Origin of the sequence: Streptomyces sp. NPDC091416, assembly GCF_044756845.1 — a bacterium.
Classification (GTDB): Bacteria; Actinomycetota; Actinomycetes; order Streptomycetales; family Streptomycetaceae; genus Streptomyces.
Map to the genome: position 1 here is coordinate 181,157 of NZ_JBIVTU010000005.1, position 57,671 is coordinate 238,827.

Below are 57,671 nucleotides of genomic sequence, written 5' to 3' on the forward strand. Positions count from 1 at the left end.
CGTTCAGCATCTCCTCGCTGAACAGGCGGTCGAACGGCACCCCGGACGCGAGCACCGGAACCTCCCGGTCGTACAGCCGGTCGGCGAGCACCACGAGGCGCAGCGCGGTCGACTGGTCGGGTACCGGCTGCACCTCGGTGAGGCACACCGCCCGGATTCCGTCCGTCAGCGCGCCGTACCGGCTCGGATGGACGCGGGCCAGGTGGTCGAGCAGCGCGGGGAAGTCGTCCAGGCTGGCGCCCTCGGTCGCGTACGCCGCCTTGGTGACCTGCTCCTCGGAGTACGGCGGCGGGGCGTCGGGCAGGCCGCGGTGGCGGTAGTCCTCGCCGTCGATGCGCAGCGGGCGGAAGTGCGAGGACAGGCCCTGGATCTCCCGCAGGAAGTCGGCCGCGGCGAACCGGCCCTCGCCGAGCTTGCCGGGCAGCGTGTTGGAGGTCGCGGCGAGCGCCACCCCGGCCTCGACCAGCCGGCTCAGCAGCGAGGAGACGAGCACGGTGTCGCCCGGGTCGTCGAGCTCGAACTCGTCGATGCACAGCAGCCGGTGCCCGCTCAGCGTCTGCACGGTCTGCTGGAAGCCCAGCGCGCCCACGAGGTTGGTCAGCTCCACGAACGTGCCGAACGCCTTCAGCGAGGGCGCGGCGGGCGTGGCGTGCCAGAGCGAGGCGAGGAGATGGGTCTTGCCGACGCCGTAGCCGCCGTCGAGGTAGACGCCGCGCGGGCCGCTGGGCGCCACGGCCTTCCTGCCGCCGAACCACTTGCGCTTGCCGGCGCCCGTCGCGTGCGCCCCGCCGAGCCCGGCCGCGAAGTCGGAGAGGACCTTGACGGCCTCGATCTGGCTCGGCTGGTTCGGGTCGGGGACGTAGGTGTCGAAGCGCACCGAGTCGAAGCGCGGCGGCGGCACCATCTCGGCGACCAGGCGGTCGGCGGGGACGTGCGGCTCGAGGGCGCACAGGGACAGCGGGGCCGTTTCGGCTATGGGGCGGGACCCCGGCACGGCGGTGGAGGAGGACACGGAGGAGGACACAACTCCCCAGCTTAGGCCGTGCCAGACTGCGGAACATGCGACGCCTGTTCCCTGTGACCGACCTGACAGCGGCCGACGACCGAGGCGAGTGGAGCCTGGACGCCCTCGCCGACGCCTACGCCTACCCCGCGACCGACGGCCCCTGGCTGCGCGCCAACATGGTGTCCACCCTCGACGGCGCCGCCCAGCACGACGGCCGTTCGCAGCCGATCTCCTGCGACAGCGACATGAGGATCTTCGGCACCCTGCGCGGCCTGGCCGACGTGGTGATCGCCGGCGCGGAGACGGTGCGGCTGGAGGGCTACCGGCCCGCCCGGTCCCGGGAGGCCTTCGCGGCGCGCCGGGAGGCCGCCGGACAGGGGCCCGCGCCGGCGGTCGCCGTGGTGAGCGGCAGTCTGGACCTGGACTTCTCGCTGCCGCTCTTCGTGTCGCCGCTGGTCCCGACGCTCGTGCTCACCGGTGCGGGGGCGCCGCCCGACCGGATCGAGACGGCCCGGAAGGCGGGTGCCGAGGTGGTCATCGCGGGGGAGGGCTCCCGGGTGGATCCCGCCCGCGCCGTGCGTGAGCTGGCCGACCGGGGACACCGGCGACTGCTGACGGAGGGCGGGCCCCGGCTGCTCGGACAGTTCGTGGCGGCGGACGTGCTGGACGAGCTGTGCCTGACCCTGGCCCCCATGCTCACGGCCGGTGACGCGCAGCGGATCGCGGGCGGTCCGTCGGTGGCGGTGCCGGAACGATTCTCCCTGGCAGCGCTGCTGGAAGAGGCCGGGTTCCTGTTCTCTCGGTACCGTCGGATTCGACAATGAGCGGAATATTCCGTTCCGCTTAGCGTTCGGTGGGCAGAATGGATCTCGCAGACCCCGTGCGAGCGCGGGGAAGGATGGTTTCCGCAGTGACCGGCGACGGTCACTGAAGCAGAAGGGCCCCTGAGGTGTTCACCAGCGTTTTGATGATCGAGAAGCCCCTCACTTCCGAGGACGTCGAGTTCGTCACCACCCTGCACGGGGAGGAGGAGATCTCCTTCGTCGTACTCATGCAGCCGCGTGGCGACCAGGCGGATGTGCTGTTGCGGGCCATCGACGACCTGGCGATGGGCGAACTGAAGGAAGCGGCCCGGGAGAGCGAGGAGCCGGAGGGCAGGAACGCCAGACAGTCCGCCGAACTCGCGCTCGAGGTGTCCCTGGAGGCTCTGCGCCAGGCCGGCTCGGAAGCCGTCGGACAGGTGATCGAGGACCACCCCCTGGACAAGCTCACGTCCGTCGTCGAGGAGGCGGAGGCCGACGAGGTCATCGTCCTGACCGCTCCGCACTACGTGGAGGAGTTCTTCCACCGCGACTGGGCGTCCCGAGCCCGGCACAAGGTCGGTGTACCGGTGCTCAAGCTCTTCGCGCACAGCGAATAGGCTGGTAGCCCCTGCCCGCACCACCCTGGGAGACACACGCATGACACCCGGTATTCCTGCCGCCATGGAACGGCCGCACTTCATCGGCATCGGCGGCGCCGGAATGTCGGGCATCGCGAAGATCCTCACCCAGCGGGGCGCGAAGGTCGCGGGCAGCGACTCCAAGGAGTCCGCCACGGCCGAGGCGCTGCGCGCGCTGGGGGCGACCGTCCACATCGGGCACGCCGCCGGTCACCTGGCCGACGACGCCACCTGCGTGGTCGTCTCCAGCGCCATCCGCGCCGACAATCCGGAGCTGGTGCGCGCCGGGGAGCTCTCGATCCCCGTCGTGCACCGCTCCGACGCCCTCGCCTCCCTCATGCGGGGGCTGCGGTCCATTGCCGTCGCGGGTACCCACGGCAAGACGACCACCACGTCGATGCTGGCCGTCGCCCTGACCGAGCTGGGCCTCGACCCCTCGTACGCGATCGGCGGCGACCTCGCCGGCCCCGGCACCAACGCCACGCACGGCGAGGGCGCGATCTTCGTCGCCGAGGCCGACGAGAGCGACCGGAGCTTCCAGAAGTACGACCCCGAGGTCGCGATCGTCCTCAACGTCGAGCTGGACCACCACGCGAACTACGCCTCGATGGACGAGATCTACGACTCCTTCGAGACCTTCACCGGCAAGATCGTCCCCGACGGCACCCTGGTGATCTCCGCCGACCAGTCCGGCGCCGTCGAGCTGACCCGCCGGGTCCGCGACCTGTCCGCGCTCAAGGTCGTCACGTACGGCGAGTCCGAGACCGCCGACGTCCGCGTCCACAAGATCACCCCGCGCGGTCTGACCAGCGAGGTCACGGTCGTCCTGAACGGGAAGTACCTCACCTTCACCGTCTCCGTTCCCGGCCGCCACTACGCGCTGAACGCCGTGGCCGCGCTCGCCGCGGGCGTCGCCCTGGGCATCCCCGCCCACAACCTCGCCTCGGCCCTCGGCAAGTACACCGGGGTCAAGCGCCGCCTCCAGCTCAAGGGCGAGGCGGCCGGCGTCCAGGTCATCGACAGCTACGCCCACCACCCCACCGAGATGACGGCCGACCTCGAAGCGATGCGTGGCGCCACCGACGCCCGCATCCTGGTCGTCTTCCAGCCCCACCTCTTCTCCCGTACCCAGGAGCTCGGCACCGAGATGGGCCAGGCCCTCGCGCTGGCCGACGCCTCCGTGGTCCTCGACATCTACCCGGCCCGCGAGGACCCGATCCCCGGCATCACCAGCGCCCTGATCATCGACGCCGCGAAGGCCGCCGGCGCCGACGTCACCGCCGTGCACGACCAGGCGGCGGTTCCCGAGGCCGTCGCGGGAATGGCGACCCCCGGCGACCTCGTTCTCACCATGGGGGCGGGCGACGTCACTGACCTCGGCCCGCAGATCCTGGACCACCTGTCGAGCTGAGGGAGCCACCGTGCCGTACGACATCGAGAAGCCGGACGAGCAGTGGCGGGAGGAACTGTCCCCCGCCGAGTACGCCGTCCTGCGCAAGGCGGGCACCGAGCCGGCCTTCGTCGGTGAGTACACCGACACCAAGACCACCGGCGTCTACTCCTGCCGCGCCTGTGACGCGGAGCTGTTCCGCTCCGACACGAAGTTCGAGTCGCACTGCGGCTGGCCGTCCTTCTACGACCCGAAGGACACGGACGCGGTCGAACTGATCCAGGACCGCAGCCACGGCATGGTCCGCACCGAGGTCCGCTGCGCCCGCTGCGGCTCGCACCTGGGCCACGTCTTCGAGGGCGAGGGCTACCCCACCCCGACGGACCAGCGGTACTGCATCAACTCGATCTCGCTGCGGCTGACGCCGGACGCCTGAGAAACCGGGCGCCCGGGAAACCGGACGCCCGAGAAACGGGACGCCTGAGAAACCGGGCGCCCGAGAAGCTGGTCCGAAGAGGACTGACGCCCGCGTCAGTCCTCTTCCGGCGTCTCCGGCTTCAGCAGCGGGTGCACCACACCGGGGAAGACCCGGGCCCGCACGACCTCCTCGGCCGAGCCGCCCTGGATCACGGTCTCCGCGACACCCCAGGGCCGGTCCGGCAGCCGGACGATCAGCGTGTACGAGGCGGAGCAGCCGGTGCACTCGTACCGGTCCACCCAGGCGTCCACCTCGGTGGCGCTGCCCGGGTACCGCGCCACGTGCCGGTGCCGGGCGTGGCAGCGCTCGCACGTCTCGCCGGGCTCACACGTCCCGCCGCACGGGCAGGGCACGTCGAACGACTCGGCCGGGCGCCAGCGCTGCGTGAGGACGGCGTCACGCGTGGCGCCCATGTCCTTCATCGCCTTGAGATTGCGGGCGGCCACGTTGTACGACTCACCGGTCGCCGCCATCCGGTCGCGGATCACGTCCTTGCGCCCACGGTTCGTCGTCATCCGCTGTTCCTCCTGGGGTTCACGCAGCCCGCCAGGAGCCCATGAGATCGGTAAGCACCCAAAGGTACCCGGCGCACCGTTCCCCCGACGACTCGCGCGGTCAGCCCCGGCGCACCCGCCCCGCGATCCGCCGGCCGATCCGCCCCAGGGTGCCCCGGCCCCGGCGGTTCCAGTCGTGGAAGGCCTCCGCCCGGCCACTGCTCCCCGAGCGCCCCACTGCCTCCTCCACGGCCGCGACCCCGTCGGCGGAGAGCGTGCGCACGGCGGGGCGCAGCACCTCCTCCAGCAGGGCGTCGGCGGTCCGGCTCCACTCCGCTCCGGCGTGCGGATGAGCGGTCCAGACGGCGAAGCAGTCCGCGGCGTACGCCGGTTCCGCCTTCAGACGGGTGCGGACACCGGCCTCGCGCGCGGCCCGGTCGTACGCGGCGACGAGGTCGGCGTCGCCGCTGTGCACGAGGGCGTACAGCTCGGCCTCGGGCCGGTCCGGCGCGAGCAGCCGCGCGGCAAGCGCCCCGTACGCGTGGCCGAGCACCTCGGGCTCCACCGGCTCGGCGCCCCTGCGCAGGGCGCGGACCCGCTCCGCCCACTCGGGCGCCGCCGAGTCCGAACGGATCTCGCCCGCGAACTCCAGGAGCAGCAGTGCCCCGCGTTCCCGGCCCGCGATCTCCTGCGGGAAGCCGCGCAGCAGGTCATGGGCGAGCTCCGGCACCTCCTCGTCGGTGGCGGGGGCGCCGAGCGCCGCCGCGACCAGGTGCGACCAGGTGCCGGCCGTCCGGTGGGCGTCCGACGTGGCGGCCTCCAGCAGCAGCCGGGCCTCGCCCGCCGTCATCGCGCCCTGCTCCGCGTCCTGCTCCCACACCAGCCCCACGGCCGTCCGCAGTACCAGCGGTTCCGCGAACGGCGACATCCCGGCGGCCCGGAGCACCCGGTGCACCGCGCCCACCCGGTCGGCTCCGCAGCCGGCCCTGGCCTCCGGCGCCTCGGCGCACATCCGCAGATGCGGCAGCGACTGGGTGCCGGTGAACGGCAGCGGGACCCGGCCCAGCAGCCGCCCGACCCCCGGCGGGTCCTGCGGCGCGATCCGGTCCAGCGCGCCGAGCAGCGCCGTACGGACGTCGAACTGCTCGTCCATCAGTTCCAGCAGCGCGGGCGCCCAGCCCGGCTCGCCGTCCCCGGGCTCCAGCAGGGCGGGCGCGAGCCGGCGGACGACCGCGGGCAGCAGCTCCGCGCAGTCCACGCCGAGCAGCCGGGCCACCCGGAGCAGCTGGACCGTCCTGGCCACGTCGAGGCCGACGCCCGCGCCGCTCAGCTCGGTCAGGATCTCCGGGGCCAGTACCGAGGCCACTTCCGCGCCCTCGGGACCGCTGAAGGCGGTACGGCCGGGCAGTTCCACGGAGCCGTTGCCGCCGCGGACCGCCTCTGTGACCAGCATCGCGGCCAGCGGGGCCGTGGTCGACACGGGGGAGCGGCCGTCGAGTGCGGCGAACAGCCGTCCCGCGGCGTCGAACTCGGGACCCGTGCGGTCGTCGACCCCGGGCGCGGTCAGCGCGTCGACGAGCTGCCGGGTCCGCTTCGCGTCCAGCGCGTAGGGCCGCTCGGCGGCCCAGCCGGCCGCGGCGGCCCGCCCGCCCGTGCCCAGCGCGATGCCCGCGCACAGGGCCGTCACGGCCACCGGCCCCGCCGCGAACGGCTCCCCGGGCAGCTCGGCGGCCTCCCGGAACAGTTCCGGTGCGCGGCTGCGCCAGATCCGGGCGGCCGTCTCGGCCCAGGCGTCGGCCACGGCGCCTTCCGGACGCGGGCCGGTACAGGTGTGCACGCGGAGACCGGGGGCCGTCAGTTCGTGCGCGTCCTGCGGCAGTACCCCGATGATCTGCTGCGGGGCGCGCTGCGGGTGCCGGGTGTACGTGGTGAACGTCAGCCGTTCGGCGAGTGCGTCGGGCAGCGCCACGCAGGCCAGTGCGATCCAGCGGGCCACGTCCGCGCTCTGCCGCTCGACGAGCACGACCCGTCCGGCGTCCTCCTGCTCGTACAGCCGGCGCAGATCCGCCAGGATGCCGGCGAGCCAGGGGCCCCGCGAGACGGCGAAGTCGTTGAGCCCCTCGCGGTCCCGGGCGTGCCCGGTGGCGGGCGGGGCGGCGAGCGGGCCGGGCAGCGTACGGTCCGGCGTCGTGGCGGCCCAGCGGGCGGAGCGGCAGGCGGTGATGGGCAGGGCGCCGCCCGGCAGCCGGGCGCCGGCGGGGAGATGGACCGCGTGCGCGTGGAAGCCCACGTCGGAGCCGGGCCCGGGCCGGACCGCCACGGTCCTGGCCAGGAGATGGCTGCCGTCGGTCAGGACGCTGAAACTCAACGCCTCGGGCAGTGCGCGGAACGCGACGTCCGCGAGCCGGGGCTCCGTGCCGGTGGGGGTCGCGTACGCCAGGAGCGGACCCGCCTCGGTGAGCACGGACGCGGGTATCGCGGCGTCAACTGCGGTGAAGCGGGCCGGTATCGGTTCGGCCTCGCCGGTGCCGGGACCGTCCCCGCCGGTTGCGGAGGTGTAGTGCAACTGCGCGAGGCTCATGCGTCGGCTCTCTTCGTCCCTGCCGTGAAGGTCCCCCTGCCACCCGCACCCGCCGTCGCGTGGTGGCAGCGCCGTCCCGGCAGAGCGACGACCCGGCGGGGAGTGTTCCGCAGTCGCTGGGGCGACGCTATCAAGGACCGGGGGCCCCTGAGGCCCCGAGGACGGGGCCGGGGCCACACGGCCCCGGCCCCGTCCTCGCGTGCCCTCCGCACCGGGCGCGGCCGCGTTCCGACGCGTACTCAGCTGCCGTGCAGAAGAACCGCTATGCCGCCGACCGGCCGCTCGTCCCTGTACTGGGCGATCTGGAAGGGGACGAAGGTCCCGCTTCCCACCTCGTCGGTCACGACGGCCAGCAGTTCCATCTCGCGCTGCTCCCGCGGTCCGAGCGTCAGGGTGCGGGTCACAGCGTCCTGGCCCTGGACCTCCTCGCCACCGGCCGTGCTGGTCAAGGACAGCCACGCCGAAGCGCGCGTCGGCCGGAGCCGGTCATCGGTGGGCAGATTCCCCCACAACTCCCGTGGCATGGGCCGGACATCGATCTGATACGTGACTTCCTGGTCCGCCGGGTTCGTCGCCAGGAAAGCGAACGGCTGAGGCGGCGAGGCGGGCATGGCGGTCAGGTTGTGCTGCGCCCAGTGCCTGTCGTTGACGGGATCCGCCAGTCCTCCGGCGGCCACGTTGTCCAGTGGGTGCCAGACCTTGGCCAGCAGGCATATGTGGTTCCCCGCACTTGCGCCGATTCTCGCGGTGACGGGCGAGGTTTCCGCCCGGCCGCCATGCGGAGGAACCTCGACCGGCGAGAATCCGATGAACTTGGAGGCCTCGGGGATGACGGGTCCGCTCACCGGCTTGGACCACCACACGCCGACGTAGGCCAGCGAAGCACTGTTCCCGCCCTGCCAGTTCCCGACGGAGACCTGGACCGTCAGGTCTTGTCCGGGCTCGAACCGCGTCAACGGCTGGATGCCGGAGCACAGATACCAGCAGACGGAACCCGGCACGGGCCGCTCACCGATGTCCTCCTGCGCATCGGGAAGGACGGGCGGCGGGTAGCTGTGGATGTACAGGAACGGCCGGTCGTTTCCCTCGCCGTGCGGCTGCTGACTGCCGTTCGGCCGCTGATCGCGGCCTCGGTCCACGTCCATGGCTGTCGTTCCTTACTGGTCCGGGTAGGCAAGGACGTCCACGCCCACCGGGTCGTCGTCGATGGAGCCGACGGTGGACCAGCACGGATGGGCCACACCCCGGTCCGCGTCGAGGTCGAGGTTCATGACACCGGGAGAGCCGTCGGCGATGTCTTCCCACTTCTGCACGCAGTCGGAGACCGATACGGCGAGAAATCGCCCTGGGTCGGCGCCGACGGGAACGGGTGCGGCGAAATCCACCGGGTTCTCGAGCTCGGTCCGCGGATACCGGTAGAACGTTCCGACGTCGTCCGGTTCAGGACGGTGCGGCTGCACGGTGTCGTTCGGGACCGCGAGGAACTGGCGGTAGAGGGGGAATTCCAGACGCCCGTCCGGATAGATGAGTCCGCACCCGGAAAGGAAGGCGCTCGCCTTGCCCAGGGCCTCCCACAGACGAACCTGGAGGTCGAACAACTGGGAGACGAGTTCATCTATTTGTGGGACTCCCGATGCGGCGGCGAAATTGTCCGCGGTGAGAGGCTGGTTCTGTGCGGCCAGCGCATCCTTCTCTTCCTGGCTGAGATCGATGGTGAACGCGTTCCTCCAGTTCTCCGCAACGTGCTTTTCCCAGAAGGTGCAGGATTTTCCGTCGGCCCATTCTCCCCAGCAAGGTCCGCCCAGCAGGCCGGCGAAGGCCAGGAACGCCAGTACGGCGATGCAGAAGCTGCCGCAGGCGCTCTCGCTGTCGGCCGTGCTGTCCGTGGCGGTGGGCGGCGGCTTCTGCCCGTAGCCGAATCCGGGGCCGCCGGAGTACGTGGTCGGCACCACGCCGGGCCCATGGGCGTACGGCGGTGTGGCCGTTTCCGGTGTGGTGGGCGACTGCGGCGGATGCGCCGGGTCGGAGAACATCTTCTTGATGAACCGGGGGGCGGGCAGGGCCGGGGGCGCCGGCTGACCGAAGGTGTCGAGAAGCTCCAACTGCCTGATCAGCCGCTCGTAACCCTGCCCCAGGTCAGGCACCGGGGTCAGCCGCGACAGGTCGTACGTGGCCGCCAGCGTCCGGTTGACGAAGTCGATCGCGTCACCCGGCAGCGTCCCGTCCGGTACGCCGGTGAAGCGGAGCGAGTCCGCCATCCCGCGACAGCTCCTGACGTCCGGGTAGCGTTCGCCGAACCACGACCCGACGGCGTTCCGGGCTATGCGGTCCCGGAACCGGTGGGAACGGCGGGGTCCGCCGACAACCTGTGTGAGATACGTCGATCCGTGGGCGTTGGCCGCATAGCCGGAGAGGATTCCGAAGGCCATGGCTCGGGTCTCCGCCGTGCCCGACTCGCTGAACGCGGCCCGGGCGAGCGCATCGGTTCTGCGGGCGAGGAAGACGTCCCCCCAGCCCCACTCGGACAGCGGCTCGTCCTCCTGCCTCGGATGCCGCGGAATATGGGACATCTTCCGCAGTCTCTTTCCGAGACCGTCCATCTCGGTGAACGTGTCCTTGGCGTGGTCCATGAGCTGACGGAAGCTCAATGTGGCATCGCAGAACCGTGATGGTGAACCCGGGTTCGACGGATCGACCAGTGCGGACTCGATCTCACTGCGGATTCTGCCGACCTCGGTATAGAGACCGAGGCCTTCCGTCCACATTCTCGACGCTTCCGTGAGCAGTTCGAGCTCCGACCCGTCCGAGGCCGCGTGGTGCAGCACGTGGTCGAGCAGAGCCCCCAGCCGTGCGTACGCGCGGTGCTCCGCGCAGTCGGCCACGAGTTGGTCCCGCGCCGCTCCGAGTCGGGGGTGAACGGGCGCGGCAGCCAGCATGTCGATCTGCTGAGACAGCGCGACGACATGGGTTCGGGCGTCAATCATGACGCGCATCCCCTTATGGACGTCGGTGACGATGTCCCCCGGGCTGAGGTCCGCATCCGCGACGCGGGTACCGGCGCGTGGGCACCGCCCGTACACGGTGCCGGTGCTTCGATCGCACATCGCGCGTTCTGCGAAACGACCTGTGCCACCAGCATCGCGCCGATCCACCCGTGCGGCAACTCAGTCGAGGAGCGGCTCAGGGAGGAGAGTTGGCGGATCCCGTGGTGCACCCGACGGAATGGACGAGGCGCCTTCCACGATGTAACGGCTGTCAGTATCAGCTGTCAGCACCATGACGGCCGCGGCGTGGACCGCGGCCCATCGCCGGAGGGGACGGGAGCAGATGAGCCTTCGCCAGTTCGAGTACGCCCTGGCAGTCGCCGAGGAGGGCTCGGTGACGGCGGCGGCGCAGCGGCTGCGCGTGGCTCAGCCCTCGGTGTCCCAGCAGATCCGCGGCCTGGAGCGCGAGCTCGGCGTGGAGCTGTTCGCCCGCACGCCGGCCGGGCTCGTCGCCACGGCCGTCGGCCGCGCGTTCCTGCGGGAGGCGGAGGTCGCGGTGAGCGCGGCGCGGAAGGCGAGGGCGACCGCGCGGGCCGGTGCCGACGAGTTGGTGGGCGAGCTGGTGGTGGCGGTTCAGCTGGGCTTCGGTACGCGGCAGTTGCCGGGTGCGCTGGCCGCGCTGCGGCGCCGCTACCCGCGCCTGGAGGTGACCGTCTTCGAGGAGACGAGCTCCGCGGAGCTGGAGCGGCTGTGCCGCCGGGGCGTGCTGGACCTCGCCCTGATGGCGGCGTGCGAGCGGAGCCCCGCCGACGCCCACCGCCTCGGCGACGAGGAGTTCGTCGTGGTGCTCGGCGCCGGGGACCGGCGGCTCGCCGCGGACCGGGTGGACCTGCGCGAGATGGAGGGGGAGTCGTGGGTGCGGTTCGACCGCGACAGCGCGCTCGACGGCGTCCTCCAGGGTGTGTTGCGGGACAACGGCCTGACCCCGGCCACCACCGCCCGCGTCTCCCAGACCGCGACGGCCGTGCGCTGGGCCTCCCAGGGGCTGGGCGCCACGCTCGTCCCGGTCTCCGCGGTGCCGCACGGCCACGAGCACCTGGTCCGGCCGGTGTCGCCGGCCGTGTCCCGGCCCGTCATCGCGGTGCTCCGGCAGGGGGCCGGGCCGGGCGAGACGGCGCTGCTCGGCCTGCTGCGCCGGGAGAGTTGGACCGAGTCCTCGCAGCACGATCATTCCGACAGCGACGAACCGCACGCGACCACATAGTTTCTCATCGCCGGGTGAGCGGACACCGCGACCAGCTGCCCGTCAGGTGCCTGCTCCACCCCTCCACAGCCTGCTCAAACGTGCAATCGATCACGCCCTGACCCGCCGGTACCCCATTGCCAGATTCCGGATAACTTCCCAAGATTCGGAATAGTCTCCGGCGAAGAACCGGGGCCGGGCCGCGCGCGGCCGAACGCGGAGGTGGCTGTGGACATGGAGGCGATCGGGCCGTCGGAAGAGGAAGCGCGCCGTTCCGGCGAAGCGGTGCGCGAGGGGTCCGGCGGCTTACCGCGACTCGCGGCTCGGCTGGGGCTGACCCCCGATCGTTTCGAGCGGGCCCTGGAGGGTTTCGTGCGGCAGGCGCCCGCGATCCGGCAGGCCGGCGCCCGCCCGCTCACGCCCGCGTCGGTCTCCGCCGCGGCTCCGCAGCCCCCCGGGCGGGTGATGTCGCCGCGGGACAGCCTGCTGCTCCGGGCACGGCACGAGGTGCTCCACTTCGACGTGCCGCCCTACCTGTCCGTGGACAACGGCACCCAACTGGACCAGCTCGCCCGGGGGGTGGTCTACCGGACCGTGTACGGCCAGCAGGCTGTCGAGTACCCGGGGGCGCTGGCCCGCATCGATCAGTGTCTGGAAGCCGGGGAGAAGGCGCGGGTCACGGCCCGTCTTCCGATGAAGATGATGATCGTCGACCGTGAACGGGCCGTCCTCTCCGCCGCAGCCGACGTGGCACTGAGACCCGGCACGACCGTCGTCATCACCCACGGACCCCTGCTGGACGGGCTGATCGAGCTGTTCGAACGAGTCTGGGACGAGAGCGTGCCCCTGGACCCGACCGGCGGCGTCACCGGGGCCGAGAACGGCGAACTGAACCCCGAGGAGGCGCGGTTGCTGGCCCTCCTGCTCAGCGGACTCACGGACGACGCGGTCGCCCGCCATCTGGGTATCGCCCGGCGCACGGTCGTGCGCCGGGCCCGCAGCCTCATGGACCGGGCCGGGGTGGCGACCCGTATGCAACTGGGCTGGCACGCGGCGCGCCGAGGCTGGATCGAGGTGCCGGACTGAGGGGGGTCCCACGGTCCGCCTCGGCCCCGGGACCTGTTCCGCCGGCGTTCACAGGTGGCGCATATGCGACACCCATGGAGCCTCACCGGCGCACCTGACGGGCTATAGCCTCCGATGGCGCGCTGGTCATCCGGCCGGATCCCTCTGATCCCAGGCTGTCGTGTCCGGATTTCGGCGTGCGGTCTTTCCCCCTCCCCACCCAAGGAGACGTACGTGCACAGTCCCTCTCGCGGCAGACGTGGCAGACGGCTGATCGCCATCGCCACGGTGATCGCCACCGGAGCCCTCATACCCGCGGTCGGTTCCGGCACCGCAGCAGTAGCCCAGCCCGCCGCACCACAGGGCGGCTCTCTGCCGACGGCGGCCAAGCCCGTCCAGGTCACCCTGGTCACCGGCGACCGGGTCTCGGTCATCACGGCCGCCGACGGCCGGCAGTCCGCCACCATCACCCCGGCGCCCGGCAACCCGAAGAACTTCCAGACGGTCACCGACCCCGACGGCGACCTCCACGTCTATCCCGCGTCGGCCCTCTCCGGCCTCGGCGCCAAGACCCTGGACCGTCGGCTCTTCAACGTCTCCCAGCTCATCAGGGACGGCCAGGCGGACAGCAAGGGTGACTCGCTGCCGGTCATCGTCTCCTACGACGACAAGCCGTCCCGGTCCACTCTGGGCAAGCGCGCCGACCTTCTTCCCGGGAGCGAACGCGGCCTGGTCCTGGACCGGGTGGACATGGCGGCGCTGCACGTCGACAAGAGTGAGGCGGTCTCGTTCTGGAAGGCTGCCGCGCCCCGTACCGCCGGCAACAGCCGTACGGCGTCCGCCGGTTCGGGCGTCGCCAAGATCTGGTACGACGCGCCGTCGAAGGTCTCCCTCGACAAGAGCGTCCCGCAGATCCACGCCCCCGAGGCCTGGGCGGCCGGGTTCGACGGCACCGGCACCAAGGTCGCCGTACTCGACACCGGCATCGACCTGAACCACGCCGACGTCAAGGACCGTGTCCTGGGCACCAAGAGCTTCGTCGGTACCGCCACCGTCCAGGACGGACACGGCCACGGGACCCATGTCGCCTCGACCATCGCCGGCAGCGGCGCCGCGTCCGCAGGCCGCCTCAAGGGCGTCGCCCCCGGGGCGAAGCTCCTCATCGGCAAGGTCCTGAGCGACAGCGGCTCCGGCGCCAACTCCGGTGTCATCGCCGGTATGGAGTGGGCGGTCGAGCAGGGCGCCGACATCGTCAGCATGAGCCTGGGCGACGACGAGGGCACGGCCGACGACCCCACGTCCCAGGCCCTCGACCGGCTGAGCGCCACCAGCGACTCGCTGTTCGTCGTCGCCGCGGGCAACACCGGGCCCGGTGCCTCCACCGTGGGCAGCCCCGGCGCCGCCGCCTCCGCTCTGACCGTCGGTGCGGTCGACCATGCCGACGCGCTCGCCGACTTCTCCAGCCGCGGCCCGGTCGGCGAGAACCACGCCATCAAGCCGGACATCACGGCCCCCGGGGTCGACATCGTCGCGGCCAGGGCGGCAGGCACTGCCATGGGCTCCGTGGTCGACGCCGACTACACCTCGGCGAGCGGCACCTCGATGGCCACGCCGCATGTCGCGGGCGCGGCCGCCATTCTCGTCCAGCGTCATCCCGACTGGCCGGGTGAGCGGATCAAGGCGGAACTCACCTCCCACACCACGCCGTCCGCGGACTACACGGTTCAGGAACAGGGCAACGGCCGCGTGGACGTGGCGGCTTCGCTCAACGCGAAGGTGGACCTGTCGAGCCCGGTCGACTTCGGCATGATCTGGTTCCAGAAGAACCAGCCGTACGAGAAGCAGACCCGCACCCTCACGGTGAGCAACCCGACCGACGCCGCCACCACGGTGAAGCTGTCCGCCGGCACCGCGTCCGGAACCCTGACCGACGGTGCGCTGACCTTCGACAAGGACGCGGTCACGCTGGCCGCGGGCGGCAGCGCCGAGGTCACCGTCACGCTCGATCCCAATCTGCTCGCAGCCGCGACGTACTCGGGGCAGATCACGGCGACGACGGACGACGGAGCCACCGCCACCTCGGCGCTCGGCTTCACCAAGGAGACCGAGAGCTACGGAGTCACCGTCGGTCTGAAGGACCGCCACGGCGCGGCCCCTGACAGTGGTCTGCTCGTCGTGATGGGCCTCGACAGCGACTACTACGAGTCCTTCCCCTTCGCCCGCCAGGACAGCCTGAAGCTGCGGATGCCGCAGGGCTCCTACGCCCTCTACGGTGCGATCGGCACGGGCGACATGGGGTTCCGCGGCGGCTACTCCGACGCGTACGACCTCTTCAGCCTCCCCGACGTGAAGGTTGCCGATGAGCCTGTCGAGGTCGCTGTCGACGCGACCAAGGCAACGGACTTCCGGCTCGACGTACCCGGTGACAAGCGTCCGCGTGTGAACTCCGGGTACGCGCACACGCTCCGGCGGACCACCGCCGCCGGCCGCGGCGCGAGCATCGCCCTTGAGGGCGACGCGTTCGTGACCACCGGTCACCTGGGAGCGATCCCGGCCGCCAAGCCCTCGTCCGGCAAGCTGGTGACCTCCTTCTACCACCGGGAGCGGGCTCCGCTGATGACGGCGGAGGTCACCGGGCGCGGAGGCTTCACGCTCACGCCGCGCACCTACGAGGAGTTCGTGCGCTTCGAGGGCGACCGGACCCTGACCCTCGTCGACGTGGGCAGCGGCAGTCCGGAGGAGATCGCCGGAGCGGACGTCAAGGGCAAGGTCGCGCTCGTCCACGACGACGCTCAGGCCATTGTCCAGGCGGCGGAACTTCTGGAGGCGGCGGGCGCCGCCGCGATCCTTCAGACGCGTGTCACCGACCGGCCGGTGTACGCCGTGCTCGGCTCGGGGCTGACCATTCCCCTCGCGGTGCTCGACTACAAGGACGGCACCAGGCTGTCCGCCCGGCTCGCTGCGGCGGGCAAGTCCCCCGTCCGGCTGACGCTTCACGGCGAGAAGGAGTCCACGTTCGCCTACGGCGGGCAGTGGGACTTCGAGAACACCATCCCGGCCGACCTCACGGTCAGGGCCCGTCGCGGTGACTTCGCCAAGGTCACGAACCGCTTCCACGGCTACGGCACGGAGCAGGGAAGCTACTACCAGCAGCAGATCTGGAGCGGCGCGACCTCCCGGATCGCCGTCCGGGTGCCGGAGCCCCTCCTGCGGGGCCACGAGCGGGACGACTACGTCTACGCGAAGGCCGGTCAGGTGTACCGCCAGGCAGTGGGAACCTCCCGGTTCGGTCCCGAGATGTCCGGCCGGACCGAGACCTACCGCCCCGGGCGCTCCGTGACCGAGGAGTGGTTCGCTCCCGCGCTTCACTCCGCTCCTCTGGGAGCCCGGTTCTCGTGCAACTTCTGCAGCACCGATGCCGGTATCGCGCCGTTCCCCGGAGTGGCGGGTGACTCCGACCCGGAGCACTACAGCGTGGACGGGCAGACCTCACTGGGAATGGCCTTCTACCGCGACGGGGTCGAGGTGCCGGTCAGCAGTCCCTGGATCATCAAGGACAAGGCCGTCTACCGGCTGGACCTGGACACGACCTACGAGGCGGCCAACGGCTTCGCCGACTCGACGAGCAAGACCGAGTACTCCTTCCGCGCGGACGCCCCTCAGGGCATGGACGACACGCTGTGCAAGGACTTCGTCGGCATGGTCGCCTCCTGTGAGCCGATGGCGGTCATCCTTCCGCACTACGGCATGAAGGCCGACCTGCTGAACCGGGTGAAGGCGGGCGAGAAGTACACGTTCACCCTCGACGGCTACCGCGCCACCGGCTGGTCGGGTTCGAAGAAGCTGGCCGGCGCGAAGGTGTCGCTCAGTTACGACGGCGGAAAGACCTGGAAGGCGGCCGACGTACGGCGGCTGGACGGTGACTCCTTCCGGGTCACGGCCCAGAACCCGAAGCTCGCGAAGACGAACGGTCACGCGTCCGTCAGGGCCGAACTGTGGGACGCGGCGGGCAGCCGCACGGTCGAGACCATCGACAAGGCCTTCGGGCTGAAGTAGGGATCGATCGGCATCACATTCCCGGCCCCGGACGCCTCGCGTCCGGGGCCGGTTTCTTTGTCGGGCCGGTGAGGGCTCATTCTTCCCGGAACCCGACGGTGGCCATTTCCTTCAGCGTCCCGGAATTCCGGGCGCGTCAGCTTCTGGGGAATTCTCCGCCGTCCACGGTGAGAATGTTTCCGGTCACCCAGCTCGCCCGGTCGGAAACGAGGAACAGTACGGCGTCCGCGATGTCGTCGGGCCGGCCGATCCGCCCCAGCGGCACACCACCGTTGTCCGCGCCGGACCCCGGGAGCAAGCGCGCCCACTCCTCCCGCGTCGCCTCGCCGCCGGGGGTCTCGGTCCTTCCCGGGCTGACGATGTTGACCCGGATACCGGACGGCGCCAACTCCTGGGCCAGTCCTCGGCTGTAGTTCTCCAACGCGGCCTTCGCCGCCGTGTAGTGCAGGAACGGCGGCGGCGCGAACGGGGTCACGGCCGACGACACGTGCACGATCGCACCCGAACCCTGGTCCCGCATCCCCGGCGCCAGCAGGGCGTCCAGCCGTACGGAGGCCAGGTAGTTCAGGTCCAGCTGGTTCCGCCACTCCTCGTCCGGGATGTCCGCGGTCTTCAGGAACGGTCCTGCCCCACCGGCGTTGTCGACCAGGATGTCCACCCCGCCGAGCGTCTTCTCCGCAGCCGCGGCGACGGCCTCGGCCCCGGCCCGTGTCCGTACGTCGGCCTCGACGAAGGCGACCCCCTCCGGCACCGCGCCCGGCGCCGACCGCGCGGTGGCGAGCACCTCGGCGCCCACGTCGCGGAGTCGGCGCACGATGGCCGCTCCGATTCCGCGCGAGCCGCCCGTGACCACGGCCCGCTTTCCGGTGAGCTCTCGTGTTGCCGGTCCGAATTCCGTCGTGCTCATGGCCGCTGGTCCCCTCGGTGATGTCGTACGCGTCTGCGTGGTTTTGACGGTACGACCGGGGGAGAACGCGAAGCAAAGACGAAATGACAGCAGGCGCTATAGGTCATTCCTATTGATCCGAAACGGTTTGGGTTCTGGGCGTTGGTGGAGTGTGAGCGCCGGAACCAGGCCGAACTCGCCGCCGGGACCCGCCGCTTCTTCCGCGGACGCCAACGTCAGCCGCACATCGTCCGCGGCTACCCGCGTGGCCTGAGACGCTCGCAGCGGTCCCGCATCCCACAGAGGGACGCGGGGCCGGTGCACGTATGGTCTCTGGCGTGAACACGATCAAGAACTTGTTCGGCCGTCTGCCCGCAGTGGGGCCGGCGGTACTGATGCTGGCTGCGACGCTCGTGTGGTTCCAGGCCGGACCGGCGCGGGCTGCGTACGACAGTTGCCCGGCCGGCACCTTCTGCCTCTACACCGAGTCCGGTGGCAACGGCGAGATGGTCTCCTTCCCCCTCCAGGACGGTCCCGTCCTGGACTACCAGGCCAACACGGCCCTGGCCGGGAAGACCTTCGTCTCCTTCCGCAACAACACCCGCTCGTGGGGCTGCCTGTACGAGGGCGCGAGCTATGGCGGGCTCAAGATGCAGTCCGTCCGACCGGGGCACCTCGGGGGTGACCTGCCCAAGACCGGGGGCGTCCAGACGGTGGTGCCCGCCTCGCACAAGTTCGCCAAGTCGAAGCCGGGTTGCCGGACCGGGTTCGAGCGCTGCCAGCCCACCCGCCTGTGCATCTTCCAGGATCCCAGCGGGCGCGGCATCGCCGCGGGCACGCTTGAGCCCGACGTCCTGCCCGGCGGGGTGACGGGCAACAAGGCCTACTCGTCGACCTGGCACGACAAGGTCGTGTCCGTCTCGAACCGTACGCAGAAGGTCGCCTGCTTCTACGACGGAGCCGGGTACGGGCCGTTCCACGTCGGCACCCGGACCATCCGCGCCTACGTCGTTCCGCCCGGCCAGGAGACGACGCTTCCCACGGAGTACCAGCGGAAGATCAGCTCCCACAAGCTCGCCGACTCCGAATCGAAGTGCTGACCATGGAGAAGAAGAACACCACGCGCCGCCGTATCGCGGCCGTCTCCATAGCCCTGGCGACGCTGGCCCTGACACAGTCCACTGCGAGCGCCGCGAACGACCCCACGACCGAAGAGGTCACGTCGGTCCTGGACGGTCTGACCGGCCACCCCCAGACGGTCACGGACGGCATCGAGCGGACGACGTACTCCAGCACGACCTCCCCCCTCGTCGTCCGCGTGGCGGTCATCGACCCCGACATGGGCGCGGTCACGCTGGGCAGCACGTTCGGAGCGGCGGTGGGCGTGAAGGAGACGACCACCGCGATGCTGGACACCGTCGGAACGACCGAATACGACGCGCCGTACGTCGGTGTCAACGGCGGCTTCTCCGTCGCCGCCATGGACGAGGACGCCGCGGGCGGCATCATCCATGAGGAACGGTCGATCCCGATGATGCTCTCCGTCCAGGACGACGTCGTCCAGGGGGCGTCCTGCATGAAGGGACAGAACGCGGTCGTCCTCCAGCACGGGCGGCCCCACTTCACCAGGATCACGACCTCGATCGAGATCAAGTCCGACATGAAGACCCCGGGCGCGACCGACGACGTCACCCGCATCGTCGACGGCCTCAACCGCTACCCGGGCTGGATCCCGTTCTGCCAGCAGGAGAACGGCGACAGGACCATTCCCGCCGAGCGGGACGCCAACGGCAAGGCCCTCTACTACTACGACCAGAACGGCCGGAAACTCGAGGGCGGCCCCTACTACCAGGACTTCAGCGAGATCGTCGTCTTCACCTCCGCCTACGGCCGGACGACGCCTGCTCCCGACCACACGCCCTTCGTGGCGGCGGACGACGCCGACGGAGTCGAGGTCGCCGTCGACAAGGACGGCTATGTCGTCCAGGTGAAGCAGACGCGTGGCGGCATGGCCGTCCCTCCGGGCGGCAAGGTGCTCCAGGGGATCGGTGTGACGGAGGCCGACGGCGGGGCCAAGTGGCTCACCGAGAATGCCCCGTTGGGAGCGAAGCTCACCTACACGCAGAGCGTCAAGGACATCGGATTCAAGAAGAACCCGACCGACCCCGAAGACCCGAGCGACGACGAGGACATCCCGCTGAACCCGGCGTATCCGTCCGTCGACGTCGTCAACGGCACGCACCAGCTGATGGTCAACGGTGAGGTCGTGGCCCTCCCGGGCAGCCCCGACACGGCCCCCCGTACCGCCATCGGCGTGGACGGCTGGGGGCGCACCCTCCTCGTCACCGTCACCGCCAAGGCCCAGGAACGACGCGGCGTGCCGATCTACGACCTGGCGAAGGTCATGGAGGACCTCGGCGCCATCGACGCGCTCAACCTCGACGGGGGCGGCTCCACCACGTTCGTCGTCGACGGAGAGGTCCGGAACATCCTTTCGGACGGGAAGGAGCGCCCGGTCTACGACGCCGTCTACTCCGGACGGGGCGGGCACGCGCTGCCGGCCATCGGGAACTGACCTGCGTGGCCTGAGGCTCGTGCGTCACACCGTGCGTACCGGCTCCGCTTCCCCGACGGACGCGGCGCCGGCTCGCTCACGCGGACACCAGCGCGAGCGCTCCCCCAAGCCCTTCGAACTGCTGCTCGCCCTCGCCGCCGGCGGCCCGGAGGGCATCGGCACGCTCCGTATCGAAGTCACCGACACCCGGGGCGAATGCCGGCCGCCGGGCCCGGGGCGGTCGTGGCACCGCCGCCCGGGTCGGAGGGCGGGCGCGGGCTGGTGCTGGTCGAGGCTCCGGCGGACCGGTGGGCCGTGCTGGAGCGCGTACCACCGGGGTGGCCGGGGAAGACGGTCCGCGCGGAGCGGGACCTGCTGAACCGACCAGCCGCGGCCCGGCTCCCGGCGGTGTCAGGCGTCCAGGACGGCGGCGACGGACTCGATCTCGACGAGCTGGTCGTGGTAGCCGAGCACGGTGACGCCCATCAGGGTGCTGGGCACGTCATGGTCGCCGAACGCGTCCCGGACCACCTTCCAGGCGGTCCCCAGGTCCTCCTGCCGGGTGGAGGCGACGAGTACACGGGTACTGATGACGTCCTCCAGGGACGCGCCCGCGTCCTTGAGCGCGGTCCGCATGTTCTCCAGGGCCTTCGCCGCCTGGCCCGCGTAGTCGCCGACGGCCGCCGTCGAACCGTCCTCGTTCAGCGGGCACGCGCCCGCGAGGAAGATCAGCCGTGCCTCGGCGGGGGCGGTGGCCGCGTAGGCGTACTCGGCGACGTCGGACAGGGCGGCTGAACGGATCAGGGTGACGGCACGGGGCACGGGAACTCAGCCTTTCGCGGGCCCGACGAGGGGCGTCCAGGTGGCAGGAGGGAGGGTGGGCGGAGGCCCTCGCGGACCCTTGAGCCGCATCCTGGCACAGCGCGGGAGCGAGTCGTACGCCGCCATCGGGCCGCTGCCGCAACAGCTCCCGGCGGGATGGCGAATGTGCGTCATGACGCAGTCTCGCCAGGCCGGCCGGCAAGGGCCACTTTTCGCCAGTGGGGCACGGCCGGTCACCGGCCCGCGAGCTCGGGCGACGGCATCGCCGGCGCCGCTCTGGCCTGCATGCGCGACCCGTCCTCGGCTTCGCCGGCCCGCGCGGGCAAGGCGGCGGCGTGTGTCCGGTACACCACGGTATTTCGTCAACTCCCATCATCCATAGGGGCGTTGACAGTGCATGGGCAACTTCGGAAGGTGGGGCGCTCGTAGCTTGTCGGCAGTGATCCGTGGAGGCTCATGATGTCTGGCAGACGCCCGCGTACGACCAAGACGATCGCATGGTCGGTCCGTCCGGGAGCCCGGAGGTGAGGGCGCGGAGATGGCGGCGGTCCGCCAGGGCCGCGGTGGTCGGGTCGGTGGTCGCGGCGGTGGTTGCCGCGCTCGGCGTGGCAGGGCCCGCAGCACAGGCGTTCGAGCGGACCGTGCGGGTCCCGTCCTCTTCCGCCGACGTGCCGGCCGCCGCGGACACGTCGGTGGTGACCGGGAAGGTGAGCGACGGGTCCGGGCACGGCTGGCCGCTGTACGCGAAGATCACCGTGACGGGCGGGCCGGGTGGGGAGTTCCACACCGACCCGGTGACCGGGCGGTACGAGATCGCCCTGCCCGAGGGAGCTTCGTACCAGCTGAAGTTCGAGCCGGACTACCCCGGTTACGAGACGGTCACCCGCGACATCGACCTGGGCGCCGACGACGTCACCCGCGACGTCGGCGTCCCGGTCGACGCGAGCACCTGCACCGCGAACGGCTACCGCTACACGTACACCGCCGCCTTCGACGACGGAGCCCTGCCGGCGAACTGGACGGTCACCGATCTGTACGGCGACGGCGGGGTCTGGCGGTTCGACGACTCCCACAACCGGGGCAACCGCAGCGGCGGCGAAGGCGGGTTCGCGACCGCCGACAGCAACTACTTCGGGGCGGGCAACCGGCAGGACACCGTCCTGACCACCGCCGTGACGGACCTGGCCGCGTTCGAGGACCCGGTCATCGTGTTCAACCAGGACTTCTACTACCGCTCGGGCGAGGTCGCCGACGTCGACCTCAGTCTCGACGGTGGCCGGACCTGGACGAACGTGCTGCGGCAGACCGGCAACGTACGCGGGCCGCGCTTCACCACGATCCCGATCCCGCAAGCGGTCGGCGCCTCGCAGGCCCAGGTGAGGTTCCACTACTACAACGCCAACTTCGACGGCTGGTGGCAGCTGGACAACGTCGCCATCGGCGGGCGCACCTGCGACCCGACGGCAGGCGGCGCCTACCTGACCGGCAATGTCACCGACGCCAACACCGGCCTCGGCCTCGACAGAGCTCTGGTCGCGGCGGGCGAGGTGTCGGTGAAGACCGCGCCGACGCCCGACGACCCGGCCCTGCCCGACGGGTTCTACTCGATGTTCACCGAGAAGACCGGCACGCAGGACGTGACCGCGACTGCGGACGGCTACCTCCCGGCCACGGTGCAGACCGACGTCGGCGGCGTGACGCGGGCCGACTTCGGGGCGAAGGCGGGCCGCCTGGACGTGACACCCTCCGACGTCACCGCGCAGACCGAGCTCGGGGAGCGGAGCGAGACCCGTCCGATCACCGTCACCAACACCGGCACGGCGCCCGCCGAGGTGCGGCTCGGTGAGGGGCGCGACGGGTTCGTGATGCGCCGGGCCGACGGGGAGACCCTGACCCGGCATGCGATCGAGACCGCCGAGGGAGCGCCGCTCCAGCGGCTGGACGTGCCGGTGTCGCTGGCGGCCACCGGGAACGCCGACGGGGCCGCGGCGGTGGACGGGCCGAGCGCGGACCCGTGGACCGGCATCGCGGACTACCCGCAGAACATCATGGACAACCGGGTGGTGACGCTGGACGGGAAGATCTACTCGGTCGGCGGCAGCAACGGCAGCGGCGGCGGAGGCATCACCGCGGGCATGTGGGTGTACGACCCGGCCGCCCTGGTCTGGACGCGGGCGGCGCCGCTGCCGGAGGCCCGTGCCGGGATGACCGTCGGCGTGGTGGACGGCCGGATCGTCGCCGCGTCCGGCTGGGCGGCCGCCGGGCCGAGCGCCTCGACCTGGGTGTACGAACCGCTGGAGGACCGGTGGACCGCCGCCGCCGGGAATCCGGTGCCGCGTGCGGCGGCCGGCCAGGCGGTCCTCGACGGCAGGCTCTACGCGGTCGGCGGCTGCACGACCGCCGGCTGCACACCCACCGCGAGCGACGTCGTCGCCTACGACCCCGAGCAGGACACCTGGGAGACCCTCGCCGACTACCCGCTGGCCGTGGCCTTCCCGTCCTGCGGCGCGCTGGACGGCCAGGTGGTGTGCACCGGCGGCAATGACGGAACGGCCGCGACCAACCGGACGTACGCCTACGACCCGGACTCCGGTACCTGGAGCCGGCGCGCCGACGCCCCGTCCTCGGTCTGGGGCGCGAGCCACGCGGTGGCGGGCGGCGAACTGGTCGTCGCCTCCGGTGTGCAGGACGGCACGCTCTCCAACGCCGCCCACGCCTACGACCCCGCCACCGGCACCTGGCACGCGCTGCCGAACGCCGGCGCCGCCCGCTACCGGGGCGGCGCCGCGTGCGGCTTCTACAAGATCGGCGGGTCGACGAGCGGTTACAACGCCGGTCCGGTGAGCGAGATGCTCCCCGGGTTGGGCCAGTGCGACGCCGGCGAGCAGGACGCCGAGTGGATGTCCCTGGACAAGGCCGGGGCCACCCTGGCGCCCGGCGAGTCGCTGACGGTGCGGGTGACCATGGACGCGCGTGTCGACCAGCCGGGCACGTACAGCGGCTCGGTACGGATCCGCGAGAACACCCCCTACGCCACGCCGAGTCCGGTGCCGGTGACGATGACCGTCACCCCGCCGAGGTCCTGGGGCAAGCTCGTCGGCACGGTGAACGGGGTGGCCTGCGACGCCACCGAGGCACCGCTGCCGGGGGCCACGGTCACGGTCCGCTCGCCCCGTACGACGTGGACGTTCACCACCGGAGCCGACGGAGCGTACGCGCACTGGATCGACGGACGCGACAACCCCTTCGACGTCTACGCCTCGAAGGACGGCTACCGGCCCCAGGGGCGACAGGTCCGGATCAAGGGCCGTTCGCCGACCACGGCCGACTTCGACCTGGCCAGGGTCGGATGCTGACCCCGCCGGACGCCACGCCGACGGCGGGCATGCCCGGAACTCACGCGCTTCTCGTCCGTGGAGGACTCATGACGCCTGACAGACGGCCCGGTGCGGCCACGCCCCGGACGGCCCTGCGCAGGGACGGGGGCGTCCGATGCCCGTGACACCGAGGCGCAGGAGACGGGGACGTGCTGTCGTCGGCGTCCTCGTGGGGATGGCCGTCGCGGCCGCCGGCCTGGTCGCCGTACCCGCGGCGCAGGCCGCGCCGGCCAAGGACAGGATCCGGCCCGGCCTGTCGGCCGAGCTGGAGTCGGACGGCAAGGCGGACTTCTGGGTACGGTTCGACGACCGGGCCGATCTGTCGAAGGTGCGCGACGGCGACTGGGACCGGCGGGGCGCCGAGGTCGTCAAGCGGCTCCGGGCGACGGCCGCCGGATCGCAGGGCAGGGTGATCGCCGCCCTGGAGAAGGCCGGCGTCGACTACCGGTCGTTCTGGGCGACCAACGCGGTGTTCGTCGAGGACGGACCGCGGCAGCTGGCGCTCTCCCTCGCCGCCGAGGCCGGGGTGGACCAGCTGTGGCCGTCGCAGACGTACGGGAAGGTCGAGCCCGTCAAGGCGGCCGACGGCTCCACGCAGTCCGTCGAGTGGGGTCTTTCGGACATCGGCGCCGACAAGGTCTGGTCGGACCTCGGCGTGGACGGTGACGGGATCGTCATCGCGAGCATCGACTCGGGCGTGCAGTACGACCATCCGGCACTGGTCGGCCACTACCGGGGGAACAACGGCGACGGCACGTTCTCCCACGACTACAACTGGTTCGACGCCTCGCGCAACTGCGCCGGCGGCGTGCCGTGCGACACCAACGGGCACGGCACGCACACCATGGGCACGATGGTCGGCTCCGACGGCGGGGCGAACGAGATCGGCGTGGCGCCCGGCGCCAAGTGGATCACCGCCAACGGCTGCGCGACCTGCTCGGACGCGGATCTGGTCGCCTCCGGGGAGTGGATGCTGGCGCCGACCCGGACGGACGGCTCGGACGCCGACCCGTCGAAACGGCCCAACATCATCAACAACTCGTGGGGCACCGAGGTCCCGTCGAACGACCCGTTCATGGAGGACATCTCCGCGGCCTGGAGCGCGTCGGGGATCTTCGGCGTCTGGTCGAACGGCAACAACGGCTCCAGCTGCAAGAGTTCGGGGTCGCCGGGCAGCCGGACGGTCAACTACTCGGTCGGCGCCTACGACTCCGCCGACAGGATCGCGTCCTTCTCGTCCCGCGGCACCGGCCAGGACGGCAAGGTGAAGCCGGACATATCGGCGCCCGGCGTGAACGTGCGGTCATCGATTCCGGGCTCCGCCTACGGCACCGCCTCGGGAACCTCGATGGCGGCACCCCACGTCGCCGGCGCGATCGCGCTGCTCTGGTCCGCCGAGCCGTCGCTCGTCGGCGACATCGAGAGGACCAGGGACCTGCTGGACGACAGCGCCGTGGACACCGCAGACCCGCAGTGCGGCGGCACGGCCGACGACAACAACGTCTACGGAGAGGGCCGGCTGGACGCGCTGGCCCTGGTGCGCGCGGGTGACCCCGGGCCGACGGGCGTGCTGTCCGGGGACATCACCGACGAGGCCACCGGCGACCCGGTGCGCGGCGCGACGGTACGCGTCGTCGGCGGCACCGTGGACCGGACGCTGGGCCTCGACGACTCGGGCGGCTACCGGCTCGAAGTGCCGGTCGACTCATACGAGTTGACCGCGTCGGCCTTCGGGTACGCGACGCGGACCGCCACCGTCCAGGTCGATCAGGGCGCCACGCCGCGACAGTCGTTCGCGCTCACCGCGTACGACTCCTCCGCGGTCACCGGACGGGTCACCGACGGCTCCGGGCAGGGCTGGCCGCTCTACACCAAGATCACCGTGGCCGGCGTGCCGGACGGGGTGTACTACACCGACCCCGTGACCGGTGAGTACGCGATCAGCCTGCCGGAAGGCGCGTCGTACGAGCTCACGTTCCAGCCGGTCTACCCGGGTTACCGGACCGCGACCGAGGCGGTGGCGGTGGCGGTGGGAAGCGACGACGTGACGCGCGACGTCGACGCCAGGATCGACACGGCCCGGTGCTCCGTCGCCAACGGCTACCGCTACACGTACGAGGGAACCCACGCGGACTTCGACGACGGAGCGCTGCCCGCGGGCTGGTCGATCATCGACCACATCCACTCCGGCGGCGTGTGGGCGTTCGACGACCCGTTCCGGCGCGGCAACCACACCGGCGGCGACGGCAAGTTCGCCATGGTCGACAGCGACTACTACGACTACGAGGCCGACCAGGACACCTCGCTGGTCATGCCGGTGATGGACCTGACCGGGATCCAGGAGCCCGTCATCGGGTTCGACCAGGACTACAACAACTACCAGTCCGAGCTCGCGGACGTGGACCTGAGCCTCGACGGCGGGACCACCTGGACCAACGTGCTGCGGCAGACGGCCGACGTACGCGGCCCCCGCTTCACCTCGATCCCCATCCCGCAGGCGGCCGGCCGCAGCGACGTCCGCGTGCGCTTCCACTACTACAAGGCCAACTTCGACTGGTTCTGGCAGCTGGACAACGTGTTCGTGGGCACGCGGAGCTGTGACGCCGTCGAAGGCGGCGGCTACCTCGTCGGCAACGTCGACGACGCCAACACCGGCGCCGGGGTCAACGGCGCCGAGGTGACGGCGGACGGGGCGACGGTGAGGACGGTGGCCACGCCCGACGATCCGCGGCTGGCGGACGGGTTCTACTGGATGTTCGACAAGACCTCCGGCGGGCAGGACGCGACCGCGTCGGCGGACAACTACGCCGCGCACACCCGGCAGGTCGACGTCGGCGGTGTGACGGAGGCCGGCTTCTCCCTGAAGGCCGGCCGGCTGACGGTGGCACCGGGCGACGTGGCGGCGACCCTGGAACTGGGGGACCGCACCGCCACCCGCACCTTCGACGTCACCAACACCGGCACCGCGCCGGCCGAGGTGCGCTTCGGCGAGAGCGGCTCGGGGTTCGTGATGCAGAAGGCCGACGGGAGCACCCGGAGCCGGCAGCAGGCCGGGACGGACACCGGCGCCCCGGCACAACGGCTGGACATACCGGTGTCGCTGGCCGCGACCCCGGAGAGCAAGAGGACCGCGACGGCCGACGGCCCGACCGGCGACCCGTGGACCACGGTCACGAACTATCCGCACGGCATCATGGACAACCGGGTCGTGACGCTGGACGGGAAGATCTACTCGGTCGGCGGCAACACGGGCAGCGGCATGACGGCCGAAGTCCGGGTGTACGACCCGGCCACGCTGGCCTGGACCGAGGCGGCGCCGCTGCCCGCCGCGCGCTCCGCGATGACGGTCGGGGTCGTCAACGGCGAGATCGTGGCCGCGTCCGGCTGGGGCGCCAACGGCCCGCAGACCGACACCTGGATCTACGATCCGGCCGCGGACAAGTGGTCTCCCGGCGCGGGCAATCCGCTGCCGCGCTCGGCGGCCGGCCAGGCGGTGCTCGACGGAAAGCTGTACGCGGTGGGCGGCTGCACGACCGGCTCCTGCACGCCCACGTCGAACAGCGTGGTCGCCTACGATCCGGGCGCCGACACGTGGCACAGGCTGGCCGACTACCCGGTGTCGGTGGCGTTCGCCGCCTGCGGGGCCCTGGACGCCAAGGTCGTCTGCACCGGCGGCAACAGCGGCGAGGCCGCGACCGAGCGGACGTACGCCTACGACCCGGCCTCGGACTCCTGGAGCCGGCTCGCCGACGCCCCGGACGCCACCTGGGCGTCGAGCTACGCGGTGGCCGGCGGAGAGCTGATCGTGGCCGCCGGCGTGCACGCCGGAGCGGTGTCGAACGCGGGCTTCGCGTACAACCGGGCCACGGACACCTGGCGTCCGCTGCCCAACGCCAATACCGCCCGCTACCGGGGCGGCGCCGCATGCGGCTTCTACAAGATCGGCGGCGCGACCGGCGGCAGCAACGCCCTCCCGGAGAGCGAGATGCTGCCCGGGTTCGGCGACTGCGCCTCCGGTGCGACGGACATCGAGTGGATGTCGGTCGACCGGGGCCGTACCACGCTGGCGCCGGGTGAGACGGTCACGGTCAAGGTGACCGTCGACGCGCGGGTCGAGCAGCCGGGCGCGTACAGCAGCGCGGTGTCGATCCGGGAGGACACCCCGTACGCCCAGGCGCCGGTGGGGGTGGTGATGACCGTCAAACCGCCGAAGTCCTGGGGCAAGCTGACCGGAGTCGTGCGCGGTGTCGCGTGCGACGCGTCCAAGGCCCCGCTGGGCGGGGCCACGGTCGCGGTCGACGGGTCACAGGCGGCCTGGACGTTCGTCACGAAGGCCGACGGGGCGTACGCCCAGTGGATCGACCGACGCAACAACCCGCTGACGGTGATCGCCGCCAAGGACGGCTACCAGACGCTGGGGAAGGGGGCGAGGGTGTCCGGGCGGCAGACGACCACGGTCGACCTGGACCTGATGAGGGCCGACTGCTGACACCGCCCCGGTCCGTGGCCCGGACCTGAGCGGCAGGCACGCGCGTACCGGCCCCGGGCGGGTGAACCCGGAGGCCGGTACGCGTCGTCGGCCCGCCCGTGCGCATCCGGAGCACCACCGCATCCACCCGCCCGCCGGCCGGCCGGAGCGTCGCGGACCGCGGGCGGGCGCGCGCCGGGCAGGGGCCCTTCGGCCCGGCTACTCGAAGCGGGAGGGGTCGCCGGCTCCGCGTCGTACGATCTCCGGCTCGCCGCTGGAGAAGTCGATGACGGTGGTCGGCTCCGTGCCGCAGTCGCCCGAGTCGACGACGACGTCCACCTCGTGGTCGAGCCGTTCCTTGATCTCCCAGCCCTGGGTCATCGGCTCCTCCTCGTCGGGCAGGAGCAGGGTGCTGGAGAGCAGCGGCTCGCCGAGCTCCTCCAACAGGGCCTGGACGACGGCGTGGTCGGGGATGCGGACACCGACGGTCTTCTTCTTCGGGTGCAGCAGCTGGCGCGGCACCTCCTTCGTCGCCGGAAGGATGAAGGTGTACTGACCGGGTGTCGCGGCCTTGATGGCGCGGAACACGTCGTTGTCGATCTGTACGAACTGCCCGAGCTGGGCGAAGTTCTGGCACATGAGGGTGAAGTGGTGACGGTCGTCGAGATTGCGGATCGTGCGGATGCGGGAGATCCCGTCACGGCTGCCGAGCTGACACCCGAGGGCGTAGCAGGAGTCCGTCGGATACGCGACGAGTGACCCGGAGCGGATGCTTTCGGCCACGCCGGTGATGGTGCGCCGCTGGGGATTTTCGGGATGTACGTCGAAATACTTCGCCATCCGGCGAGTCTACGGCCGGGGCAGGGGCCGGTTCGAGGTAAAAGCGGGTTGTCCTGCCCCTGGGAGGGACAGGACAACCGTTTCGGGTGGTGAGGTTCCACTCAAACCTTTTCGGCCATGTCAGACCTTGGCGGTGGTGACCTCGGGTGCGGTGGGTGCCGTGGCGAGCGGATCCTTCTGGGCCGGTGACCGTACGGGGATGAGGACGGCGAGTGCCGCGGCGGCGAGGGCGACGACGCAGCCGATCAGCATCGCCGCGCGGAAGCCGCCTGCCGTCGTCAGGGCGTGGCCACCGAAGTCGGTGGTCATCTGGGCCATCACGACCCCGATGACGGCGGCGGCCAGGGAGCTGCCGATCGATCGCATCAGGGTGTTGAAGCTGTTGGCCGAGGCGGTCTCGGACTGCGGCACCGCGCCCATGATGAGGGCGGGCATGGCGCCGTAGGCGAAGCCGACGCCGGTGTTGCAGACGAGGGTCACGGCGAGCAGGCTCCAGGTGGAGCCGCCGTCGATCATCGGTACGGCGAGGCCGTAGCCGAGGGAGATGATCAGTGCGCCGACGGCGAGGGTGACCTTGGGGCCCTTGGCCGCGGAGACCTTGGCGCCGACGGGCGACATGGCCATCATCATCAGGCCGGACGGGGCCATCCACAGGCCCATGGCGAGCATCGACTGACCCAGGCCGTACCCCGTTGCCTCGGGGAGCTGGAACAGCTGGGGCACGACCAGGGACTGGGCGTACATGGAGAACCCGATCAGGATCGAGGCCGCGTTCGTCAGGAGGACCTGGGGGCGGGCGGTCACCCGCAGGTCGACCAGCGGGTCCTCGACGCGCAGTTCCCACCGGCCCCAGACGAGCAGCACGACGACCGCGGCGGCGAGCAGTCCGAGGGTGGTGCCGCTGCCCCAGCCCCAGTCGGCGCCCTTGGAGACGCCGAGGAGGAGGCAGACCAGGGCGATGCCCAGGCCGATGGCGCCGAGCACGTCGAAGCCCTGTGAGGCTCCGCTCTTCGCATCGACGGGAACGAGGAACCGGATCAGCACGGCGACGGCCAGGGACAGCGCGGCGACGACCCAGAACAGGACCCGCCAGCTGGAGTTCTCCGCGATGGCGGCCGCGAAGGGCAGGCCCAGCGCGCCGCCCACGCCCATGGAGGCGCTCATGACCGCGATGGAGGAACCGAGCTTCTCGGCAGGCACCACGTCACGCAGCAGGCTGATGCCCAGCGGCACCACGCCCATCCCGAGGCCCTGCAGTCCGCGGCCGACGATCATCGGGACGACCGAGGAGGACAGGGCGCAGACCACCGAACCGGCGACGAGCGGGGCCAGGGACGCGATGAGCATGCGCCGCTTGCCGAACATGTCGCCGAGGCGTCCGGCGACGGGCGTGGCCACGGCCGCGGCGAGCAGCGTCGCGGTGATGACCCAGGACGCGTTCGACGAGGAGGTGCCGAGGATCTTCGGAAGTTCCGCGATCAGTGGCACCACCAGGGTCTGGGTGATCGCGGCCACGATGCCCGCGAAGGCGAGGATGCCGACGACGCCGCCTGCGCGGGCCGTGGGGTGGGGTGTGTCCACGCGTACGTACTCCTGGTTCCGACGGGGCCATGGCGGGATGCGCCATGCATTGCCTATGCACCATACATGAGAAGTGTATGATGCACATCAAGTGCATGATGCATAGCTGTGGTATATATGTACAAAAGAGGTCGCCCGCCCTGCGGGGAGGCGAGCCCGGCAGTCGAAGGAAGCCTCGCGTGGACATGCCTGTGGACCGGATCGAGTTCGAGACGATGCTGCTCGGGCGGCATATGAGTCTGCTGACCTCGCGGGGCGGCGGGCGGCTCGACCGGAGCGCCTACATCCTCCTCAGCCGTATCCGGGCCGAGGGTCCGATGTCCATCGGTCAGCTCCGGGACGCCTTCGGCCTCGACACCTCCACGCTGAACCGGCAGACCGCGGCGATGCTCCGGGTCGGAGTCGTCGAGCGCATCCCCGACCCGGACGGCGGGATCGCCCGGAAGTTCGCCATCACGGCCGAGGGCGAGCACCGGCTGGACAAGGACCGCGCCGAGAACCGGGAGGGGCTTCAGCGGGTACTGGCCGAGTGGACCCCGCAGGAGGCGGCCCAGCTCGCGGACGTACTCGCGCGTCTCAACCGTGACATCGAGCGCCTCGACGGGCGGCCCTGGCCGAGGGGCTGAGCGGGACGGCCGTGACGCGAACGGGGCCGGGCGCCTTTCCCGGCGCCCGGCCCCGCCCCGTGTGCCGCGGTCCGGTCAGGACAGCTTGGTGAAGGCCCAGGTCTGGACCGCGGTGGTGGAGGGTGCCTGCTGGGTGAGCGGCGCCCCGTTCGTGGTGGAGGCCGCGGTGAGGAGGAGTCCGCTGGACTTGCTCGTCAGGCGGTAGCCCCCGGTCGCGGGTGTGGCGGTCCAGCGCTGGTTCGCGTCGCCGCTGCACGCCCACTGGTCGATGGCGGCTCCCGCCGTCTTCGCGTTCCGGTAGACCTCGGCGCACAGGCCGCTGGTCACGTTCTTCAGGGTGTACGTGCCGTCGGTGTTGGCCGTGACGTCCCACTTCTGGTTGTCGCCGCCGTTCCAGAGCCAGCCGACCAGCTGGGTGCCCTGGGCCGTGGAGTGCGCCGGTACGTCGATCGCCTGGGTGCCGGCGGAGATCCGGTTGATCCCGGCCGTCGGCCCCGTCGGCTTCACACACGTGGTGGACGACTGGTGAGCGCCGCGGTCGGGTACGCAGCCGGCGGTGACCGGGCCGCCGAAGTAGTCGCGTACGCCCGCGTTCGGTACGACCGCGCCGTTGGCCAGGGCGGAGGAACCCGCCCGGAGCCGGTAGCCGTCGGCGTCCGTGCGTGAGGTGGCCGTGCCGGGGGCCGTCAGCTTCGGGTCGGCCGTCACCTTGCGGGCGTCGGCCGGCTCGCCGGCCGGGTGGGTGCCGTAGAAGACGTTGGCGTCGTAGCCGAGGCCGGCGGCGTTGACGTAGCTCGCGCCGTCCGTCGCCACGTGGAAGACGTTGTTGGTGAACGTGGCGTTCGCCGCCGTCGAGCCGTTCGAGTTGCTGATGATCTCGACCGGCTTGGCTAGGTAGAAGGTGTTGTTGTAGATCTGCGTGTTGGCCGTCTTCGCGCAGACCATGTCGAAGAGCTGGCCGCCGTCGTTCTGGCTGATGTTGTACCGGACGACGTTGTCCGCGGTCGTCGACCCGCCGCCGTTGCACAGGAGGATGAAGCCACCCTCGTTGTCGTGGCTGTAGTTGTACTGGTAGACGGTGTGGATGTTGGCCTCGTCCAGGTCGAGCCCCTGCCCGTCGCAGGTGCTCTTTCCGCCGCTCACCTCGTTGAACTGGTACAGCGTGTCCTGGGTGTTCCATCCCCAGAGCCCGGCCGCGCAGTGCGCGGGCTCGCGCTCACGGAAGCCGTCGACCTTGTTGTACTCGAGGAGCGCGCCCTCGGTGTGGTGGGGGACGATCGCGTCGCCGCCGATGTCGGAGACGGTGTTCCCGCGGATGACGACCCGCGTCTGAGGAGTCCAGGCCCCGCAGGTCGTCCCGCAGTTGGCGTTGTTGAGCTCGGGGCGCTGCATCCAGCGGGTCCAGAAGTGGATGCCGTAACGGTCCACGGCCCGCACGGTGTTGCCCGTGAGGACGACGTCGTCGAACTTCGTGGGCGTCGTGTTGCCCAGGACCTCGAAGAAGATCCCGGCGCTGGCGTCGTCGTCCTTCTTGGTCTGGTTCCCGTTGACGTCATGGACGTCGAGGTCCGTGAGCCGGTAATAGGTGCCGGCGCCCGAGTCGGTCCTGGTGATGTGGACACCGCGCCGGGTCGCCGCGGCCGCCCCCTTGTTGGAGATGTCCAGGTTGCGGATCTCCCAGTACTGCTGGTCCGCGAGCCTTACGACGTCGGTGACCTGCCCGGCGCCGACGAGTGCGGGCTTGGCGCCCGTGCCGTACGCGTCGACCACGACCGGTGCTCCGGCGGAGCCCGAGCCCTTGGGGGAGAGCGTCTGGCCGGTGCAGGCGGAGCCGCGCCTGAGGAGGATCGAGTCGCCCGGCTGGAAGGTGTGGGCGTTCACGGGAGCCAGCGCGTTCCAGGGGGCGGCCGGGGTTCCGTCGCCGGCGGCGGCCGCGCCGCAGTCGACGTAGAAGGACTGCGGGGCGGCGGGCTGTGCCGCTGTGGTGGGGGCCGCGGTCAGAAGCGATGCCAGCGGTAGCGACAGGGCCGAGAGGAGCAGGGTTCGTCTTCCGGGCATGGAGCAACTCCATATTCTCTGAAAACGGACAGCAGACGTCTGACGCCTGCTCACATTAGGGAGCGATAACGTCAGTGGTCAAGACCTGTCCATGTCAAAGGAGGGGTGTGTGAGCCGCCCCGGGTACGGTGGGGCGACCACTCCGGGACCCGCTGAAGAGGACTACCGCATGGCCGAGTTGGAGCTCTCCGCAGGCGTCGTGACGTACGGGGACACCGGCGGGGACGGGCCGGTCGTGGTCCTGCTCCACGGCGTGGCCATGGACGGGTCGCTGTGGCGGCACGTCGTCGCCGGCCTGCGGGAGGACTACCGGTGCATCGTGCCGACGCTGCCGCTCGGCGGTCACCGGCGGCCGATGCGGCCCGACGCGGACCTGTCGGTCCTCGGTGTGGCCCGGCTGGTCGCGGAGTTCCTCGAAGCGCTCGGCCTCACCGACGTGACCCTGGTCATGAACGACTGGGGCGGCGCGCAGGCCCTGGTCGCGGACGGCCGGGACCAGCGGATCGGCAGGCTGGTCATCACCTCCTGCGAGGCGTTCGACAACTTCCCGCCCGGCCTGCCCGGCAGCAACCTGTACGCCTCCGCCCGGATGCCCGGCGGCCTGAAGGCGGCCTTCGCGCTGCTGAGGATCAAGCCGATGCGGCGGCTGCCGATGACCTGGGGCCGGATGAGCAAGCGGCCGGTACCCGACGCGGTGATGGACGCCTGGTTCCGGCCGCTGTGGACCTCCCGGGAGATCCGCCGTGACCTCGGGAAGTACGTCCTGGGCGTGCCGCCGAAGGCCGAACTCCTGTGCTGGGCCGAGGCGCTGAGCAGCTTCGACCGCCCGGCGCTCGTCGTCTGGGCCTCGGAGGACCGGGTCATGCCGCCCGAGCACGGGCGCCGGCTGGCCGGCCTGCTGCCCAAGGGCGAGCTGGTGGAGGTCGCGGACAGCTACACCCTGATCCCGGAGGACCGGCCGGAGGAACTCGTCCGGCATCTGCGGGAGTTCCTCCGGGACCGATGAGGGCCGGGGCCTCTCGTCCGGATCATGCCGGGCTTGCGGGGGCCAGCCTGATCCGGACGGAAGGCCCTACACGCTGAGGACCTCGTCCAGGGATTCCTCGCGCCAGCGGCGCAGGAGTTGATGGAAGGCGGTGGCGCCGTGCGGGTAGGCGTTCGGGCCGTTGGGGCGGCCGCGGCCTTCGCGGTTGTAGTAACCGGGAGTGCACGCGGCGTGGAACCACTCGTGATCCGGGGCACCCTGCGCCATGGTGGCCAGCCAGGCGTCCTCGGCCTCGCGGGAGGGTTCCAGGAGCGCGCCCCGGTCCTCGGCGGCCGCGACGAGGGCGGCGGCGTGCACGGCCTGCTCGTCGAGGATGTGCGTGTAGTTGACGCTGCTCGCGTTCTGCAGTGAACCCATCTGGACCAGATTCGGGAAGCCGTTGCAGGTGAAGCCGTGGAGGCTGCGGATTCCGTGCCGCCCCCACGCGTGCAGCAGCTGGGTGCCTCCCCGGCCGTGGACGGGCAGCCTTCCGGAGAGGACGCCGGAGGTGCCGACGGAGAAACCGGTGGCGAAGATCAGGCAGTCGAGTGCGTAGGCGGCGCCGCCCACCACGACGCCGTCCTCGGTGACGCGTTCGATGCCGTGGGTGTCCGCGGTGTCCACCAGGGTGACGTTGCCGCGGTTGAACGCCGGGTAGTACAGGTCGGAGAAGGTGGGGCGCTTGCAGGCGTACCGGTACCAGGGCTTGAGCGCCTCGGCCGTCACCGGGTCCGTGACCGTCCGCTCGACGCGGGTCCGCACCTCGTTCATCTTGACGGCGTCGGCCACCTCGTAGGCGGCTTCGAAGTCCGCCCGGTCGTCGGGACGGTGGAAGCTCGGCAGCAGTTTCTCCAGCAGCGCGGCCGACGACGTCCACCCGTCCGCCACGAGGTCCTCGCCCGGCGCCTCGCCCGAGACGATCCGCAGGAAGTTCTCTCGCCGCGCGCCGGCCCAGCCCTCGCGGTCCGCGCCGACGTCGGCGGCCGTGGTGCGGCGATTGCCTCGCACGTCGACCGTGGAGGGTGTGCGCTGGAAGACGTAGACGTGCCCGGCGTCCTCGGCAAGCCTCGGAATGACCTGCACGCCGGTGGCGCCGGTGCCGACGACCCCCACGCGCTTGTCCGCCAGTCCTGTCAGGGCGCCTTCGGGGGAGCCGCCGGTGTAGGCGTAGTCCCAGCGGGAGGTGTGGAAGGTGTGCCCCGCGAACGTCTCGATGCCGGGTATGCCCGGCAGCTTCGGGTCGGACAGGGTGCCGGTGGCGGTCACGACGTACGTCGCCCGGAACACGTCACCGCGATCCGTCGTCACGACCCAGCTGCGGGAGCCCTCCTCCCAGTGCAGAGCGGTGACGGTGGTCGAGAACAGGGCGTCCGAGCAGAGGTCGTACTTCTGCGCGATGCGTACCGCGTGACGCCGGATCTCCTCTCCCGGGGCGTACTTCCACCGCGGTACGTATCCGGTCTCGTCGAGCATCGGCAGGTAGACGTGGGACTCGATGTCGCAGTGGATCCCGGGGTACCGGTTCCAGTACCAGGTGCCGCCGAAGCCGCCGGCGGTGTCGATGACGCGGACGTGTTCCACGCCCCGCTGCCGCAGCCGTGCCCCGGCGAGGATGCCGCCGAACCCGCCGCCGACGACGGCGACGTCGACGGTGTCGCGCAACGGCTCGCGGTCGGCCCGCGCCTGCGCGTACGGGTCGGCGGCGTAGAAGCCGAACTCCGCTTCGGTGGCCCGGTACTGGCGGGGGCCGTCGGGCCGCACGCGCCGCTCGCGCTCGTGGTGGTAGCGCCGGCGCAGCGCGGCGAGTTCGTCGGGGGCCGGTGTCCGGGGCGGCGTCTGAGGCGGCGTCATGTGGAGGGCCTCGTCCTCTCTTCGTCGGTCGTGCGTCTGTCCGTCGGGGAGGCCGAACTGCCATGGAAGCGGGCGGCCTTGCGCACCGTAACAACAACCGGACAGTGTTGTCCGGTTAGGGTGCTGAGGCACGTCGATCTTCGGACAGGAAGAGGACCCCCCCATGCGACGACTCCCGAACCGTTCACCGGCCGTGCTCGCCACGCTCGTTGCCCTGGCCCTGACCGGGTGCGGCAGTCAGACGACGCTCCCGGCGGGGAGGCTCAGTCCCGGGCTCCGGGCGGGACCGTGACCGCCCGTGAGTTCATGCGGCTGACCTCGGTGCACCAGGAGACCGGGATGACTCTGCTGGAGGGCCCGGTCTTCGGGGCGGACGGCGGACTGAACGTCGTCGATGTCACCGCGCCCGCCGGGAAGCCGAAGGTGCTGCGCGTCGATGTCCGGAAGAAGACGGTGCGCACGCTCTTCACCGACAGCCGGGGCGCCTACACCTCGGCGCAGTTCAGCCCGTACGACGGACGGCTCTATCTGACCGACATCTCCCACGGCGAGATCGTCTCCCTGGCTCCGGACGGCGGCGACCGGCGGACCTTCTTCGCCGGCGAGGTCGACGGCGCCCGGATGCAGCCCGACGACATCGCCTTCGACCCGGAAGGCCGTCTGTACGTCAGCGACGCCCTCGGCATGGCCGAGGGCGAGCCACGCGGACGCGTGGTGCGCGTCGGCCGTGACGGCGGCGACGCCACCGTCCTGGCCGGCGGTCTCGCCGCGACGAACGGCATCTCGTTCGACGTGGACCACCGAGGGCTGTGGATCAGCGAGCTGACGGAGAACCGCATCTCCTACCTCCCCGTCGAGCAGCGGCCCGGAATCGCCGGCCGGCACACGGCCGTCCGCGTCGACGCAGGCATCGCCCAGACCGACTCGATCGCCGTGGACGCCGACGGAAACCTGTACCAGGCGCTGCACGGCCGGGCCGCGATGGCCGTGTACAGCAAGTACGGCGAACGCCTGGCGACGGTGGAGGTCCCGGCCCGCACCGAAGGGCTGGAGTCGGCGACCAACGTGGCGATCACGCCCGGCGGGACCAAGGCGTACATGACGGTCAGCGGACCCGCCGGCGGGTACCTGTACACGTTCGACGCGCTCGCGAAGGGTATCCGGCAGTCCAACGGCGGCTGACCCCGTGGCCGCTCGCTCCTGTCACTCCTGGAACGGCCGCACCGGCCCCACCGTGACGCCGAGCAGGTCCCAGGCCGCCAGCGCCCGGTGCTCGCGCTTCTCGTGGGTGGGGCCGGCGACGGCTCCGGAGACCATGGAGACGGCGAGCATGAGATCGCCCGGCGCATCCAGCCGGTGGCCCGGCGGCAGGCACTGCCGGAGGGCGCGTTCGACCCGGTCGTGCAGGTCCCGGGCGAACGTGCGGGTGTGCGGGTGGCCGCCGCTCGCCTCGTCGGCGTGCAGGAGGCTGATGAAGGCCGCCGACTGGGTGAGGTGCCAGGTCAGAACTCCGAGGATGCCGGCGAGGGCGGTGCCTTCGGCGGCCGTCCGCTCGATCTGGCGAACGTTCTCCTCCAGGACCGCGGCCGCGATGGCCTCCCGGTCCGGGAAGTGCCGGTACAGGACGGCCTGCCCGACTCCGGCCCGGCGTGCGATCCCGGAGAGCGGGGCGTCCAGACCCTGCGAGGCGTAGATCTCCCGGGCGGCGGAGATCAGGGCGGCCCGGTTGCCGGCGGCGGCCTTCGGCCCCCGGTTGGCCGGCCTCCGCGCGGCCGCCGTGGGGTGCTGGGTCATCCGGTCAGGGTAACGGGCGGCGACCGGGCCCCGGCCGCGCCGCTTGCGCCCCGCCCCGGTCCTCGCCCCGCCCGCGTCCCCGCCGCCGTCCGCCGAACGGAGCAGGCGGACCTCACGCCCGTACGGCGGGGCGTGAAGCCAAGCTGCGGGCGCGCTTAAGAAAACCTCGATGGACCTGGGGCGCGGGGTACGGCAGATTGCTCCGTGACGGCGGAGGATGGTGCGCGGCAGCCGGTCGTACGCGCTGCCACGCAGTCCCTCTCATACTTCCCCGGGCCGCAGGCTTCCTTCGGCATGCCCCCGGCCCGGGGACATCAACGCCGCACCAGGTACAGGGAGCCGCAGCCGTGAAGGCACTCGTGAAGCAGAAGGCCGAGCCGGGACTCTGGCTGATGGACGTGCCCGAACCGGAGACCGGCCCCTCCGATGTGCTGATCAAGGTGCTCCGCACCGGCATCTGCGGCACCGACCTGCACATCCGCAACTACGACGGGTGGGCCCAGCAGGCCATCACGACCCCGCTCGTCCTCGGCCACGAGTTCGTCGGCGAGGTCGCGGCGATCGGCTCCGACGTCGTCGACATCGCCGTCGGGGACCTGGTCAGCGGCGAGGGCCACCTGGTGTGCGGCAAGTGCCGCAACTGCCTGGCCGGACGCCGCCACCTCTGCCGCTCCACGCTGGGACTCGGCGTCGGACGCGACGGGGCCTTCGCCGAGTACGTCGCCCTGCCCGCGTCCAACGTGTGGGTCCACCGGGTCCCCGTCGACCTGGACATCGCCGCGATCTTCGACCCGTTCGGCAACGCCGTGCACACCGCACTGTCGTTCCCGCTGGTCGGCGAGGACGTCCTGATCACCGGCGCCGGCCCGATCGGCATCATGGCCGCCGCCGTCGCCAAGCACGCGGGCGCCCGCAACGTCATGATCACCGACGTCAGCGAGGCCCGTCTGGAGCTCGCCCGCAAGGTCGGCGTCAGCCTCGCCCTAGACGTCCGCGAGCAGACCATCGCCGACGGCCAGCGGGAGCTCGGGCTGCGCGAGGGGTTCGACATCGGCCTGGAGATGTCCGGCCGCCCCGAGGCGATGCGCGACATGATCGCGAACATGACGCACGGCGGCCGCATCGCGATGCTCGGACTGCCGTCCGAGGAGTTCGCCGTCGACTGGTCCCGGATCGTCACCTCCATGATCACGGTCAAGGGCATCTACGGCCGCGAGATGTACGAGACCTGGTACGCCATGTCCGTCCTGCTGGAGGGCGGTCTCGACCTCGCCCCCGTCATCACCGGCCGGTACGGCTACCGCGACTTCGAGGCGGCCTTCGACGACGCGGCGAGCGGACTCGGTGGCAAGGTCATCCTCGACTGGACCGTCTGACACCGGATCGCCCGACCATCCGAAACCCCTAAGGAATCCCGCATGTTCGACTCCGTACGCGACGATCTGCGCACCACGCTCCAGGAGATCGAGGCCGCCGGGCTGCACAAGCCCGAGCGCGTCATCGGTACCCCGCAGTCCGCGACCGTGGCCGTCACCGCGGGCGGCCGCCCCGGTGAGGTGCTGAACTTCTGCGCCAACAACTACCTGGGTCTCGCCGACCACCCCGACGTGATCGCCGCCGCGCACGAGGCGCTGGACCGCTGGGGCTACGGCATGGCGTCCGTCCGCTTCATCTGCGGCACCCAGGAGGTCCACAAGGAGCTCGAGCAGCGGCTCTCCTCCTTCCTGGGCCAGGAGGACACGATCCTCTACTCCTCCTGCTTCGACGCCAACGGCGGAGTCTTCGAGACGGTCCTCGGCCCGGAGGACGCGGTCATCTCCGACGCCCTCAACCACGCCTCGATCATCGACGGCATCCGCCTGTGCAAGGCCAAGCGCTTCCGCTACGCCAACCGCGACATGGCCGACCTGGAGAAGCAGCTCAAGGAGGCGTCCGGGGCCCGGCGCCGTCTCGTCGTCACCGACGGCGTCTTCTCCATGGACGGTTACGTCGCCCCGCTGCGCGAGATCTGCGACCTCGCCGAGCGCTACGACGCCATGGTCATGGTCGACGACTCGCACGCCGTCGGCTTCGTCGGCCCCGGCGGCCGCGGAACTCCCGAGCTGCACGACGTGATGGACCGCGTCGACATCATCACCGGCACGCTCGGCAAGGCGCTCGGCGGCGCGTCCGGCGGCTACGTGGCCGCCCGGGCCGAGATCGTGGCGCTGCTGCGCCAGCGCTCGCGCCCGTATCTCTTCTCCAACTCGCTCGCCCCGGTCATCGCCGCGGCCTCCCTGAAGGTCATCGACCTGCTGGAGTCCGCCGGAGACCTGCGCGAGCAGCTCAACGCCAACACCGCGCTCTTCCGTGACCGGATGACCGAGGAAGGCTTCGACGTCCTGCCCGGCGACCACGCCATCGCCCCCGTGATGATCGGGGACGCGGCGAAGGCAGGCCGGATGGCGGAGCTGCTCCTGGAGCGCGGTGTGTACGTGATCGGGTTCTCGTACCCGGTCGTCCCGCAGGGCGCGGCCCGCATCCGCGTCCAGCTCTCCGCCGCGCACTCCACCGCGGACGTGAACCGGGCGGTCGACGCCTTCGTCGACGCGCGGGCGGCGCTGGGGGAGTAGGGCCTCTCGTCCGGATCGTGCGGGGCTCGCGGGGCCGGGCCGGACGTGACTTCGCGGACACGACCTGGGCGCGCGCCCCGGGCATCCCGCGCGACCTGGGACAATAGGGCACATGATCGATGCACGGCGGCTGCGCATCCTGCGTGCGGTGGCGGACCACCGCACGGTGACGGCCGCGGCCGCCGCGCTGTACCTGACCCCGTCCGCCGTCTCCCAGCAGCTCGCCGCGCTGGAGCAGGAGACCGGCCACCGGCTGGTCGAGCGGAACGCCCGCGGCGCCCGGCTCACCCCGTCGGGGGACATCCTGCTGACCCACGCCAACGCGGTGCTGGCCCAGCTGGAACGGGCCGAGGCCGAACTGGCCGCGTACAGCTCGGGTGACGCCGGTACGGTCACCGTCGCCGCCTTCGCCACCGGCATCGGCCTGGTCCTCGCCCCCGCGATCGCCGCCCTGAACAGGACCGCACCCGGCATCAAGGTCCGCGTCCAGGACGCCGAGGGCGACGCGAGCGTCCCCATGGTGCTGGACCGGCAGGTCGATGTGGCGGTCGCGGTCGAGTACCGCGGCGCGCCGGGCGAGGACGACCGGCGGCTCACCCGCGTACCGCTGTACTCGGAACCGTTCGACGCGGTGCTCCCGGTGGGGCACCGGCTGGCCGGCCAGGAGCAGGTGGCCGTCGCCGATCTGGCGAAGGACGCGTGGATCGGCCCCTACCCGGGCAATCCCTGCCACGACGTGGTCGTCCTGGCCTGCGAGTACGCCGGTTTCGCGCCGAACCTCGAACACTCCTCGGACGACTTCCACGCGGTGGTCGCGCTCGCCGGCGCCGGCGCCGGAGTCGCCCTGGTCCCGCGCTCCGCGCTCCGCGGCGTGGCCCCGGCGGGCGTGGTGGTCCGGCCGGTGCAGGGCAGCGCGCCCACCCGCCGGGTCTTCGCGGCGGTGCGGCGGGGCACGGAGGCGCATCCGCTGATCGCCCCGGTACTGGAGGCGCTGGCGGGGGCGGCGGGAACCGACGTGCTCGCGGTGTGAGGCCCGGGACCCCGGCGGCCGGGCGCCTCAGCCCACCGCGGGGCCGTGCCCGCCGCCCCGCGTCCCCGGGAACAGCGTGCCCAGGGCCGCGGCCGCCGTCACGGCCGCCGCCAGGACCCCGTACCGCTCCGGCGGGAGGCAAGGAAGGCCGCCCGTCGCCGGGAGCGCGAACGCCAGCAGCGGGATCGCCGCGACCACGGTCCCGATGGCCAGACCGGCCACCGCCACCAGGCCCGTCTCCAGCACCCGCATCCGCAGCAGCTGCCCGCGCCCCGTGCCGACCAGCCGCAGCAGGCGGAACTCGGGGCGGCGGCCGACCGAGATCAGGGCCAGCGTGCTGACCACGGCCAGCAGCGCGAAGCCGCCGATCACTGCGACGCCGATGATGATCAGGGCCTCGTCCTGGTCCGGGGACGACGGGCCGGTCCGCACATCGTCCGCCGTCGCCGGCCGGACACGCAGCCCCTTGTACGGTGCCAGCGCGCGGCGCACGGCCGATGCCGCGTTCCCGCCGTCAGCCGAGCGCACCAGGATCCGCTGATCGCGCGCAGCGGACACGTGCGGGGCCAGCGCCTCGCGGGGCAGCATGAACTCACCGAGTCCCAGGGCTCGTTCGTAGACCGCGACCACCGTGAGCGTTACCTGCGCACCGTCCCCGAGGCGCAGCTTCACCCGGTCCCCGACACCGGCACCCAGGTCGTCGGCCCGGTCCCTGCCCACGGCGACCGTGCCCCGGCCCGTGAGGCCGGCCGCGTCACCCGCCGTGACCCCGGCGTCGAGCGTGCCGGCCAGCTGGTCCGCCGTGACGCCCAGCACCGGGAAGCGGTCCAGGACCGGGTCGCCCGCGTCGCGGTGTGCCAGGACGATTGCCGACCGCAGCAGCCCCGTCGCGGCGGCCACACCGCGCGCCCCGCGCACGGCCTCGGCCGCCCGTGCCGGGATACCCGCCGCCGGGCCCGTCACCACCAGGTCCGCCCGCAGGGCGTCGGCCGCCTGCCGGCCGGCGGCCCGCTCCAGCGTCGCACCGGCCGCCAGCTGCACGCACACGAACGCGACGACCAGCACGATCGGGGTGAGGGCGGCCCCCAGCCGGCGGTGGTGCGCGGCGGCGGACCGGGCGGCCAGGAACCCGGAGACCCCGCCCGCACGCCGGACCGGTGCGCCGAGGACCCGCATCGAGACCCGCGCGGTCCACGGACCGAGCAGTGCCACCGCGATGATCAGCGAGGTCGCCGCACCGGACGCCGCCAGGGCCGCGGCCCGACCGCTCAGCGTGGCCGCCGTACCCGCCGAACCGAGCCCCGCGACCGCCAGCAGCACACCGGCGCCGGTACGCACCCGTCCCGGCTCGTCCGGCTCCGCCGTCCGCGCCGCGCTCAGGGCGGCCGCGGGCCGCATCCGGGTCACCGCACGCGCCGCCGCCGACGCCACCGGCCGGGCGGCCAGGGCGACGAGCAGCGCGCCCACGGCACCTGCCGCGACCGGCAGCCACGCCGGGACGGGCAGCGGCAGCGGGTCCGTCGTCAGCAGCGACCGCATCAGCAGCCCGAGCGGCACGGAGCCGGCCGCGCCCAGCACCGCGGCGGCGCCCGCGACCCGGCCCGCCTCACGGCCGACCGCCGACCTGAGCTGCCGGGGAGTCGCCCCGACCGCCCGCAGCAGCGCCAGTTCGCCGGAGCGCTGGTGCACCGCCTGGGAGACCGCGCAGGCGATCACGAGCAGGGCCACCATGACCACGGTCGCGGCGATCGACGCCAGCATCCCCAGCAGATCGCCGCGCCCGCCGAGCGCGTCGACGTGCTCCGCCTCGCCCCGTGCGGCACCCGTCAGCACACGGGGACCTCGCTCACCTCCGCCCTGCCCCGCCACGGCCCCGCCCAGTGAAGCCCGCAGCGCGTCGGCGGACACGCCCCGCTCGGCCACGACGCCGATCGCGTCGACGGTGCCGGGGTGCCCGGCCAGTGCGGTGAGCCGGGCCTCGGTGAAGAACACGGCGGGCAGGCGGCCCCGGCGGCCGGCGGCGGCCACCCCGCTGACGGTGTACTGCCGGGCCACGCCGCCCACTTGAAGCGTGACGCGTCGGCCGGGGCCCGCCAGCGCCGCGTCCACGACCACCTCGGAAGCGGACTCCGGGGCGCGCCCCTCGGACAGCTCGTACGGGGTGAGCACTGCGGACGGCCAGGAACGGCCCACCGCCGGCGCCCCGTTGCCCACCGTCACCGGAACCGAGTCGTCCGCGACGGCCCGGGCCACGCCGTCCGCCGCTGCCGCCCGCGCCACCACGGACCGGTCCAGCCGCACCCGTTCCGGCAGATGGGCGGTGGCCGTCTGCGGCTCACTGCCCCACGGCTTCGCCGTGTACGTGACCCGCTGGTCGGCCACCACGACCGCGTCGGCCCCGGCGTGACGCTCCACCGGAGGCTTCGCCAGCAGCAGCGACCCCAGCACCAGGGCGAAGGCGCCGAGCAGCGCGGCCGCGGCCGCCGCCGCCGCGAACACGGCGGTCCAGGCCCGGCGGTGGGCCGCCAGGGAGCGGCGGGCCAGGAATGCCGAGGCCCGCCGGCTCCCGGCCCGTACGGACGCGCGCTCCGTCTTGCTCCGCGCTTCGTTGACCGTCATCGCAGCCGGCCGCCGTCCATCGTCATGACCGTGTCGGCCCAGCTCGCCGCCACCGGGTCATGGGTGACCATCACGACCGTGCGGCCGTCGAGCCGCACCGCGTCCCGCAGCAGGCCCAGCACCAGCGCCGCCGCCTTCGGGTCCAGCGAAGCCGTCGGCTCGTCCGCGAAGAGCACATCGGGCCCGGTCACCAGCGCACGCGCCACCGCCACTCGTTGCTGCTGCCCGCCCGACAGCGTCCCCGGTCGCTCCCCGCCCCGGCCGGACAGCCCGACGCGCTCCAGCAGCAGTCGGCCGCGGTCCAGCACGTCAGCGGCCCCGGGGTCGGCCCCGGCCAGGACCAGCGGCAGCACGACGTTCTCCTCGATGCTCAGCGACGGCACCAGATTCAGCGCGTGCGACTGGAAGACGAAGCCGATCCGGTCCCGGCGCAGCCGGGTCAGCGCGGCCTCGGAGAGCGTGCCGAGGTCGGTCCCCGCGATCCGTACCGTGCCCGACGACGGCCGGTCCAGGCCCGCCGCGCACTGGAGGAACGTGCTCTTGCCCGACCCCGAGGGACCGGCCACCGCGGTGAAGCTCCCCACGGGAATCACACAGCTCACCGCATCCAGCGCGACCGCCTCCCGGCCGCTGCCGCGCCGCCCGTGGCGGCGGCTCACCGACTCCAGCTCCAGCGCCGCCGTGCGCACTGCCGCGGTTGTCCCCACCATGGTCCCCTCGCTTCATCCGTACTTTCCGACCTGCGAAAACGCTATGAGCGCGAGGGGGTGGGGGCGAGGGTGCGCGCTCCCGGACGGGGGTGCAGCAGGCACCACCACGGGCGGGGGTGACCGTGCCACTCCGGCGGCGGACCGGCCCCCGTAACGTGGTGTGTCATGAGCACCGCCCCTGTCCCGCTGACGGTCGCCGTCCGGCGTTCCTGGCACGCCTCGCGCTATGTCCTCATCGGCATCCCGATCGCCCTGTCCGCCTATGTCGCCACGTTCCTGCTGGTGGCGGCGCTGCTCTTCGCGGTCGTGGTCATCGGACTGCCGGCGCTGCCCGAGGCGGCCAAGGCGCTGCACCGGTTCGCGGAGTTCGAACGGCGCAGGGCGGCGGCCTACCTCGGACTGCCCCTGCGGCCCACGCCGTACCTCCCGCTCGACGGCCGGGAACTGGCCGAGCGGGTCAGGAACGTGCTGACCGACCCCGTCGTCCGGCGCGAGGCGGTGTGGCTGCCGTTCCAGGCGCTGGCCGGCAACCTCATCGGCTACCTCACGATGGTGCTGTGGCCGGTGGGCCTGCTGGTGGACGGGATCGTGCTGAGCGCCGTGCACCTGCTGGACCGGCGCGGCAGCGACGAGTACGGCACGCCACCGCCCGAGCGCCCCGGCCCGGTCCTGCGCTGGCACCCCGTACTGGCGGAACTGTCCGCGAGCTGGACCAGATCCCTGCTGACGCCCCCGCACTCCGCCGAACTCGCCGAACGCGTGAACCAGTTGACGGAGAGCCGGGCCGGCGCGGTCGAGGCGCACGGCGCGGAACTCCGCCGTATCGAACGGGATCTGCACGACGGCGCCCAGGCCCGCATCGTCGCCCTGTCGATGCGCATCGGACTCGCCAAGCAGGTCCTGGACCGGGACCCGGCCGCCGCACGGCAGCGCCTGGACGAGGCCCAGGACGGCGTCGACGCGGCGCTCGCCGAGCTGCGGCACGTGGTCCGCGGCATCCATCCGCCGATCCTGACGGACCGTGGACTGGCGGGAGCGGTACGGGCACTGGCGGCGGACTCGGCGGTCCCCGTCACGGTGGAGCTCGACGGCGTCGAGGACGGACTCCGGCTGCCGGCCGCCATCGAGGCCGCCGCCTACTTCGTCGTCGCCGAGGCCCTCACCAACATCGGCAAGCACAGCGGAGCGACGGCCGCGCGCGTGCGGATCGACCGGGCCCCGGGAGCCCTGCTCGTGGCCATCGGGGACGATGGACACGGCGGCGCGGACGAACGCGGCGGCAGCGGGCTGGTCGGGATCCGGCGGCGGATCGCCGCCCTGGACGGCGCCACCCGCATCAGCAGCCCCACCGGGGGGCCGACGGATATCGAAGTGGAGCTGCCGTGCGGATCGTGATTGCCGAGGACAACGCCCTGCTGCGGGAGGGCCTCGTCCTCCTGCTGACCAGCTCGGGCCACGAGGTGGTCGCGGACGCCGCGGCGGGCCCCGAGGTACTGCCCGCGCTGCTGGAGCACCGTCCGGACGCCGCCGTCCTCGACGTACGGCTGCCGCCCACCTTCCGCGACGAGGGGCTGCGCGCCGCCATCGCCGCACGCAGGGAGATGCCCGACCTGCCGGTCCTGGTCCTCTCGCAGTACGTGGAGGAGACGTACGCCGCCGAGCTGCTCGCCCAGGGCGCGCAGGGCATCGGCTATCTGCTCAAGGACCGGGTGGGCCGCGTCGACCAGTTCCTCCAGGCCCTGGACCGGGTGGTGGCGGGCGGCACCGCGCTCGACCCCGAGGTGGTCAGCCAGCTGATGACCCGCAAGGCGTCCGCGAAGCCCCTGCTGAGCCTCACGCCCCGTGAGCGGGAGGTGCTGGAACTGATGGCCCAGGGCAAGGCCAACGGCACCATCGCCACCGAACTCGTCGTCACCGAGCGGGCGGTGAGCAAGCACATCGGTTCCATCTTCGCCAAGCTCGGCCTCGAACCGGACGACGGCTCGGTCCACCGCCGGGTCCTCGCGGTCCTGGCGTACCTGGAGGGCAGCGGGGCGCGCTGAGCGCGCTCACGCGGGCTGGAGCAGGTCCCAGCGGTTGCCGTACAGGTCCTCGAAGACCGCGACCGAGCCGTAGACCTCGTGCCGCGGCTCCTCCAGGAACCGGACCCCCGCCGCGAGCATGCGCGCGTGGTCGCCGGCGAAGTCCCCGGTGTGCAGGAAGAAGCCGACCCGCCCGCCGGTCTGCGCCCCGACACTCGCGCCCTGCGCCTCGTCCTTGGCCCGGGCCAGCAACAGCCCCGTGCCCTCGGTTCCGCGCGGGCGCACCACGATCCAGCGGGAGCCGTCGCCCCGGTCGGTGTCCTCCACCAGCTCGAAGCCGAGGGCGCCGGTGTAGAAGCTGAGCGCCTCGTCGTAGTCGCGGACGACCAGGGTGACCAGAGCGATGTGGGACATGGGATTCCTCGCGAGACGGAAGGGGAAGGGGCAGGCCGCAGGCCCGTGGGGCCTCTCGTCCGGATCATGCTGGGCCGATCCCGGCGAAAGACCCTGGACGGGACAATATCCGCCATGGACACCAGTGACCTCACCGGGCTGACGGCCCGCGCCCGCCGCCTCGCCCTCGCCGGGGACCGCCGCATCCTCGGAATCGCCGGGCCGCCCGGTGCCGGGAAGTCCACCCTGGCGGAGCGGCTCGTCGACGCGCTCGGCCCTCTCGCCGTCCTCGTGCCCATGGACGGCTTCCATCTGGCCCAGGCCGAACTGGAACGGCTCGGCCGGGCACAGCGCAAGGGCGCGCCCGACACCTTCGACGCCGCCGGGTACGCGGCCCTGCTCCGTCGGCTGCGGACACCGGAGCCGGGCACCGTCGTGTACGCCCCCGCCTTCGACCGCTCCCTGGAGCAGCCGGTCGCGGGATCCGTCCCCGTACCGCCGGACGTGCCCCTGGTCGTCACCGAGGGCAACTACCTCCTGTACGGGGAAGGGGACTGGGCGCCCGTGCGGGGGCTGCTCGACGAGGCATGGTTCCTGGAGCTCGACAGGGACGTACGGATCCGCAGGCTCGTCGACCGGCATGTGCGGTTCGGCAAGGAGCGCGCCCGCGCCGAGCGTTGGGTGGCCGGTTCCGACGAGGCCAACGCGCGGCTCGTCGAGGCCGGGTGGGACCGCGCCGACCTCGTCGTACGGCTCGACACCGGCACGCCGCCCTGACCGCTCGCGGCCGGGCCCCCGGACGGGCAGGATGCAGGGAGCCGTTCCGCGCCGCCAGGAGGTCCCGCATGTCCAGCCCGAACCAGCCCGTTCCGTTCACCGCCGACGACTACCGGGCCCGGATGGCGCGGGCCGCCGAGAGCGCCGCAGCCGCCGGGCTCGCGGGTGTGCTGGTGGCCCCCGGACCGGACATGGTCCATCTCACCGGCTATCAGCCCACCGCCGTCACCGAGCGCCTGACCGTTCTCGTCCTCGTCGCGGGCCGGGACCCGGTACTGGTCGTACCGACCCTGGAGGCTCCGGACGCCGAGAAGGCCGTCGGCGCGCCCGCGCTGACCCTGCGCGACTGGACCGACGGCAAGGACCCCTACGCCGTCACCGCGCCGCTGCTCGACGGCCGGGGCCGGTTCGGCATCAGCGACAACGCCTGGGCCATGCATCTGCTCGGCCTCCAGCAGCTGCTGCCCGGGACCTCGTACGCCTCCCTCACCGAGGTCCTCCCGATGCTGCGCGCCGTGAAGGACGGCCCTGAGCTGGAACGGCTGGCCGCCGCGGGGGCCGCCGCCGACGCCACGTACGAGGAGATCCTGAAGGTCCGGTTCTCCGGCCGCAAGGAGACCGACGTGGCCGCCGACCTGGCCCGGCTCCTCACCGAGTCCGGGCACTCCCAGGTCGACTTCACCGTGGTCGGCTCCGGGCCCAACGGCGCCAACCCGCACCACGAGGCGGGCGATCGCACCATCGGGCGCGGCGACATGGTGGTGCTCGACTTCGGCGGCCTCAAGCACGGATACGGCTCGGACACCTCCCGCACGGTCCACGTCGGCGAACCCACCGCCGAGGAGCAGCGGGTCCACGACATCGTGCGGGAAGCACAGGAAGCGGGCTGCCGGGCCGTCCGGCCCGGTGTCGCCTGTCAGGAGATCGACCGGGCCGCCCGCGCCGTCATCACCGAGTTCGGCTACGGGGAGCGCTTCATCCACCGCACCGGCCACGGCATCGGCGTCACCACCCACGAGCCGCCGTACATGATCGAGGGCGAGGAGCAGCCGCTCGTCCCCGGCATGTGCTTCTCGGTGGAGCCGGGCATCTATCTGCCGGGCCGCTTCGGCGTCCGGATCGAGGACATCGTGACCGTCACCGAGGACGGCGGCCGGCGCCTCAACGCCACCGCCCGCGAACTGGCGGTCGTCGAGTAGGGGCTGCCTCGCCGGGGATGGCGGGACAGCCCCCAAAGGCGGCCGGTCAGTCGTCGGCCAGCACCACGCAGGACTCCGGCGGCAGATGCAGCAGCCCGTCCGCGCCGGGTGCGTCGACGGGAAGCCAGGCGGCCAGCACCCTGCCGCCGCCACTGCGGTGCCGGCCGCCGCCCAGCGGGATCGTGGCCGGCTTCCCGTCGAGGTTGACGGCGATCCGCAGATCGCCCCGGCGCAGCGCCAGCCAGCGTGCCTCGTCGTCGTACGCCGTCTTCACCGTCGCCAGATCGGGGTCGCTGAGGTCGGGCAGGGAGCGGCGCAGCGCGATCAGTTCGCGGTACCAGGCGTGCAGGCGGGCGTGCGGTTCGCGACGCGGCTCGCTCCAGTCCAGGCACGACCGGTCGCGGGTGGCGGGGTCCTGCGGGTCCGGGATGTCCTCCTCGGCCCAGCCGTGCGCCCCGAACTCCCGCCGCCTGCCGGTGCGTACGGCCTCGGCGAGTTCCGGATCGGTGTGGTCGGTGAAGAACTGCCAGGGTGTACGGGCACCCCACTCCTCGCCCATGAACAGCATCGGGGTGAAGGGGCCGGTCAGCACGAGCGCCGCCGCGCAGGCCAGCAGGCCGGGGGTGAGGGAGGCGGCGAGCCGGTCGCCGAGCGCCCGGTTGCCGATCTGGTCATGGGTCTGGGCGTAGCCGACGAAGCGGTGGGCGGCGCTGCGGGTGACGTCGACGGGGCGGCCGTGCGTACGGCCGCGGAAGCTGGAGTACGTACCGTCGTGGAAGAAGGCGCTCGTCACGGTCTTGGCGAGGCCGGCCAGCGGGGCGGCGGCGAAGTCCGCGTAGTAGCCCTGGGACTCGCCCGTCAGCGCGGTGTGCAGGCAGTGGTGGAAGTCGTCGTTCCACTGGGCGTGCAGACCGGTGCCGCCGCACTCGCGCGGAGCCGTCGTGCGCGGGTCGCAGAGGTCGGACTCGGCGATCAGCGCGAGCGGACGGCCCAGTTCGGCCGAGAGCGCGTCGGTGGCGGCGGACAGTTCCTCCAGGAACGTCAGCGCCCGGGTGTCGGCCAGCGCGTGGACCGCGTCGAGCCGCAGCCCGTCGAGCCGGTAGTCGCGCAGCCAGGCGAGCGCGCTGCCCAGCAGGAACGCCCGCACCTCGTCGGAGCCAGGCGCGTCCAGATTGACCGCCGCGCCCCAGGGCGTGTGGTGCGTCTCGGTGAAGTACGGGCCGAAGGCGGGGAGGTAGTTGCCGGACGGGCCCAGGTGGTTGTGGACCACGTCCAGAACGACCGCGAGCCCGAGCCCGTGCGCGGTGTCGACGAAGCGCTTGAGTCCCCCGGGGCCGCCGTACGGCTCGTGCACGGCCCACAGTGACACACCCTCGTACCCCCATCCGTGGACCCCGGGGAACGGGCAGACCGGCATCAGGGACACATGGGTGATGCCCAGTTCGGCGAGATGCCCCAGCCGGGCCGCCGCCGCGTCGAAGGTGCCTTCGCCGGTGAACGTACCGATGTGCAGCTCGTACAGGACCGCGCCCGGCAGCCCGCGTCCCGCCCAGTCGGTGTGCCAGGCGTACGTGTCGTGGTCGACGACGGCGCTCTCGCCGTCCGGCCCGTCCGGCTGGCGGCGCGAGCGGGGATCGGGGCGCACCGGGCCGCCGTCGAGCACGAAGCCGTAGCGGTCGCCGTCCGCCGCCTGCGCCTCGGCGGTCCACCAGCCGGGCCGGTCCGGATCACGTTCCATGGTCCGCAGCCCACCCGACAGCCGCAGGGCGGCCGCATCCGCGTCCGGTGCCCATACCTCGAACAACATGCAGCGCTCCCTCGTTTCGTCCACCGGCCCATGGTCGGCAGACGGCGCGATCTTCGACCCGCGACACTGGATCGAGCCCGTTACTGGCGATTAAGGTCTGGTTCTGATCATTGCCCTGTCGGCTTCTGACATACGCACTCCCTCTTACGGCTGTGGAGGCCGAGATGACCGTGCCGCCGTTCCCGCCCGGCTTCCTCTGGGGAGCCTCCGCCTCCGCCTTCCAGACCGAGGGCGCCGTCGACACCGACGGCAAGGGGCCCTCCGGCTGGGACGCCTTCGCCGCGCAGCCCGGACGCATCAAGGACGGCACCGACACCACCCGCGGTACCGGTTTCCACCGGTACTACCGCGAGGACGTCGCGCTGCTGGCCGGGCTCGGCGCCGACGCCTTCCGGTTCTCGGTGAGCTGGCCACGCGTCGTCCCCGGCGGCAGCGGGCCGGTCAACCCGCAGGGGCTCGACTTCTACGACCGGCTCGTCGACGAACTCTGCGCCCACGGCATCACCCCGGCCCCCACCCTCTACCACTGGGACACCCCGCTCCCGCTGGACGAGGCCGGCGGTTGGCTCAACCGCGACACGGCCCACCGCTTCGCCGAGTACGCGGGCATCGTCGCCGAACGGCTCGCCGACCGCGTCCCCATGTGGATCACGATCAACGAACCCGCCGAAGTGACCATGCTGGGCTACGCACTCGGCGAGCACGCCCCCGGCCGTACCCTCCTCTTCGACGCCCTGCCCGCCGCCCACCACCAGCTCCTCGCCCACGGTCTGGCCGTGCGCGCGCTGCGGGCCGCGGGCGCCGCCAACATCGGCATAGCCCTCTCGCACTCCCCGGTCTGGACGGCCGGGGAGTCGGAGGAGGACCGCTTCGGCGCCGAGCTGTACGACACCCTCACCAACCGGCTGTTCTCCGACCCGCTCCTCACCGGCCGCTACCCCGACGAGAACGTCGCCGCCCTCATGCCGGGCCCCGTCGAGGACGACCTGCGGACCATCTCCACCCCGCTCGACTGGTACGGCGTCAACTACTACAACCCCACGCTGGTCGGCGCGCCCGCGGCCGACGCCCTCGACAGCTTCGCCGGTTTCGGCATGCCCGCCGAACTTCCCTTCGGCATCAGGAGGATCGAGGGGTACGAGACGACGGACTTCGGCTGGCCCGTCGTCCCGGACGGGCTGCGCGAGACCCTCGTCCAGCTACGGGACCGCTACGGAGACCGGCTCCCGCCGCTCTACATCACCGAGAACGGCTGCGCCGTCGACGAACCCACCGCCGACACCCGCCGGATCGCTTTCCTCGACGCCCACCTGGGCGCCCTGCGGGAGGCCATCGACGCGGGCGTCGACGTACGCGGCTACTTCACCTGGTCGCTGACCGACAACATCGAGTGGACCGAGGGGGCCGGCAAGCGGTTCGGCCTCGTCCACATCGACTACGAGACACTGCGCCGCACGCCCAAGGAGTCGTACGCCTGGTACCGCGACGTCATCAGGCAGCAGCGGGCGCAGGGGGCCTGACGCGAGCCGCCGCCCGCCCTCGCGTCAGTGGTCCCACACCATGTCGAAGGCGCGCTCGAAGTTGACGTAGCCCAGCCGCGCGAAGGACTTCGCCATCGGCACGTTGCCGAGGTCCGTCGCCGCCCGGATGCGCTCCACGCCGTCCTGCGCGGCGAGCACCCGGGTTCCCTCGGCGAGGAGTTCGTCGATGTGGCCGTGACCGCGCCGGGCCGGCAGTACGCCGATGTACGCGATGACCGGGTTGTAGCTGTTGCGGGCCGGGATCACGAAGCCGACCGGTTCGCCGTCCGGGAGTTCGGCGACGCGCCACCACTCCCGGGGGGTCGAGTAGTGCGCGAGCTCCTCGTCGTAGTGCTTCTCCGCGGCCTCGCGCGCCGACAGGCCCGACGCCAGATCCTGCTGCCCGTGGGCGTCGAGCGTGCCCTCCATCACCGGCGTCATCAGCGCGAGGAGATCCTCGCGCCCTGCCACCGGCCGGAACCGCAGACGGCCGCTGTCGGCGGGCACGGGCGTGCCCGCCCGCCACTCCAGGCGCAGCCGCTCCACGAGCATCCGGGCACCGCTGCGTTCCATGACCCGCACGCGCGCCTCCACGACGTCACGGGCCGCCGGGTCCTCACGCCAGTCGGGCGGTACGTAGCGCCCGTACTCGGGACGCGGGGCACCGGCCGGAACGACGGCGGCCGTCGCCGTCTCCAGCAGCCGCAGCCCCGCCTCCCCGCGTTCGGGCTCGGGCAGCGTGTCGTCCAGGTCGAAGACGTCGAGGAGCAGCGGCTCCTTGCCGTCCTTGCTCCACCAGGCGATCCGCGCCACCACCCGGTCGCCCCGCAGGGCCACCCACATCCATTCCGGGCGGCGACGCCCCGCCGCCAGGTCGTCCGCGAGCTCGTGATCCAGGACATAGGAAAGCCGGCAGAAGAGAGCGAGCTCCTGCGGCCCGCTGATCGGACGGACGGTCGGGCCAAGTGGTGCGTCGAGCACAAATCCCCCACGGGTGTACGGGCTCGCCCGGCGGTCGCCGGAGCGGCACGGCGGCCGACAGTAGCAACGCCCGGCGCGCGGCGCCGAGGATATTTCCGGGATGCCGCGCAGGTCAGGACGGCGAAAGCGGCGATGTTCTGGACACTCCGGGGCCGTCGGCCCGACAATTGGCCCTGTGACGTCCTCCTTCGAGTCCCACACGTATCCCGCGCGGCTCTCCGACGCCCAGCGAGACCGTGTTCTCGGTGTGCTCAGAGAGGGTGCGGCACAGGGCAAGCTCTCCCACGACACCTTCATGCGGCGCATGGAACTGGCCCTGTCCGCCAGCCGTTCCGAGCAACTGGAGGCGCTCACCGCCGACCTGGGCCGCGACGGCCGCTGGTCGCGGCAGCTGTTCCGGGCCGTGAGCGGGGTCTCCGGCTTCCCCGAACGGATGCGCAGGGCGTGGCGGGCCGAACGGCTGCCCAAACTGCTGCTCCCGGCCCCGAGTCCGCACCCCCTGCGCATCGGACGCGACCCGGGCAACGGACTCCGCCTCAGCCACGAGACGGTGTCCCGGATGCACGCCGAACTCACCGCGGACGGCAGCCTGTGGCTGCTGCGCGACCTCGGATCGACCAACGGCACCTGCGTCAACGGGCAGCGCGTCACGGGAGCGGTCCTGGTGCGGGAGGGCGATCAGGTGAGCTTCGGCAGGATGGCCTTCCGGCTCTCCGCGCCCGCGCTCCGGCCTCCGGCGTAACCCGGCGCGTTCACGCCTGCTGGTGCAGTCCGCGGCCGGCCAGGGTGAGGAACGCCTCGCCGACCGCCTCCGAGAGGGTGGGGTGCGGGTGGATGTGGTGGGCCACATCCAGGGGTTCGGCGTCCCAGCCGACGATCAGCTGGCTCTCGGCGATCATCTCCGAGACGTGCGGCCCGACCAGATGTACTCCCAGCACCCGGCCGCCGCGCTCCGCGACCACCTTCACCATGCCGCCCTGCCCGTGCACCATGCCCTTGGCGACGGCGGTCAGCGGCATCGTGCTGACCGCGACATCGTGCCCGGCGTCACGGGCCTGTGCCTCGGAGAGCCCCACCGAAGCGGTCTGCGGTGCGGAGTACGTGACCCGGGGCACCGCCGCGTAGTCCACCGGCGCCGGACGCAGACCGGCCAGCGTCTCGGCGGTCAGCAGCCCCTCCGCGAACGACGCGTGGGCCAGCCCGGGGGACGGCGGCGGCAGAAGATCGCCGACCACGTGGATGCCCGGCACGGAGGTCTCCAGCCGCGACCAGTCCGCGGGCACCACATGCCCCCGCTCGTCGGTGGTGAGGCCCGCCGCCGCGAGGCCCAGACCGTCCGTCACCGGAACCCGGCCGACCGCCACGAGCAGCCGCTCGGCCTCCACGCTCCGGCTCTCGCCGCGCGCGGTGCGCACCGTGGCCCCGACCCCGTCGTCGACCACGGTCGCGTCCAGCAGCCGCGCCCCCGTCAGCACGTCGATCCCGCGCTTCTTCAGACCGCGGGTCAGATGGCGCGACACATCGGCGTCCTCCAGCGGGACGAGCCGGTCGGCGGCCTCCACCAGAGTGACCCGCGCCCCCAGCGACCGGTGCAGCGACGCGTACTCGACCCCGATGGCCCCGCCGCCCAGCACCAGGACCGACTCCGGCAGACCCGGGGCGAACAGTGCGTCGTCGCTGGTGACCACGCGCCTGCCGTCGGCCACGAGGCCGGGCAGCATCCGGGGCCGCGACCCGGTCGCGAGCACGATCCCGCGACGGGCGGTGACCTCCCCGTACCCTTCGATCCGGACGCTTCGCGGTCCCGTCAGCCGGGCCCCACCGTGCACCACTTCGACGGCCGCGCGGGCCAGATGTCCTTCCACGCCGCGATGGTTGCGGGCCACGATGTCGTCGCGGGTGGCGACGAGCGCCGGCCAGTCCACCGAATCCAGCGTCGCCTTCACGCCCCAGCGCTCGCGGGCCTCCACGATGCCGTCGACGAGTTCCGCGGCGTGCAGCATCGCCTTGCTGGGGATGCAGCCCCGGTGCAGGCAGGTACCGCCCACCTTGTCGCGCTCGGCGAGGACCACCTCCAGGCCGAGCGCCGCCGCCCGCAGCGCGGTCGAGTAGCCGCCCGTACCGCCGCCGACGACCACGACATCGGTTTCGTTCACGTTCTGCTTCTGCGTCATGTCCTCAGCCTCCGCCCGGTGCTTGCCATGAGTCCAAGGCAATGTTTGTGTGGGATCGATGCACGGTGTTCATGGCTGAGACCAGGAGGCGGGCGCGATGAGCCTGCGGCAGATGGAGTACTTCGTCGCGGTCGTCCAGGAGGCGTCCTTCACCCGGGCCGCGGAACTGCTCCACGTCACCCAGCCCGCGCTGTCCCACCAGATCAAGGCCCTGGAGCGGGAGACCGGCGGCGCGCTGCTCGAGCGGCTGCCGCGCGGTGTCCGGCTCACGCAGATGGGCCGCGCCTTCCTGCCGCACGCCGAGCGGTCCGTGCGCAGCGCCGCCCAGGCCCGGCGCGCGGCCCGCGCCGCGGCGGGCGTGGAGGGCGGCGAACTGCACATCGCCACCGTGCACGCGATCGCCGTCGGGATCCTCCCCGACGTCTTCGCCCGCTGGCGCGCCGCACACCCCGGAGTCGGACTCGTGCTGCACGAGTCCGCCACCACCGACGCCCTGGAGGACCGGATCGAGCGCGGCACCGCCGACCTCGCCGTCGGCCCGCCGCCCCCGCACTGGTCCGGGCCGGTCGTCCCGATCGGGGCGGAGGACATCGTGCTGGTCGTCCCCTTCGACGACCCCCTGGCCGGACGGGCCTCGGTCCGGCTCGGTGAACTCGCCGGCCGGCCGTGGGTGCGATGCGCGATGGAGCCCGTGGTGGAGGGCCGTCCGTTCCTCGACCGGGCCTGTGCCCGCGCGGGATTCGAACCCCGTACGGCCGTGCACACCGAGCACACGTCGACGGCGGTACGGATGGCGGCGGCCGGCGTCGGCGTTGCGACGGCCCCCGCACACGTCGTCCGGGGCGCGGTCGGCGAGGACTGTGCGGTGCTCGCCGTGGACCCGCCCTGGAGACGGGAGCTCGCGGTCTTCTCCCGCGTCGGGCTGACCGGCGCGGCCGCCGCGTTCACCGAGCTGCTGACTGTCTGCCGGCCGCCCGGAATTCCGGCGGCCCGGCCCGGACGGTGACCACCTTCCTTCACCCGGACGGCCGCACCACGGCTGCGGCGGGACCGTTCAGGTGATCCCCTGACAGGGAGCGCGCCGCGCACCGGCGCACCGGACACCCCGGGGGGTACGCCATGCAGGCAGACACGCCCGGAGACATACCGGCCCCGACACCCTCGCCCGAACGACGCGGCACCCGGAACCCTTCCGCACGGCTCCGCCGT

General features: G+C 72.2%; 42 protein-coding genes and 1 pseudogene (2 of these 43 running past the window's edge). 25 read left to right on the forward strand and 18 right to left on the reverse strand.

The window, feature by feature from the left end:
- On the reverse strand, positions 1 to 1,012 hold the 5' portion of the coding sequence (zapE, locus tag ACIQMX_RS17050) for a cell division protein ZapE (RefSeq protein WP_363073504.1). 83 nt of this gene lie to the left of the window's left edge; the window shows 1,012 of its 1,095 coding nt (coding positions 1-1,012); its start codon is at positions 1,010 to 1,012; the stop codon falls past the left edge of the window.
- A gap of 47 nt (positions 1,013 to 1,059) precedes the next feature.
- Here zapE and ACIQMX_RS17055 point away from each other — a divergent pair, with 47 nt between their 5' ends.
- From ACIQMX_RS17055 to msrB, 4 genes are all read left to right on the forward strand, one after another.
- Positions 1,060 to 1,830, forward strand: a complete 771-nt coding sequence (locus ACIQMX_RS17055; RefSeq protein WP_363073430.1) for a pyrimidine reductase family protein — start codon at positions 1,060 to 1,062, stop codon at positions 1,828 to 1,830.
- 143 nt (positions 1,831 to 1,973) lie between these two features.
- Positions 1,974 to 2,426, forward strand: a complete 453-nt coding sequence (locus tag ACIQMX_RS17060; protein ID WP_363073428.1) for an indole-3-glycerol phosphate synthase — start codon at positions 1,974 to 1,976, stop codon at positions 2,424 to 2,426.
- Positions 2,427 to 2,466: 40 nt separating this feature from the next.
- A complete protein-coding gene (gene murC / locus ACIQMX_RS17065; RefSeq protein WP_402478752.1) occupies positions 2,467 to 3,858 on the forward strand; it encodes a UDP-N-acetylmuramate--L-alanine ligase in 1,392 nt (463 codons plus the stop codon).
- A 10-nt stretch (positions 3,859 to 3,868) separates the two neighbouring features.
- Entirely contained in the window at positions 3,869 to 4,273 is a 405-nt protein-coding gene (gene msrB, locus ACIQMX_RS17070) for a peptide-methionine (R)-S-oxide reductase MsrB (protein WP_148021520.1), read from the forward strand.
- 95 nt (positions 4,274 to 4,368) lie between these two features.
- On the opposite strand, the gene ACIQMX_RS17075 is transcribed toward msrB, so the two are convergent.
- The 4 genes from ACIQMX_RS17075 to ACIQMX_RS17090 all read right to left on the reverse strand — a co-directional run bounded on the left by ACIQMX_RS17075 (position 4,369) and on the right by ACIQMX_RS17090 (position 10,374).
- Entirely contained in the window at positions 4,369 to 4,830 is a 462-nt protein-coding gene (locus tag ACIQMX_RS17075) for a hypothetical protein (RefSeq protein ID WP_363073424.1), read from the reverse strand.
- A 100-nt stretch (positions 4,831 to 4,930) separates the two neighbouring features.
- Positions 4,931 to 7,390 (reverse strand): GTPase-associated protein 1-related protein, encoded by a 2,460-nt coding sequence (locus ACIQMX_RS17080; RefSeq protein ID WP_402478756.1) that lies wholly within the window; start codon positions 7,388 to 7,390, stop codon positions 4,931 to 4,933.
- Between the two features lie 239 nt (positions 7,391 to 7,629).
- On the reverse strand, positions 7,630 to 8,535 hold the full coding sequence (locus tag ACIQMX_RS17085; protein ID WP_402478758.1) for a hypothetical protein: 906 nt from the start codon (positions 8,533 to 8,535) through the stop codon (positions 7,630 to 7,632).
- Positions 8,536 to 8,547: 12 nt separating this feature from the next.
- Positions 8,548 to 10,374, reverse strand: a complete 1,827-nt coding sequence (locus ACIQMX_RS17090; RefSeq protein ID WP_402478761.1) for a hypothetical protein — start codon at positions 10,372 to 10,374, stop codon at positions 8,548 to 8,550.
- A gap of 343 nt (positions 10,375 to 10,717) precedes the next feature.
- On the opposite strand from ACIQMX_RS17090, the gene ACIQMX_RS17095 reads away from it, so the two are divergent.
- From ACIQMX_RS17095 to ACIQMX_RS17105, 3 genes are all read left to right on the forward strand, one after another.
- The gene (locus tag ACIQMX_RS17095) at positions 10,718 to 11,638 is read left to right on the forward strand and encodes a LysR family transcriptional regulator (RefSeq protein WP_402478763.1); all 921 of its coding nucleotides are present in this window, start codon (positions 10,718 to 10,720) and stop codon (positions 11,636 to 11,638) included.
- Between the two features lie 213 nt (positions 11,639 to 11,851).
- Entirely contained in the window at positions 11,852 to 12,703 is an 852-nt protein-coding gene (locus ACIQMX_RS17100; RefSeq protein ID WP_363073414.1) for a helix-turn-helix transcriptional regulator, read from the forward strand.
- A gap of 213 nt (positions 12,704 to 12,916) precedes the next feature.
- Positions 12,917 to 16,738, forward strand: coding sequence for a S8 family serine peptidase (locus ACIQMX_RS17105; protein ID WP_402478767.1), 3,822 nt, complete (start codon positions 12,917 to 12,919; stop codon positions 16,736 to 16,738).
- A gap of 136 nt (positions 16,739 to 16,874) precedes the next feature.
- Here ACIQMX_RS17105 and ACIQMX_RS17110 read toward each other — a convergent pair whose 3' ends face one another.
- Positions 16,875 to 17,645, reverse strand: coding sequence for an oxidoreductase (locus ACIQMX_RS17110; protein WP_363073410.1), 771 nt, complete (start codon positions 17,643 to 17,645; stop codon positions 16,875 to 16,877).
- A gap of 317 nt (positions 17,646 to 17,962) precedes the next feature.
- On the opposite strand from ACIQMX_RS17110, the gene ACIQMX_RS17115 reads away from it, so the two are divergent.
- Entirely contained in the window at positions 17,963 to 18,724 is a 762-nt protein-coding gene (locus tag ACIQMX_RS17115) for a peptidase inhibitor family I36 protein (RefSeq protein ID WP_363073408.1), read from the forward strand.
- A gap of 2 nt (positions 18,725 to 18,726) precedes the next feature.
- Positions 18,727 to 20,199, forward strand: coding sequence for a phosphodiester glycosidase family protein (locus ACIQMX_RS17120; RefSeq protein WP_363073406.1), 1,473 nt, complete (start codon positions 18,727 to 18,729; stop codon positions 20,197 to 20,199).
- A gap of 390 nt (positions 20,200 to 20,589) precedes the next feature.
- Here the strand turns inward: ACIQMX_RS17120 and ACIQMX_RS17125 are convergent, their stop codons facing one another.
- A complete protein-coding gene (locus ACIQMX_RS17125) occupies positions 20,590 to 21,000 on the reverse strand; it encodes a Rid family hydrolase (protein ID WP_363073404.1) in 411 nt (136 codons plus the stop codon).
- A 524-nt stretch (positions 21,001 to 21,524) separates the two neighbouring features.
- On the opposite strand from ACIQMX_RS17125, the gene ACIQMX_RS17130 reads away from it, so the two are divergent.
- Both ACIQMX_RS17130 and ACIQMX_RS17135 read left to right on the forward strand, forming a co-directional pair.
- Positions 21,525 to 24,356, forward strand: a complete 2,832-nt coding sequence (locus ACIQMX_RS17130) for a kelch repeat-containing protein (RefSeq protein WP_402478771.1) — start codon at positions 21,525 to 21,527, stop codon at positions 24,354 to 24,356.
- Between the two features lie 196 nt (positions 24,357 to 24,552).
- A complete protein-coding gene (locus tag ACIQMX_RS17135) occupies positions 24,553 to 28,866 on the forward strand; it encodes a S8 family serine peptidase (RefSeq protein ID WP_402478774.1) in 4,314 nt (1,437 codons plus the stop codon).
- A 198-nt stretch (positions 28,867 to 29,064) separates the two neighbouring features.
- Here the strand turns inward: ACIQMX_RS17135 and ACIQMX_RS17140 are convergent, their stop codons facing one another.
- The gene (locus ACIQMX_RS17140) at positions 29,065 to 29,685 is read right to left on the reverse strand and encodes an L-threonylcarbamoyladenylate synthase (protein WP_363073398.1); all 621 of its coding nucleotides are present in this window, start codon (positions 29,683 to 29,685) and stop codon (positions 29,065 to 29,067) included.
- 120 nt (positions 29,686 to 29,805) lie between these two features.
- Positions 29,806 to 31,266, reverse strand: coding sequence for an MFS transporter (locus tag ACIQMX_RS17145; protein ID WP_402478776.1), 1,461 nt, complete (start codon positions 31,264 to 31,266; stop codon positions 29,806 to 29,808).
- Between the two features lie 179 nt (positions 31,267 to 31,445).
- Here ACIQMX_RS17145 and ACIQMX_RS17150 point away from each other — a divergent pair, with 179 nt between their 5' ends.
- A complete protein-coding gene (locus ACIQMX_RS17150; RefSeq protein WP_363073394.1) occupies positions 31,446 to 31,892 on the forward strand; it encodes a MarR family transcriptional regulator in 447 nt (148 codons plus the stop codon).
- Positions 31,893 to 31,967: 75 nt separating this feature from the next.
- Here ACIQMX_RS17150 and ACIQMX_RS17155 read toward each other — a convergent pair whose 3' ends face one another.
- Positions 31,968 to 33,950: an RICIN domain-containing protein gene (locus ACIQMX_RS17155; protein WP_402478779.1), complete on the reverse strand. Its 1,983-nt coding sequence runs from the start codon at positions 33,948 to 33,950 to the stop codon at positions 31,968 to 31,970.
- A gap of 169 nt (positions 33,951 to 34,119) precedes the next feature.
- Between ACIQMX_RS17155 and ACIQMX_RS17160 the strand changes: the two genes are divergently transcribed.
- Complete coding sequence (locus ACIQMX_RS17160; RefSeq protein ID WP_402479409.1) at positions 34,120 to 34,956, forward strand: alpha/beta fold hydrolase; 837 nt, start codon at positions 34,120 to 34,122, stop codon at positions 34,954 to 34,956.
- A gap of 66 nt (positions 34,957 to 35,022) precedes the next feature.
- Here ACIQMX_RS17160 and ACIQMX_RS17165 read toward each other — a convergent pair whose 3' ends face one another.
- Entirely contained in the window at positions 35,023 to 36,825 is a 1,803-nt protein-coding gene (locus tag ACIQMX_RS17165; RefSeq protein ID WP_402478782.1) for a flavin-containing monooxygenase, read from the reverse strand.
- A 163-nt stretch (positions 36,826 to 36,988) separates the two neighbouring features.
- On the opposite strand from ACIQMX_RS17165, the pseudogene ACIQMX_RS17170 reads away from it, so the two are divergent.
- A pseudogene (locus ACIQMX_RS17170) lies at positions 36,989 to 38,007 on the forward strand (SMP-30/gluconolactonase/LRE family protein).
- 21 nt (positions 38,008 to 38,028) lie between these two features.
- On the opposite strand, the gene ACIQMX_RS17175 reads toward ACIQMX_RS17170, so the two are convergent.
- Complete coding sequence (locus ACIQMX_RS17175) at positions 38,029 to 38,619, reverse strand: helix-turn-helix domain-containing protein (RefSeq protein ID WP_363073386.1); 591 nt, start codon at positions 38,617 to 38,619, stop codon at positions 38,029 to 38,031.
- Positions 38,620 to 38,966: 347 nt separating this feature from the next.
- Between ACIQMX_RS17175 and tdh the strand changes: the two genes are divergently transcribed.
- The 3 genes from tdh to ACIQMX_RS17190 all read left to right on the forward strand — a co-directional run bounded on the left by tdh (position 38,967) and on the right by ACIQMX_RS17190 (position 42,261).
- A complete protein-coding gene (gene tdh, locus ACIQMX_RS17180) occupies positions 38,967 to 39,995 on the forward strand; it encodes an L-threonine 3-dehydrogenase (protein WP_363073384.1) in 1,029 nt (342 codons plus the stop codon).
- Positions 39,996 to 40,037: 42 nt separating this feature from the next.
- Positions 40,038 to 41,231 (forward strand): glycine C-acetyltransferase, encoded by a 1,194-nt coding sequence (locus ACIQMX_RS17185; protein WP_363073382.1) that lies wholly within the window; start codon positions 40,038 to 40,040, stop codon positions 41,229 to 41,231.
- 112 nt (positions 41,232 to 41,343) lie between these two features.
- Positions 41,344 to 42,261, forward strand: coding sequence for a LysR family transcriptional regulator (locus tag ACIQMX_RS17190; RefSeq protein WP_363073380.1), 918 nt, complete (start codon positions 41,344 to 41,346; stop codon positions 42,259 to 42,261).
- 27 nt (positions 42,262 to 42,288) lie between these two features.
- On the opposite strand, the gene ACIQMX_RS17195 is transcribed toward ACIQMX_RS17190, so the two are convergent.
- Together ACIQMX_RS17195 and ACIQMX_RS17200 are read right to left on the reverse strand one after the other, a co-directional pair.
- Entirely contained in the window at positions 42,289 to 44,880 is a 2,592-nt protein-coding gene (locus ACIQMX_RS17195) for an FtsX-like permease family protein (RefSeq protein ID WP_402478789.1), read from the reverse strand.
- Positions 44,877 to 45,590 carry an ABC transporter ATP-binding protein gene (locus ACIQMX_RS17200; protein ID WP_402478791.1) on the reverse strand — a complete coding sequence of 238 codons (714 nt, stop codon included), beginning with the start codon at positions 45,588 to 45,590 and terminating at the stop codon, positions 44,877 to 44,879. Before ACIQMX_RS17200 ends, ACIQMX_RS17195 begins: the two co-directional genes overlap by 4 nt.
- 165 nt (positions 45,591 to 45,755) lie before the next feature.
- Here ACIQMX_RS17200 and ACIQMX_RS17205 point away from each other — a divergent pair, with 165 nt between their 5' ends.
- Together ACIQMX_RS17205 and ACIQMX_RS17210 are read left to right on the forward strand one after the other, a co-directional pair.
- The gene (locus ACIQMX_RS17205) at positions 45,756 to 46,985 is read left to right on the forward strand and encodes a sensor domain-containing protein (RefSeq protein ID WP_363073375.1); all 1,230 of its coding nucleotides are present in this window, start codon (positions 45,756 to 45,758) and stop codon (positions 46,983 to 46,985) included.
- A complete protein-coding gene (locus tag ACIQMX_RS17210; protein WP_363073373.1) occupies positions 46,973 to 47,632 on the forward strand; it encodes a response regulator transcription factor in 660 nt (219 codons plus the stop codon). The genes ACIQMX_RS17205 and ACIQMX_RS17210 overlap by 13 nt, the downstream gene beginning before the upstream one ends.
- A gap of 6 nt (positions 47,633 to 47,638) precedes the next feature.
- On the opposite strand, the gene ACIQMX_RS17215 is transcribed toward ACIQMX_RS17210, so the two are convergent.
- The gene (locus tag ACIQMX_RS17215) at positions 47,639 to 48,025 is read right to left on the reverse strand and encodes a VOC family protein (RefSeq protein ID WP_363073371.1); all 387 of its coding nucleotides are present in this window, start codon (positions 48,023 to 48,025) and stop codon (positions 47,639 to 47,641) included.
- 114 nt (positions 48,026 to 48,139) lie between these two features.
- Here ACIQMX_RS17215 and ACIQMX_RS17220 point away from each other — a divergent pair, with 114 nt between their 5' ends.
- Positions 48,140 to 48,781: a nucleoside/nucleotide kinase family protein gene (locus ACIQMX_RS17220; protein WP_402478795.1), complete on the forward strand. Its 642-nt coding sequence runs from the start codon at positions 48,140 to 48,142 to the stop codon at positions 48,779 to 48,781.
- Positions 48,782 to 48,849: 68 nt separating this feature from the next.
- Complete coding sequence (locus ACIQMX_RS17225) at positions 48,850 to 49,980, forward strand: aminopeptidase P family protein (RefSeq protein ID WP_363073367.1); 1,131 nt, start codon at positions 48,850 to 48,852, stop codon at positions 49,978 to 49,980.
- A 46-nt stretch (positions 49,981 to 50,026) separates the two neighbouring features.
- On the opposite strand, the gene treZ is transcribed toward ACIQMX_RS17225, so the two are convergent.
- Positions 50,027 to 51,787: a malto-oligosyltrehalose trehalohydrolase gene (treZ, locus tag ACIQMX_RS17230; protein ID WP_402478798.1), complete on the reverse strand. Its 1,761-nt coding sequence runs from the start codon at positions 51,785 to 51,787 to the stop codon at positions 50,027 to 50,029.
- A 164-nt stretch (positions 51,788 to 51,951) separates the two neighbouring features.
- Here treZ and ACIQMX_RS17235 point away from each other — a divergent pair, with 164 nt between their 5' ends.
- Entirely contained in the window at positions 51,952 to 53,307 is a 1,356-nt protein-coding gene (locus ACIQMX_RS17235; RefSeq protein WP_402478801.1) for a GH1 family beta-glucosidase, read from the forward strand.
- A gap of 24 nt (positions 53,308 to 53,331) precedes the next feature.
- Here ACIQMX_RS17235 and ACIQMX_RS17240 read toward each other — a convergent pair whose 3' ends face one another.
- Positions 53,332 to 54,288, reverse strand: a complete 957-nt coding sequence (locus tag ACIQMX_RS17240; RefSeq protein ID WP_363073361.1) for a GNAT family N-acetyltransferase — start codon at positions 54,286 to 54,288, stop codon at positions 53,332 to 53,334.
- 175 nt (positions 54,289 to 54,463) lie between these two features.
- Between ACIQMX_RS17240 and ACIQMX_RS17245 the strand changes: the two genes are divergently transcribed.
- Complete coding sequence (locus ACIQMX_RS17245; protein ID WP_402478804.1) at positions 54,464 to 55,030, forward strand: FHA domain-containing protein; 567 nt, start codon at positions 54,464 to 54,466, stop codon at positions 55,028 to 55,030.
- A 10-nt stretch (positions 55,031 to 55,040) separates the two neighbouring features.
- On the opposite strand, the gene lpdA is transcribed toward ACIQMX_RS17245, so the two are convergent.
- The gene (lpdA, locus tag ACIQMX_RS17250) at positions 55,041 to 56,462 is read right to left on the reverse strand and encodes a dihydrolipoyl dehydrogenase (protein ID WP_402478807.1); all 1,422 of its coding nucleotides are present in this window, start codon (positions 56,460 to 56,462) and stop codon (positions 55,041 to 55,043) included.
- 97 nt (positions 56,463 to 56,559) lie between these two features.
- On the opposite strand from lpdA, the gene ACIQMX_RS17255 reads away from it, so the two are divergent.
- Positions 56,560 to 57,468, forward strand: coding sequence for a LysR family transcriptional regulator (locus ACIQMX_RS17255; RefSeq protein WP_363073355.1), 909 nt, complete (start codon positions 56,560 to 56,562; stop codon positions 57,466 to 57,468).
- 113 nt (positions 57,469 to 57,581) lie between these two features.
- Positions 57,582 to 57,671, forward strand: partial view of a cytochrome P450 gene (locus ACIQMX_RS17260; RefSeq protein ID WP_402478811.1) — the beginning only. It continues 921 nt past the right edge of the window; 90 of the gene's 1,011 nt are visible here — the first part of the coding sequence; the start codon lies at positions 57,582 to 57,584; its stop codon lies beyond the right edge, outside the window.

Bases quoted from the DNA above. Each gene is read 5' to 3' on its own strand.
- ACIQMX_RS17055 (WP_363073430.1), top strand. From the start codon at position 1,060: ATGCGACGCCTGTTCCCTGTGACCGACCTGACAGCGGCCGACGACCGA.
- ACIQMX_RS17060 (WP_363073428.1), top strand. From the start codon at position 1,974: ATGATCGAGAAGCCCCTCACTTCCGAGGACGTCGAGTTCGTCACCACC.
- murC (WP_402478752.1), top strand. From the start codon at position 2,467: ATGACACCCGGTATTCCTGCCGCCATGGAACGGCCGCACTTCATCGGC.
- ACIQMX_RS17075 (WP_363073424.1), bottom strand. From the start codon at position 4,830: ATGACGACGAACCGTGGGCGCAAGGACGTGATCCGCGACCGGATGGCG.
- ACIQMX_RS17080 (WP_402478756.1), bottom strand. From the start codon at position 7,390: ATGAGCCTCGCGCAGTTGCACTACACCTCCGCAACCGGCGGGGACGGT.
- ACIQMX_RS17085 (WP_402478758.1), bottom strand. From the start codon at position 8,535: ATGGACGTGGACCGAGGCCGCGATCAGCGGCCGAACGGCAGTCAGCAG.
- ACIQMX_RS17090 (WP_402478761.1), bottom strand. From the start codon at position 10,374: ATGATTGACGCCCGAACCCATGTCGTCGCGCTGTCTCAGCAGATCGAC.
- ACIQMX_RS17095 (WP_402478763.1), top strand. From the start codon at position 10,718: ATGAGCCTTCGCCAGTTCGAGTACGCCCTGGCAGTCGCCGAGGAGGGC.
- ACIQMX_RS17100 (WP_363073414.1), top strand. From the start codon at position 11,852: ATGGAGGCGATCGGGCCGTCGGAAGAGGAAGCGCGCCGTTCCGGCGAA.
- ACIQMX_RS17110 (WP_363073410.1), bottom strand. From the start codon at position 17,645: ATGAGCACGACGGAATTCGGACCGGCAACACGAGAGCTCACCGGAAAG.
- ACIQMX_RS17120 (WP_363073406.1), top strand. From the start codon at position 18,727: ATGGAGAAGAAGAACACCACGCGCCGCCGTATCGCGGCCGTCTCCATA.
- ACIQMX_RS17135 (WP_402478774.1), top strand. From the start codon at position 24,553: ATGGCCGTCGCGGCCGCCGGCCTGGTCGCCGTACCCGCGGCGCAGGCC.
- ACIQMX_RS17140 (WP_363073398.1), bottom strand. From the start codon at position 29,685: ATGGCGAAGTATTTCGACGTACATCCCGAAAATCCCCAGCGGCGCACC.
- ACIQMX_RS17155 (WP_402478779.1), bottom strand. From the start codon at position 33,950: ATGCCCGGAAGACGAACCCTGCTCCTCTCGGCCCTGTCGCTACCGCTG.
- ACIQMX_RS17160 (WP_402479409.1), top strand. From the start codon at position 34,120: ATGGCCGAGTTGGAGCTCTCCGCAGGCGTCGTGACGTACGGGGACACC.
- ACIQMX_RS17165 (WP_402478782.1), bottom strand. From the start codon at position 36,825: ATGACGCCGCCTCAGACGCCGCCCCGGACACCGGCCCCCGACGAACTC.
- ACIQMX_RS17175 (WP_363073386.1), bottom strand. From the start codon at position 38,619: ATGACCCAGCACCCCACGGCGGCCGCGCGGAGGCCGGCCAACCGGGGG.
- ACIQMX_RS17185 (WP_363073382.1), top strand. From the start codon at position 40,038: ATGTTCGACTCCGTACGCGACGATCTGCGCACCACGCTCCAGGAGATC.
- ACIQMX_RS17190 (WP_363073380.1), top strand. From the start codon at position 41,344: ATGATCGATGCACGGCGGCTGCGCATCCTGCGTGCGGTGGCGGACCAC.
- ACIQMX_RS17195 (WP_402478789.1), bottom strand. From the start codon at position 44,880: ATGACGGTCAACGAAGCGCGGAGCAAGACGGAGCGCGCGTCCGTACGG.
- ACIQMX_RS17200 (WP_402478791.1), bottom strand. From the start codon at position 45,590: ATGGTGGGGACAACCGCGGCAGTGCGCACGGCGGCGCTGGAGCTGGAG.
- ACIQMX_RS17205 (WP_363073375.1), top strand. From the start codon at position 45,756: ATGAGCACCGCCCCTGTCCCGCTGACGGTCGCCGTCCGGCGTTCCTGG.
- ACIQMX_RS17215 (WP_363073371.1), bottom strand. From the start codon at position 48,025: ATGTCCCACATCGCTCTGGTCACCCTGGTCGTCCGCGACTACGACGAG.
- ACIQMX_RS17220 (WP_402478795.1), top strand. From the start codon at position 48,140: ATGGACACCAGTGACCTCACCGGGCTGACGGCCCGCGCCCGCCGCCTC.
- ACIQMX_RS17225 (WP_363073367.1), top strand. From the start codon at position 48,850: ATGTCCAGCCCGAACCAGCCCGTTCCGTTCACCGCCGACGACTACCGG.
- treZ (WP_402478798.1), bottom strand. From the start codon at position 51,787: ATGTTGTTCGAGGTATGGGCACCGGACGCGGATGCGGCCGCCCTGCGG.
- ACIQMX_RS17235 (WP_402478801.1), top strand. From the start codon at position 51,952: ATGACCGTGCCGCCGTTCCCGCCCGGCTTCCTCTGGGGAGCCTCCGCC.
- lpdA (WP_402478807.1), bottom strand. From the start codon at position 56,462: ATGACGCAGAAGCAGAACGTGAACGAAACCGATGTCGTGGTCGTCGGC.
- ACIQMX_RS17255 (WP_363073355.1), top strand. From the start codon at position 56,560: ATGAGCCTGCGGCAGATGGAGTACTTCGTCGCGGTCGTCCAGGAGGCG.